Annotated in this window: 45 protein-coding genes (1 of these 45 running past the window's edge); 30 read left to right on the forward strand and 15 right to left on the reverse strand. The window is 60.3% G+C overall.

What is annotated here, in order from left to right; translation table 11 throughout:
* The 15 genes from FHP89_RS13825 to FHP89_RS13895 form a co-directional block, all read left to right on the forward strand.
* Positions 1 to 619: the final stretch of a molybdopterin-dependent oxidoreductase gene (locus FHP89_RS13825; protein WP_144178554.1), read on the forward strand. Its footprint begins 2,285 nt before the window's first position; the window shows 619 of its 2,904 coding nt (coding positions 2,286–2,904); its start codon lies off the left edge, out of view; its stop codon occupies positions 617 to 619.
* On the forward strand, positions 616 to 1,146 hold the full coding sequence (locus FHP89_RS13830; RefSeq protein WP_144178556.1) for a molecular chaperone TorD family protein: 531 nt from the start codon (positions 616 to 618) through the stop codon (positions 1,144 to 1,146). The genes FHP89_RS13825 and FHP89_RS13830 overlap by 4 nt, the downstream gene beginning before the upstream one ends.
* A gap of 35 nt (positions 1,147 to 1,181) precedes the next feature.
* Complete coding sequence (locus FHP89_RS13835) at positions 1,182 to 2,492, forward strand: protoporphyrinogen/coproporphyrinogen oxidase (protein WP_144178558.1); 1,311 nt, start codon at positions 1,182 to 1,184, stop codon at positions 2,490 to 2,492.
* A gap of 170 nt (positions 2,493 to 2,662) precedes the next feature.
* Positions 2,663 to 3,478 (forward strand): CbbQ/NirQ/NorQ/GpvN family protein, encoded by an 816-nt coding sequence (locus FHP89_RS13840; protein ID WP_144178559.1) that lies wholly within the window; start codon positions 2,663 to 2,665, stop codon positions 3,476 to 3,478.
* A 14-nt stretch (positions 3,479 to 3,492) separates the two neighbouring features.
* On the forward strand, positions 3,493 to 5,235 hold the full coding sequence (locus tag FHP89_RS13845; RefSeq protein WP_144178561.1) for a nitric oxide reductase activation protein NorD: 1,743 nt from the start codon (positions 3,493 to 3,495) through the stop codon (positions 5,233 to 5,235).
* 43 nt (positions 5,236 to 5,278) lie between these two features.
* The gene (locus FHP89_RS13850) at positions 5,279 to 5,524 is read left to right on the forward strand and encodes a hypothetical protein (protein ID WP_144178565.1); all 246 of its coding nucleotides are present in this window, start codon (positions 5,279 to 5,281) and stop codon (positions 5,522 to 5,524) included.
* Positions 5,525 to 5,559: 35 nt separating this feature from the next.
* Positions 5,560 to 6,441: an alpha/beta fold hydrolase gene (locus FHP89_RS13855; protein ID WP_186300329.1), complete on the forward strand. Its 882-nt coding sequence runs from the start codon at positions 5,560 to 5,562 to the stop codon at positions 6,439 to 6,441.
* 96 nt (positions 6,442 to 6,537) lie between these two features.
* Positions 6,538 to 7,713, forward strand: a complete 1,176-nt coding sequence (locus FHP89_RS13860; RefSeq protein WP_144178569.1) for an acyl-CoA dehydrogenase family protein — start codon at positions 6,538 to 6,540, stop codon at positions 7,711 to 7,713.
* A gap of 61 nt (positions 7,714 to 7,774) precedes the next feature.
* Positions 7,775 to 8,662, forward strand: a complete 888-nt coding sequence (locus FHP89_RS13865; protein WP_144178571.1) for an SDR family oxidoreductase — start codon at positions 7,775 to 7,777, stop codon at positions 8,660 to 8,662.
* A gap of 49 nt (positions 8,663 to 8,711) precedes the next feature.
* Positions 8,712 to 9,479, forward strand: coding sequence for an SDR family oxidoreductase (locus tag FHP89_RS13870; RefSeq protein ID WP_144178573.1), 768 nt, complete (start codon positions 8,712 to 8,714; stop codon positions 9,477 to 9,479).
* Positions 9,480 to 9,647: 168 nt separating this feature from the next.
* The gene (locus FHP89_RS13875; protein ID WP_144178575.1) at positions 9,648 to 10,442 is read left to right on the forward strand and encodes an enoyl-CoA hydratase-related protein; all 795 of its coding nucleotides are present in this window, start codon (positions 9,648 to 9,650) and stop codon (positions 10,440 to 10,442) included.
* Positions 10,443 to 10,455: 13 nt separating this feature from the next.
* Positions 10,456 to 12,054, forward strand: a complete 1,599-nt coding sequence (locus FHP89_RS13880; protein WP_260851607.1) for an enoyl-CoA hydratase-related protein — start codon at positions 10,456 to 10,458, stop codon at positions 12,052 to 12,054.
* On the forward strand, positions 12,044 to 12,472 hold the full coding sequence (locus FHP89_RS13885) for an FAS1-like dehydratase domain-containing protein (RefSeq protein ID WP_144178577.1): 429 nt from the start codon (positions 12,044 to 12,046) through the stop codon (positions 12,470 to 12,472). The genes FHP89_RS13880 and FHP89_RS13885 overlap by 11 nt, the downstream gene beginning before the upstream one ends.
* The gene (locus FHP89_RS13890) at positions 12,469 to 12,876 is read left to right on the forward strand and encodes a MaoC/PaaZ C-terminal domain-containing protein (RefSeq protein ID WP_144178579.1); all 408 of its coding nucleotides are present in this window, start codon (positions 12,469 to 12,471) and stop codon (positions 12,874 to 12,876) included. The genes FHP89_RS13885 and FHP89_RS13890 overlap by 4 nt, the downstream gene beginning before the upstream one ends.
* A 97-nt stretch (positions 12,877 to 12,973) precedes the next feature.
* Positions 12,974 to 14,677 carry a methyl-accepting chemotaxis protein gene (locus FHP89_RS13895; RefSeq protein ID WP_144178581.1) on the forward strand — a complete coding sequence of 568 codons (1,704 nt, stop codon included), beginning with the start codon at positions 12,974 to 12,976 and terminating at the stop codon, positions 14,675 to 14,677.
* A 221-nt stretch (positions 14,678 to 14,898) separates the two neighbouring features.
* Here FHP89_RS13895 and FHP89_RS13900 read toward each other — a convergent pair whose 3' ends face one another.
* Positions 14,899 to 15,816: an SDR family NAD(P)-dependent oxidoreductase gene (locus FHP89_RS13900; RefSeq protein ID WP_144178588.1), complete on the reverse strand. Its 918-nt coding sequence runs from the start codon at positions 15,814 to 15,816 to the stop codon at positions 14,899 to 14,901.
* Between the two features lie 110 nt (positions 15,817 to 15,926).
* On the opposite strand from FHP89_RS13900, the gene FHP89_RS13905 reads away from it, so the two are divergent.
* From FHP89_RS13905 to FHP89_RS13915, 3 genes are all read left to right on the forward strand, one after another.
* Positions 15,927 to 17,045: an NADH:flavin oxidoreductase/NADH oxidase gene (locus FHP89_RS13905; protein ID WP_144178590.1), complete on the forward strand. Its 1,119-nt coding sequence runs from the start codon at positions 15,927 to 15,929 to the stop codon at positions 17,043 to 17,045.
* Between the two features lie 85 nt (positions 17,046 to 17,130).
* Positions 17,131 to 18,000, forward strand: a complete 870-nt coding sequence (locus FHP89_RS13910) for an SDR family oxidoreductase (protein ID WP_144178598.1) — start codon at positions 17,131 to 17,133, stop codon at positions 17,998 to 18,000.
* A 28-nt stretch (positions 18,001 to 18,028) separates the two neighbouring features.
* Positions 18,029 to 18,520: a MaoC family dehydratase gene (locus tag FHP89_RS13915; RefSeq protein ID WP_144178602.1), complete on the forward strand. Its 492-nt coding sequence runs from the start codon at positions 18,029 to 18,031 to the stop codon at positions 18,518 to 18,520.
* Here the strand turns inward: FHP89_RS13915 and FHP89_RS13920 are convergent.
* Positions 18,509 to 19,195: a transglutaminase-like domain-containing protein gene (locus FHP89_RS13920; RefSeq protein WP_144178604.1), complete on the reverse strand. Its 687-nt coding sequence runs from the start codon at positions 19,193 to 19,195 to the stop codon at positions 18,509 to 18,511. The genes FHP89_RS13915 and FHP89_RS13920 overlap by 12 nt on opposite strands.
* 186 nt (positions 19,196 to 19,381) lie before the next feature.
* Here FHP89_RS13920 and FHP89_RS13925 point away from each other — a divergent pair, with 186 nt between their 5' ends.
* Positions 19,382 to 20,581: a phosphotransferase family protein gene (locus FHP89_RS13925; protein ID WP_144178606.1), complete on the forward strand. Its 1,200-nt coding sequence runs from the start codon at positions 19,382 to 19,384 to the stop codon at positions 20,579 to 20,581.
* Position 20,582: 1 nt separating this feature from the next.
* Entirely contained in the window at positions 20,583 to 21,119 is a 537-nt protein-coding gene (locus FHP89_RS13930) for a hypothetical protein (protein ID WP_144178608.1), read from the forward strand.
* Between the two features lie 52 nt (positions 21,120 to 21,171).
* Here the strand turns inward: FHP89_RS13930 and FHP89_RS13935 are convergent, their stop codons facing one another.
* The 6 genes from FHP89_RS13935 to FHP89_RS13960 all read right to left on the reverse strand — a co-directional run bounded on the left by FHP89_RS13935 (position 21,172) and on the right by FHP89_RS13960 (position 26,392).
* The gene (locus tag FHP89_RS13935; protein ID WP_260851611.1) at positions 21,172 to 22,020 is read right to left on the reverse strand and encodes a cache domain-containing protein; all 849 of its coding nucleotides are present in this window, start codon (positions 22,018 to 22,020) and stop codon (positions 21,172 to 21,174) included.
* 187 nt (positions 22,021 to 22,207) lie between these two features.
* Positions 22,208 to 23,140 (reverse strand): electron transfer flavoprotein subunit alpha/FixB family protein, encoded by a 933-nt coding sequence (locus FHP89_RS13940; RefSeq protein ID WP_144178612.1) that lies wholly within the window; start codon positions 23,138 to 23,140, stop codon positions 22,208 to 22,210.
* A gap of 1 nt (position 23,141) precedes the next feature.
* Complete coding sequence (locus FHP89_RS13945; RefSeq protein ID WP_144178616.1) at positions 23,142 to 23,894, reverse strand: electron transfer flavoprotein subunit beta/FixA family protein; 753 nt, start codon at positions 23,892 to 23,894, stop codon at positions 23,142 to 23,144.
* A gap of 58 nt (positions 23,895 to 23,952) precedes the next feature.
* Positions 23,953 to 25,137: an acetyl-CoA C-acyltransferase family protein gene (locus FHP89_RS13950; RefSeq protein WP_144178618.1), complete on the reverse strand. Its 1,185-nt coding sequence runs from the start codon at positions 25,135 to 25,137 to the stop codon at positions 23,953 to 23,955.
* A gap of 91 nt (positions 25,138 to 25,228) precedes the next feature.
* Positions 25,229 to 25,978 carry a tyrosine-protein phosphatase gene (locus tag FHP89_RS13955; protein WP_144178620.1) on the reverse strand — a complete coding sequence of 250 codons (750 nt, stop codon included), beginning with the start codon at positions 25,976 to 25,978 and terminating at the stop codon, positions 25,229 to 25,231.
* Positions 25,979 to 25,984: 6 nt separating this feature from the next.
* On the reverse strand, positions 25,985 to 26,392 hold the full coding sequence (locus FHP89_RS13960; RefSeq protein WP_260851608.1) for a MarR family winged helix-turn-helix transcriptional regulator: 408 nt from the start codon (positions 26,390 to 26,392) through the stop codon (positions 25,985 to 25,987).
* Between the two features lie 451 nt (positions 26,393 to 26,843).
* Here FHP89_RS13960 and FHP89_RS13965 point away from each other — a divergent pair, with 451 nt between their 5' ends.
* The 6 genes from FHP89_RS13965 to FHP89_RS13990 are packed head-to-tail and all read left to right on the forward strand — an operon-like array spanning position 26,844 to position 33,558.
* On the forward strand, positions 26,844 to 27,830 hold the full coding sequence (locus FHP89_RS13965) for a DUF7064 domain-containing protein (protein ID WP_144178622.1): 987 nt from the start codon (positions 26,844 to 26,846) through the stop codon (positions 27,828 to 27,830).
* 42 nt (positions 27,831 to 27,872) lie between these two features.
* On the forward strand, positions 27,873 to 29,339 hold the full coding sequence (locus FHP89_RS13970; RefSeq protein WP_260851609.1) for a 3-oxoacyl-[acyl-carrier-protein] synthase III C-terminal domain-containing protein: 1,467 nt from the start codon (positions 27,873 to 27,875) through the stop codon (positions 29,337 to 29,339).
* 2 nt (positions 29,340 to 29,341) lie between these two features.
* On the forward strand, positions 29,342 to 30,544 hold the full coding sequence (locus FHP89_RS13975; RefSeq protein ID WP_144178624.1) for an acetyl-CoA acetyltransferase: 1,203 nt from the start codon (positions 29,342 to 29,344) through the stop codon (positions 30,542 to 30,544).
* The gene (locus tag FHP89_RS13980) at positions 30,541 to 31,818 is read left to right on the forward strand and encodes an acetyl-CoA hydrolase/transferase family protein (RefSeq protein ID WP_260851610.1); all 1,278 of its coding nucleotides are present in this window, start codon (positions 30,541 to 30,543) and stop codon (positions 31,816 to 31,818) included. Before FHP89_RS13975 ends, FHP89_RS13980 begins: the two co-directional genes overlap by 4 nt.
* 55 nt (positions 31,819 to 31,873) lie before the next feature.
* The gene (locus tag FHP89_RS13985) at positions 31,874 to 32,833 is read left to right on the forward strand and encodes an alpha/beta fold hydrolase (RefSeq protein WP_144178626.1); all 960 of its coding nucleotides are present in this window, start codon (positions 31,874 to 31,876) and stop codon (positions 32,831 to 32,833) included.
* A gap of 35 nt (positions 32,834 to 32,868) precedes the next feature.
* Positions 32,869 to 33,558, forward strand: coding sequence for a molybdopterin-dependent oxidoreductase (locus FHP89_RS13990; RefSeq protein WP_144178628.1), 690 nt, complete (start codon positions 32,869 to 32,871; stop codon positions 33,556 to 33,558).
* Positions 33,559 to 34,120: 562 nt separating this feature from the next.
* Here FHP89_RS13990 and FHP89_RS20980 read toward each other — a convergent pair.
* From FHP89_RS20980 to FHP89_RS20985, 3 genes are read right to left on the reverse strand one after another with little or no spacing between them, the layout of a single operon-like run.
* Positions 34,121 to 34,276: a hypothetical protein gene (locus tag FHP89_RS20980; RefSeq protein ID WP_186300331.1), complete on the reverse strand. Its 156-nt coding sequence runs from the start codon at positions 34,274 to 34,276 to the stop codon at positions 34,121 to 34,123.
* A gap of 1 nt (position 34,277) precedes the next feature.
* Positions 34,278 to 35,270 carry a nuclease-related domain-containing protein gene (locus tag FHP89_RS13995; protein ID WP_186300332.1) on the reverse strand — a complete coding sequence of 331 codons (993 nt, stop codon included), beginning with the start codon at positions 35,268 to 35,270 and terminating at the stop codon, positions 34,278 to 34,280.
* Positions 35,267 to 35,980 carry a hypothetical protein gene (locus tag FHP89_RS20985; RefSeq protein ID WP_186300333.1) on the reverse strand — a complete coding sequence of 238 codons (714 nt, stop codon included), beginning with the start codon at positions 35,978 to 35,980 and terminating at the stop codon, positions 35,267 to 35,269. The genes FHP89_RS13995 and FHP89_RS20985 overlap by 4 nt, the downstream gene beginning before the upstream one ends.
* Positions 35,981 to 36,148: 168 nt before the next feature.
* Between FHP89_RS20985 and FHP89_RS14000 the strand changes: the two genes are divergently transcribed.
* A complete protein-coding gene (locus tag FHP89_RS14000; RefSeq protein ID WP_144178632.1) occupies positions 36,149 to 36,382 on the forward strand; it encodes a helix-turn-helix domain-containing protein in 234 nt (77 codons plus the stop codon).
* Here FHP89_RS14000 and FHP89_RS14005 read toward each other — a convergent pair.
* The gene (locus tag FHP89_RS14005; RefSeq protein ID WP_144178634.1) at positions 36,376 to 36,900 is read right to left on the reverse strand and encodes a hypothetical protein; all 525 of its coding nucleotides are present in this window, start codon (positions 36,898 to 36,900) and stop codon (positions 36,376 to 36,378) included. The two genes, FHP89_RS14000 and FHP89_RS14005, sit on opposite strands and share 7 nt — an antisense overlap.
* A 10-nt stretch (positions 36,901 to 36,910) precedes the next feature.
* Positions 36,911 to 37,240, reverse strand: coding sequence for a hypothetical protein (locus tag FHP89_RS14010; protein ID WP_144178636.1), 330 nt, complete (start codon positions 37,238 to 37,240; stop codon positions 36,911 to 36,913).
* A 428-nt stretch (positions 37,241 to 37,668) separates the two neighbouring features.
* Between FHP89_RS14010 and FHP89_RS21370 the strand changes: the two genes are divergently transcribed.
* From FHP89_RS21370 to FHP89_RS14025, 3 genes are all read left to right on the forward strand, one after another.
* Positions 37,669 to 37,932, forward strand: a complete 264-nt coding sequence (locus tag FHP89_RS21370) for a DNA-binding protein (RefSeq protein WP_144178638.1) — start codon at positions 37,669 to 37,671, stop codon at positions 37,930 to 37,932.
* A 1,176-nt stretch (positions 37,933 to 39,108) separates the two neighbouring features.
* The gene (locus FHP89_RS14020; protein ID WP_144178641.1) at positions 39,109 to 40,254 is read left to right on the forward strand and encodes a dsDNA nuclease domain-containing protein; all 1,146 of its coding nucleotides are present in this window, start codon (positions 39,109 to 39,111) and stop codon (positions 40,252 to 40,254) included.
* Between the two features lie 33 nt (positions 40,255 to 40,287).
* Positions 40,288 to 41,988 (forward strand): hypothetical protein, encoded by a 1,701-nt coding sequence (locus FHP89_RS14025; RefSeq protein WP_222105398.1) that lies wholly within the window; start codon positions 40,288 to 40,290, stop codon positions 41,986 to 41,988.
* Between the two features lie 363 nt (positions 41,989 to 42,351).
* On the opposite strand, the gene FHP89_RS14030 is transcribed toward FHP89_RS14025, so the two are convergent.
* The gene (locus tag FHP89_RS14030) at positions 42,352 to 44,139 is read right to left on the reverse strand and encodes an ATP-dependent helicase (RefSeq protein ID WP_144178643.1); all 1,788 of its coding nucleotides are present in this window, start codon (positions 44,137 to 44,139) and stop codon (positions 42,352 to 42,354) included.
* Entirely contained in the window at positions 44,132 to 45,961 is a 1,830-nt protein-coding gene (locus FHP89_RS14035; RefSeq protein WP_144178645.1) for an ATP-dependent nuclease, read from the reverse strand. The genes FHP89_RS14030 and FHP89_RS14035 overlap by 8 nt, the downstream gene beginning before the upstream one ends.
* Positions 45,962 to 46,313 lie beyond the last annotated feature (352 nt).

Below are 46,313 nucleotides of genomic sequence, written 5' to 3' on the forward strand. Positions count from 1 at the left end.
GATTGGCAATATGTGCGAGTTCCCCGAGAACGACAGTATCGTGCCGCTGACCTTCCATGTACGCGACAAGGTGCCGTACCCGACCTCCAGCCGGCGTATCCAGTTCTTTGTTGACCACCCGTTCTACGACGAACTCGACGAACTGCTGCCGCGCTACAAGGAGCCGCCGATGATCGGTGGCGACTACCCGCTGATGATGACCGGTGGAAAGACGCGCTGGAGTATCCATTCCACATGGCGCGACGACAGTCTCATGTTGCGTCTTGAGGCGCGGCCCGAGCCCTACATGCTGGTGTCGATGATTGACGCCAATGCGCGTGGTGTGGGTGACGGCGATCGTATTCGCGTCTTCAACGATATCGGGTCGTTCAAGTGCCTGGCCAAGGTGTCGCCGAGCCTGCGCCCGGGACAGACATTGATGTACCACGCCTGGGAACAGTATCAATTCCAAGGGCCGGGTGACATGAATAGTGTTTCGCCCTCGCCGCTGAATCCGGTCGAGTTGGCCGGTGGCCATCCACATTTGGTGGCGGGTGTGCTCCAGGGACAGAACTCGGTATTCGACCGCGACTCGCGCATCGATTTCGAGCGTGCCGATGAACAGGAGGTGGCGGCATGAACGCCCGGGACGACTTCGCCGATCTGCCGCAAGACGCGGCAGGGCGCTGCGGTTTTTATGCCGCGCTCGCCAATGCCTTCACCTACGAGGGGGCCATCGACGGACCGCTCAAGATCAACGGCTACGCGTTCAACGAAGCCTTTGATCCGTCGGTGAACGAGCGTGCCTGCTCGCTGCGTGAAGGCACCTACTCGGGCGGCGATCAAAGCGCGCTGTTCGAGGAGCTGATGCGCTTCTATGGCTTTTTCGGCCTCGGCCGCAAGGAGCAGGGCGAGATGCCCGACCACATCAGTATCGAGCTTGAATTCATGCACTTCCTCAACTACCAGGAAAGCCTGTCGGGCGACGACCCGGCGGCGCTCGCGTCGCTCGCCTTGGCGCAGCGCGACTTCATAGATCGCCATTTGCTGCGGCTGGTGAGAGGGATTCAGAAGGGCCTGCATAGCGACAACCCGGCGTGTACTGACCTCGTGAGCATGACCGAGCGCTTTGTCAGCACCGAACTGGCGCGACTGCAGGCCGACTGAGGCTGCACTCATTACAAAGAGATTCAGGAGACAACATGAAGACCATCGTGATCGGCGGCGGGCCCGCCGGCTGCGCGGCTGCCTATACCCTGGGCAAAAAGGGGCATGAGGTGGTGCTGTTCGAGGCGGCAGATGTCGTCGGGGGGCGAACCAAGCAGCTGCACCGGGACGGCTTTAACCTGGGCACCGGCGCACTGTTCCTCATGGGCGGCATCTACCCGCGCACCTTTGCCCTGCTCAAGGAGCTGGGCAAAGACCGCAAGGTTGTGCCTTGGGCGGGGGCGTCGGAGTTGCAAGATAACGATGACTCGCGCTACCGCGTGAGCTTCGTCAATCTGGCCAGTTATCTGACAATCCCGAAGCTCACCTTGGGTGATCGGCTCAAGGTGATCACGGCTGGCATCAAGTTGCTGCTCAGCAAACAGGCGTCCAATGCCTTCGATAGCCGGGAACTGGCCAAGTACGACACCAAGGAAGATCTGGAGTCATGGTCGCGGCGCAATCTGGGCGATCGTGCCCACGAGTACATCGTGCGTCCGCTCATGGACTTCCTTTATGCCGTTCCGGCGAGCTGGTTGTCGCTACCGTTTCCGTTGTCCATCATCAAGCAGGCCAACAAGATGGCCTTGTCGGTCCCACCCGAAGGCGTGGGGCAGGTCAGCCAGTGGTTGATCGACGGTGCGAAGAACACCACGGTGCATGTATCGACGCCGGTCGAAAAGGTCGAGAAGCGCGGCAACAAGTACGCCGTCTTAGCCGGCGGTAAGTGGCATGACGCCGATGGTCTGGTGATGGCGACCGAGTCCTTCGTGGCCGCAAAGCTGATGAATGACTTCATTTCGGAACCCGTACGCGCCACCCTGATGGAGACGCCTTACACCGAATATGCACATGTGCAGATCGGTTGGGCGAAAAACCCGTGGCCGACATATCCGGTCGATATCGTCATGCCCGTGGGCTTTGGCGAAGAGCGCAACATTGGCGCCATGGTGTTGCAAAGCCGTCGGCATCCAAATGCCGTCCCGCCGGGTGGTGAGGCGGTCGGGGTGTATTTCAATACGCCGCCGCTGGTCAACATGACCGATGAGGACATCAAGCGCGAAGCGCTCGAAGGGGCCATCAAGGCCTTTGGCAAAGCACCCGAACCGATCTTTGTTCATCTGTTTCGCTACGACAAGGGGCTCACCATCGCCAAGCCGGGGCATTACGAAAGGCTGGAAGCGATCTACGACAAGATGCCGCCCAAGGTCTTCCTGGCCGGTGACTACTTCTCGCAGGCCGGCGTCGAAGCGGCGGTGTTCAGCGGAGAGCGCGCGGCGCTCCGGCTCGATCAGACGCTGAACTGATCGACCGGCCCTCAGTGCAGGCGTCGTGACCGCGCAGGCGGGTAGCGGCGCCGCATTCGCCTAACTATGGGTAGGGCGGCGGACCACCTTCTTCAGGCTACTGTCTTCTTGGGGCCACCGAGCCTTGCCGGCATGTGTGTGCCGAGACAAATACCAAGGAGACAGACGTCATGCAGGTTGCGTTCAGCGCCGATAATGCGCCCGCGGATGAGGCGCCGTACTACCTGCCCAGCGGCAATGAAGTCGAGGTGTTCACGGCGGCCTATCGCCAGCACTTGCCGCTGATGCTCAAAGGCCCGACCGGCTGCGGCAAGACGCGATTTGTCGAGCACATGGCAGCCCGCCTAGGGCGCTCCTTGATCACGGTTGCCTGTCATGAAGACATCACAGCGGCCGATCTGGTCGGTCGGTATCTGTTGCAAGGCGGCGATACGGTCTGGGTGGATGGGCCGCTGACGCGCGCCGTACGAAGCGGTGCGATCTGCTATCTGGATGAAGTCGTCGAAGCCCGAGCCGATACCACCGTGGTGATCCATCCGCTGGCCGATCATCGTCGCGAGCTGATTCTCGAACGGCGGGCAGAGCAACTGACCGCCCACCCCTATTTCATGCTGGTGCTGTCTTACAACCCCGGTTACCAGAGCGTGCTGAAGGACCTCAAACAGTCCACTCGGCAACGCATGGTGGGCATCGAGCTGGGCTACCCGCCAGCGGAGCGCGAGCACCAGATTCTGGTGCGAGAGGGCGGGGTGAGCGAGGCGCAGGCCACCGATCTGATCAAGCTCGCGCAGGCCATCCGCCAACTCGACGCGAGCTTGCTGCCCGAAGTGTGTTCGACCCGCACGCTTGTCAGCACGGCCCATCTGATTCAAGCGGGCTTGTCGCCCCGCGTGGCCGCCACCGCTGCCATGTTGCAACCATTGTGCGACGACGCCGTGGTGCAGCAGGGGCTGCGTGAGGTCGTCGAAACCTACCTGCCGGCCTGAATCGGGACGCTGCCGTGATCCATGACACTGGCGCGCATCATCCGCTGAGGTTGTTGGCCGCCGCTGTTGTCGGGCGTCCGGTGTCCATCAGCTACTTGCTCGATCCGGCTGCGGCCGCGTGGACTGACGGCGATCGGATCTATCTGCCGGGCGCACTGCCGGCCGGCGAGTGCGCGCGCGCACTGCTGGTGCAGTGTGCATTGCTGGCGGGGGGGGCCATGCGTGTGGTGGGTTTGCGCACATTGGTGGGCAGTATCGAACTGCGGCAGCGATTTTTGGTGCTGGAGGTGGAACGCTGCTGTGGCTTGATCGAGAGCCGTCTGCCTCGCAGCTTTCTTGACGCGCTATCCATCTATGCCACCGGTGCCTCGTCGGAGAGTGCCGAGATGTCGCTGCAGATTGCGGGCCAGCGCAAGCGGCTGCCGGCGCCGCCGACCTGGTTCGGTACGGTCAAGCCCTGGCGGATCATGCGTCAGAACCTGCAAGGCAGTCAGCGCAAGCTCAACGAGCAGAAACTGTCGCAGCTTGAATCGCGCATCAGCGCGATTGAAGACGATGCGCCGGATGATGATGAAGACGCGTTGAAGCGAAACCCGTTCTGGAAATTGTTCTCGTCGCCGCTTGGCAAGGATGGGTTGTTTTCCCGATTCATGCAGGAAATCTTCGACATGCAGTCGTCTCCCGACAAGGCGTCGGCCGACTCGGGTGCCGAGGGCTCGTCCGAAATGGTGAGTGGGCGCGCCGGCCGGCAGATGCGCGATATCGCCAACGCGTTGCGCTCCAGCATGCAGCTCACTATTCCGAGTGCTTTGATGGCGGCCGAAGGCGGCGCGCATCGCTACCCGGAATGGGACTGCGAGAAGCAAGCTTACCGGACGGACTGGACCTGCGTGGAGGAGGTGACGGCCGGCGCAGAGACGCCAGTCTTTGATGTCGCCACCCTGGCAAGCGGCGTCGATCGTCCGCTTCAACGCACCCTGGCGCGGCTGTGTCTTGGCTTTCGCCGTCATAGCGGTCAGCGCCAGGGCGAGGATCTTGTGCTCGACCCATTGGTGCGTCTCGCCGTCGACCTGCGGAGCGGTCATTCGGGCGACGAGCGGATCTACTCGAGCAGCCTGCGCACGCGTCGTGATCTGGGCGTACTCATCTTGCTCGACACCTCCAGTTCGACACTGGAATCAACCGGCAGCGACCGCGTGTTCGATCGCCAGGCGCAGGCCGCGTGGCGCCTATGCCGCAGCTTTGATCTATTGGGCGATCGGGTGGCCATGTACGGCTTTCACTCGTGGGGCCGCACGCTGGTGCGATTTCAGCACCTCAAGACATTCGATGAACCACTCGGCGCGGCAGTGCCTGCTCGCATGGGAAAACTCTCCGTGGCCGGATATACCCGCTGCGGCGCCGCGATTCGGCACGCATCGAACTTGCTCAATACGCACGCCGGTACGCCCTACAAATTGATGTTGCTGGTCTCGGATGGCTTTCCGTACGACGACCAGTACGAAGGCCAGCATGCCAGTGAAGACACTCGGAAGGCGCTTGAAGAAGCGGCGGCCGATGGCGTGGCCTGTCTGTGTTTGAGCATAGGTAGCGATGCCGACCGAGCGCGGTTGCTTCAGGCCTATGGGAACACGCATTTTCTCGCGGTTGGGGATGTCACTGAGCTGGCTTCCCGATTGCGCGGTGCAGTCGAGAAAGCGGTGGCCGCGGCGTCGCGGATTCGACGCGTCTCGGAGAGCGGACGCCGGGTGGCGTAAGGCAGTTTGATAGCTGCGCAGATCGCGCGGCGTGGGAGGCAGTATGAAAAAGCGGACCAAAGCCTGTTTGACCCTTGTGATCGGCCTTGCCGGGCTGTTGATGCTCGAACGTGGCTTGATGCCAAAAGGCGAGACTTACCGCTCGGGTGACGGGGTGTTGTTGCGTAGTGCATGGCTAGGGCAGCCAGGCTCTTGCGACGGCACTGAATCGTGCCGCGAACAGGATACCTCGGTGAATCGTCGCGCTCAGGAAAGAACGCTTGGCCACCTGCAGTTTGCCTTCCGCTAAGGCGGTATCAGGCGTCAGGCAAGGAGCAGATCGTGATGGATTCAATCGAACAGGGCGTTGTCGAAGCAAACGGCGTGAGCTTCCACTATCTCGCGCAAGGTGAGGGGCCGCTGGCGCTACTGCTGCATGGCTTTCCAGATACGGCCCAGACATGGCGGCATCTGATGCCGCAACTGGCGTCGCGAGGATATCGCGCGGTGGCGCCCTTCATGCGGGGCTATGCGCCGACTCAGGCGCCGGACATGAACGGGCTCGACGCAATGAGCCTGTTTCTCGCACTCGGCGGCGATGCCAACGGTTTGCATGGTGCCCTCGGCGGTGACGCCAGTGCGGTGTTGATCGGTCATGACTGGGGCGCCGTAGCGACGTATTCCGCGGTGCTTCAGGCGCCGGAACGTTGGCGGCGTTGCGTCACATTGGCGGTGCCGCCGTTACAGATTTTCGGGCCACGCCATTCGCAGTATGCGCAGCTGAAACGCTCCTTCTATATGTGGTTTTTCCAGATGGCGGCGGCGAACGAGGTGGTGCGAGCCAATGACTTCGCATTCATTCGCGCGCTGTGGGCCGATTGGTCGCCCGGCTATGACGCAGAGCAGGACGTTCTGAATCTGCAGCGAAGCCTGGCGGCGGCTGAGAACCTGGAGGCCGCCATCGGGTACTACCGCGCGTTCTTTAATGCCGAGCAATTTTCGTTTGCCTACGGCGATGCGGTCGGACCGATCTCACGGCCCTTGCTATATCTCCATGGCAGCACGGATGGGTGCGTGTCGCTCGATCATCACGCCGTCGCCGAGGCGCAGGCTTACGCCGGAGCGGGTTCGGCGGTGGCTTTGATGGACGGGTGCGGGCACTTCCTGCATCTGGAAAAACCGGACGAGGTCGGGCAGCGCATTGACGGCTTTCTGGGGGCGCCTTAACACCACAATAAAAATTCGTATGCTACAAAATAGTCTTGATGCGTTTCAGATGGTACGATACCATACGATAAGCCTAACGGACCATCGGAGCCCCAAATGATCAAGCGCAATCTCTTCAATGAAGAACATGAAATGTTCCGCGATACGGTGCGCAAGTTCATCGATCGTGAGATCCGCCCCTTTCATGAGCAGTGGGAAAAGGACGGCATCGTGCCGCGCGAAGTGTGGCTCAAGGCCGGCGCGGCGGGACTGCTGTGCTGCACCGTGCCGGAAGAGTACGGCGGCCTTGGTCTGGACTACCTGTTCGACGTGGTGGTGTTCGAAGAGATCGCCCGCTGTGGTTATACCGGCCCAGGTTTTCTGATTCACTGTGATCTGGTAGCAACGTATGTCAAATCCTTCGGGACCGAGGCGCAGAAGAAGCAGTGGCTGCCAAAGATGGTCAGCGGCGAAGCGATTGGTGGGCTGGGCATGACCGAGCCGCATGCAGGTTCCGATCTGAAGAACATCCGCACGCGCGCCGTGCGTGACGGCGACGACTATGTCATCAATGGCCAGAAGGTGTTCATTTCCAACGGCCAGATGTGCGATGTGCTGGTGCTGGCCACCAAGACCGACCGAGATGCCGGCGCCAAGGGCGTTACGCTGTTTCTGGTCGATACCAGTTTGCCGGGCTTTGTTCGCGGCAAGAATCTCGAAAAACTCGGGCTGAAGGCGCAGGACACTTCGGAGCTGTTCTTCGAAGATCTGCGCGTGCCCGCTACCTCAATGCTGGGCGAAGAAGCGCAGGGCTTTGCGTTGATGATGACCAAGCTGGCCCAAGAGCGTCTGGCCCAAGCCATCCGTTCGGCCACCGTTGCCGAAGCGGTGATCGAATACACCACCGACTATGTGATAGGTCGCGAAGCCTTTGGTAAAACCATCGCCGACTTCCAGAACACCCAGTTCAAACTCGCCGAGCTTCACACCGAGGCGACCATCGGCCGTGTGTTTACGGACAAGTGCATCGAGTTGTTCATGAAAGGTGAGCTCGACGCCATTGACGCAGCGATGGCCAAGATGTGGCTGTCGGAGCTGCACTGCAAAGTGGTGGACGAGTGCCTGCAACTTCACGGCGGTTGGGGCTACATGTGGGAGTACCCGATCGCCCGGGCCTACGCCGACGCACGGATCGTCAAGATTGCCGGCGGTTCGATCGAGATCATGAAATATCTGATTGGGCGCGATCTGATTGCCAAGCGCCGAGATCTCGACGTGAGCAGCCCCTGCTGAGCTAAACACGAACCGAAAGAGACGGGCGTGTCCGCCATGGGCGACGCCACAAGGAGACAACATGCTGTACGACAAGAATTGCCTGGCCGGCAAACGCATTCTTATTACCGGTGGCGGCACAGGCATAGGTAAAGGTCTGGCACATCACATGGCCTCGCACGGGGCTGAAGTGGTCATCTGGGGCCGTCGCACACAAGTGCTGGAAGAGGCTGCCAAGGAGATCAACGCCGAATGCGGCGAAAAGGTCTTTTTCCAGGCGGTGGATATTCGTAACGCCGAGTCCGTTGAGGCGGCGATGGCCGACATCTGGGAGAAGCACGGTGCGCTGACCGGGGTGGTGAACAATGCCGCCGCCAACTTCATTGCGCCCACCAAAGACCTCAGTCCGCGCGGTTACGAGGCGATTTCCTCGACCGTGATGGATGGTGCTTTCTTTACGACACAGGCGGCCGGCCGTCGGTGGATCGAGCAGGGCCTCAAGGGGTCGGTCGTGTCGACACTGGTGACCTGGATCTGGACCGGCTCGCCCTATGTGGTGCCGTCGTCAATGGCCAAGGCCGCGGTGCACGCGATGACCATGTCGCTGGCGGTGGAGTGGGCACGATACGGCATTCGACTCAATGCGGTGGCGCCGGGCCCGTTTCCGACCGACTACGCATGGGAAATGCTCAATCCGACCGAGGACAGTTCGGTCGGCGCAACGCAGGCTGATCAGGTGCCGATGGGGCGTTTTGGCGAGATGTCTGAACTGGGCAATCTCGTGCTGCTGCTGCTGTCGGACGGCGCTGATTACATCACTGGCGAAACGATCTGTATCGACGGTGGCCATCATCTGGCCGCGCCGTCGACTTTCGCCGGCCTTAATTCGATGACCGACGCTCAGTGGGCGCAGGCCAAGACCGCCGCCAAGGCCGCCAGCGACAAAGCCAAGGCGCAGCGAAGCGTCTGACGTTTTAATGATTCATCCATTCAATTCATACGCAAACTAGGAGAACACCGTGAGAGGACTCAAGGATAAGGTTGCCTTGGTAACAGGCGGCGCCAGTGGCATCGGTCTGGCCATTTCAAAGCGCCTGGCTGAAGAAGGCATGGCCGTTGGTGTGATGGACCTGAACAAGGATGCTGCGGCTGCGGCCGTGGAAGAGATTCGTGCAGCGGGCGGCAAAGCCGACTTCGAGGTGGTCGATATCTCCAACTACGAGGCCGTCAAGGCGGCGGTAGCGTCGATCGAAAGCAAGCTGGGCCCGACCTGGACCCTGGTAAACAACGCGGGCTGGGACACGCCGACGGCATTCCTGAAGACCACCCCGGACTTCTGGCAGAAGATCGTCAATATCAACTACCTTGGCCCCATTCACATGACCCACGCGGTCGTGACCGGCATGGCCCAGCGCGGTGGTGGTCGTGTGGTGTTTATCGCCTCGGATGCCGGTCGCGTCGGCTCCTCCGGCGAAGTGGTGTACTCCGGCTGCAAGGGGGCGACGATTTCGTTCGCCAAGGCGCTGGCCCGTGAAGTGGCGCGCAATAACGTGCTGCTCAACTGCGTTTGCCCGGGACCCACCAACACCCCCGCCATGGACGCTTTTGTCGGTACCGGCGAGCAGGGCGAGAAGATCCGCAACGCCATGGTCCGCGGTGTGCCGCTCGGCCGCATTGGCGAGCCGGACGACTATCCGGGCCTCGTGGCCTTCCTTGCCAGTGACGACGCATCGTTCATGACGGGCCAGACCGTGAGTATCTCCGGCGGCCTGACCATGCACGGCTGAGCTTGCCAATAAATCTACTGCGTGACCCGATTTCGTCCCTGTGATGCTCGCCGTACTTGAGTACGGCTGCGCTTCTCGCAACGAACTCGGGCCACTCGCTACGATTTCTTCGCAAGCTCGCGGCGAGTGTGATCCAAACTTTTCGATAGACCTTTCAGGAATCAGACCATGAGCCAGGAATTCAAGGACATCACCTACGAAGTCGGCGCCAACGCCGTGCGTATCACCATCAACCGTCCGGAAGTGTTCAATGCCTTCCGCACCCAGACCGTCGAGGAGCTGATCGTCGCTTTCCGCATGGCCGATGAGGAAAAATCGGTCAACACCGTGATCTTCGGTGGCGCCGGCGACAAGGCCTTCTGCACCGGCGGTGATCAGAAAGTGCATTTGTCCGAAGACGGTCTATACGGCCCCCGCGGCATGGTCGGCCTGCCGATCGAAGAGCTGCAGTCAGCCATCCGCGACTGCCGCAAGGTGGTCATTGCCCGCGTTCAGGGCTTCGCGATCGGTGGCGGTAACGTGTTCGCCACCATCTGCGATCTGACCATTGCCTCCGAAAAGGCCAAGTTCGGTCAGGTCGGCCCCAAGGTCGGCTCGGTCGATCCGGGTTTCGGCACCGCGTATCTGGCCCGCATCGTGGGCGAGAAAAAGGCCCGCGAAATCTGGTTCCTGTGCCGCCGTTACACCGCGCAGGAAGCCATGGACATGGGTTTGGTGAACAAAGTGGTGCCGCATGACGAGCTCGACGCCGAGTGCGAGACCTGGGCTGCCGAGATCAACGATCTGAGCCCGACCGCCATCGCCATCGCCAAGCGCTCCTTCAATGCCGACAGCGAAAACATTCGCGGTATCAGCTTCATGGGTGTCGCTGCAGTGAAGGGCTATTACCAGGGCGAAGAATCCAAAGAGGGCGTGCGTGCGTTCAACGAGAAGCGCAAGCCGGAATTCAAGAAGTACGTTTAAGTTGGACCGAACCGTGACTGATCAGAACATTAAAACCTCGCTGGGCGAGGATGGCGTCCTGCTCGCCACCATCGACATGCCGGGACGTTCGATGAACGTCTTCTCCTTTGAGCTGATGGATTCCATCGATTGGCTCATCACGCATGCCAATGGCGACGACCGTATCAAGGCGGTGGTCATCAATTCCGCCAAGAAAGCCTTCATCGCCGGGGCTGATCTGGTCATGGTTCGGATGTTTACCGAGCGCGCGCAAACCGATTCGCATGCGGATCTGGTGGGCTTGTGCGGTCGCCTCGGCCGTATTTTCCGCCGCCTCGAAAAGAGTCGAAAGCCTTTTGTGGCGGCGGTGGATGGGCTCGCGCTTGGCGGTGGTCTGGAATTGTGCCTGGCTTGTCATGCGCGTGTCGCGTCTGACCGGAAAGGCGTGTTGCTGGGTCTGCCTGAAATCAAGCTCGGGCTGCTGCCGGGCGCAGGGGGTACCCAGCGCCTGCCGCGTGTTGTCGGAGCGCGTCTCGGTCTTGACATGCTGTTGATCGGCAATCCGGTCACTGCAGATGTGGCGCTTGAGTGCGGCCTGGTCGATGCGGTGGTGCCATCTGCTGAATTGCTCAATGCGGCTCGGGCCAAAGCCTTGTCGCTCGGTTCGACCGTCAAGTCCTGGGATCAACCCGATGCGTGTTTTCATAGCGGCGAATTGCGGCTTGGTGAGGCCGGCGCGCATGTTCGTGTGGCGGATGTGCTCGGACTGTCGGACGAGCAGATCAATCACTATCCAGCCTACCGCGCGATCATGGATTGCGTGATCGACGGCTGGGGCCGGCCGCTGGATGCTGGTCTCGACAAAGAGATGGATATCTTTGTCCGCCTCATTCAGAACCCCGTTGCCGGCAATATGATCCGTGGCCTGTTTATCGATCGTCAGCGCTCGCTCAAAGTGCTAAAGGACGTGACTGCCGATGATGCAGTAAGCGTTGCCGCGGACGATGAACGTGCTGCGGCGCTGCTTCGCAGCACGCGCGCACCACTGGTTTCCCCGGAGGCGCTGGCACCGGGGGACGTGTTGCTTGCGATCGATAGTGCTCAAGCGCATGGTGGGAGCGTGGTTGTCGCAACGCTGGGTGGCGTCGTGCCGGCCGGTGACGGGCTCGGCGACAGGTGCCATTCGGGTGTCTGGGTCGGTCCCATGACTGAGCATGGCCGCGCGGTGGAGGTTGTGTTTGATCGCGATGCGACCGCCCGCGACGCGGCGCTGAGGGTTGCCGCCTGGCTTCGCGCGGGCGCCGTGTTGGTAACCGAGGGAGCGTCATCGCAGCTTGCACGCCTGGCCGAGGTCGATGCAGCGGCTGCCGCCACGGGCAGCGAGGCTGACGATCGCATCTTGTTGGTGGCGCTTGCTGCCGGCGCGATGTGGATCGCGGGTGATGTCCCCGATGTTGCTTTGTTTGACAGCGTGTGTGCCGTAGCGGGAGTGGTTCCCAGCTATACCGGTGGGCCATTGAACTATCTACGCCAGAACGATGAGGCGTCGCTCAGGCAGCGGGCCATGGCTCTTGGTCACGCCTGGCCTGAGGGGCTGTCACTTGTTTTTTCAGAGCACTCCCGTGGCGATTGATCGCGCGCATATCGGCGACACCTTGGCGCCGTTTGATGTCGTTGTTGAGCCGGCGGCGTTGGCGGCGTTTGCCGATGCGATCGGCGAGACCGACCCGGTCTATCGCCACGAGATCGCACCGCCAACCTTTATGAAAGTGCTCGAGGGCAAGGACAACAGCTCGCGTCGAATCATGGAAGCCTTGGGTGTGGACCTGCGCCGCATCCTTCATGCCGAGCAGCGTTTTGAATATCACGCGCCAATTCGCTGTGGTGAGACAGTGACCGTCAATCGTCGGGTCGCCGATATCTCAAGCCGCAAAGAGGGGTTGCTCGAACTGGTGTTGATAGAGACCCAATTCAAGAGTGCAACTGGCGGCTTGCTGGGTACTTCGATTCAGACCGTGATGGTGCGCAATCCGAAACCGGGGGCGACATGAGTATCGATCTCGCATCGGTTGCGCTGGGCGATGTTGTCGCGACCGCCGAGGGCCCGCCATTTGATGCGCAGGCATTGGCGCGGTATGCGCAGGCCTCCGGCGACCTGAATCCGCTACACACTGATCGTGCCTTTGCGGCGAAGGCCGGGTTTCCCGACCTGGTCGTGCACGGCATGCTCAATATGGCGCGCCTTGGTCGGCTGGTGACTGCACACTTTCCGGCTCAGCAGATCCTATCGTTCTCTGTTCGATTTGAAGGCGTGTTGCTGGCGGGGCAAGCGACCACGATGGCGATGACGCTTTCGGCTCGGAGCGAGGGGGGCGCGGAGTTCGAATTGCAGATGAGGACATCTGGCGATCAACGCATTGCCTCGGGCGTCGTTAAGGTCTCAACTTTTCTCTAAAGCATCCGTAATTGTCGTACACAAGCATACGATAAGTATGCAAATTAAAAAACCCACGTACCTGCGACAGGTCCGTGACTGTGTACGGGAGACTTGAATGCACCGATTTTCTATCCGGACAAAGCTCTTTGTCCTGATCACCATTTCCTTGATGGCCTTGTGTCTTGTAGGCATTACCGCATGGACCGGGCTGCAACGCATGGCCAGCTCGCTGGAATCTGTCAGCGAGCAGAATCTTGCCGCTGTTCGGTGGTTGGGGGTGTTGCGCACCGGTCGACTCGAGGCGATCGTCGCGGTGCAGGAAGGTGGGACCTGGGATATTGAGGCGTTCGAGCAACTCATCAGCGACGAGGTCGAATTACACGAGGAGGGCACCGGCCTCTTCAAGAGCATCAAGGAACGTTTCGACGAGGCAGCCGCCCGGGCCAGCCGAGCATATGAAGCCTACCAAGCGCTACCCAAAACACCGGCTCAGCAAGAACAATGGGAAGCTCTTCAGCCCTTGTGGAACGACTTTGCCAATAATGACCAGCGTCAGTCAGAGATGATCGACAAGCTTGCCGGGGCAAAAGACTGGTTCGAGTTTCGGCAGATTTTCCGCTCCTACGCGACCTACGGGCTGCGTTGGGCCTCGTCGTACGCGACGCTTGATGTGCCGCTGGCCAAGCTTGCAGCGACGTCGATTGAAGATGCTGCGTCGGCGAAAGCGCAGGCCGACGAGTCCATGGCAACGGTGTCACGCATGCTGGTGGGTGTGGCGGGAATTGCAGGCATTCTATTGGTGGCGCTGGGGCTGACGATTGCGCGTAGTGTGACCGGATCGCTCGATGCAATGCGAGGCACCATCAGCCGCATCGCCGATTCCAATGATTTCAACCTGCGCGCGCCAGCGCGTGGCGATGACGAGTTGGCCCAGACTGCCCGATCTTTTAATGATCTTCTCGCACGCGTGCAAACTTCCTTGCGTGAAGTGCGTGCGTCGGCTGAGAGCATCAAGGGAGCGGCCGGGCGCGCCTCGCAGGTGTCGACAGACGTTGCTGCCACCTCGGCCAAGCAGAGCGAGGCAGTGGTCAACATGACCCACGAAGTTGAACAAATGTTGCGCGATATCTCGCGTATTGCCAGCGATACTACCGAGGCACTTGCGCTGTCACAGGAAGCCAACTGTGCGGCGTCCAGCGGTGCGTCGGCGATTGCGCGTTCGTCAACCGAGATTGTCAGCCTCACCACCCAGATCACCCAAGCGGGTGAGGCGGTAACGCAGCTTGAGAGCGAGTCACGACGCATTGCCGGTATTGTCGATGTGATCAAGAAGCTAGCCGATCAGACCAATTTGCTCGCACTTAACGCGGCCATTGAGGCAGCGCGAGCGGGTGAGCAGGGTAGGGGCTTTGCGGTAGTGGCTGATGAGGTTCGCAGCCTGGCTGAAGGCACCACCACTTCGGCGCAGGAGATTGGTGGAAAAGTGGCCTCCATGCAGGCGTCGATTCGTGCGGCGGTGGCCGACATGACTACCGTGGTCACACGTGCCGAAGAAGGACGTAAGTTGTCAGATGAAGGCGCCAATCAGATGGCGCGGATTCGCGAATCCACCGATCGTGCCGCCGTCGTGATCGAAGGGCTGTCGGCCGCCATGATTCAACAGGACCGGGCCGCCACCGAGATGTCCGCCAAGATACGTTCGCTGGCGAGTCTCAGCGAGGCCAGCTGCGAAGCGGGCGCCTTGAGCGCTTCGGTGTCCGAAGCCCTTGATGGCGCAGCGCTCAGGCTTGGCGACGCGGTGGAGCGTTTCTCCGTTTGAGCTGACTGCTTCTTTGGCTCTCCGCGTTGAGGCTTTCAGTCCCGCCAGCTTTGTCTTTGTGTGATTTGACTCGCGCCGGTAAATGGCAAATATCGGTAGCGATCACGTCCCTTTCATACGGATGGGCGTAGACGAAAAAAAGCCCGCTTTCGCGGGCAAAACTTCGGTTCCAGGAGGAGAGGGAGAGTGAAGCGTCAGAACCGAAGTACCCTACCGTTTGATCAGACGGGGTCCCAGGTGAACACGTCGCCAGAACGATGAAGCGGATAGAAGTCATTTTCGAACATCGGGAATACCCGTTCGATGACCGATTCCGGCGTCCATCCGTCCGACGTGTGCGCAGTACGAATCGGGCGCGATTGCGAAAACAGGTAGATCTCGTTGTTGCGCACGCCGAACACCTGACCGGTCACCGCGCTGGCACCTTCGCTGGCGAGCGCGGCGACAAACGGCGCGATCTTTTCCGGGACCAGTTTTTTGAGGCCTTCGACCCGTTTCTTCTGTTCTTCGGTTTCGGCCGGGATGGTATTGACCATCCGTGTCCAGGCCCACGGTGCGACGGCGTTCGAGCGCACATTGAAACGCTGCATGTCCATGGCGATGCTTTTTGACAGGGCGACGACGCCCAGCTTGGCCGCAGCGTAGTTGGCCTGGCCGAAGTTGCCGACGAGTCCGGAGCTGGAGGTAATGTGGATGTACGAACCGCCGTTCTGGGCCTTGAAGTGCGGCGCCGCGGCGCGGCTTACGTAGAACACGCCATTGAGGTTGACGTTGATGACCATTTCGTATTCTTCGCGGGTCATCTTGTGGAAGATGGTGTCACGCAGAATGCCGGCATTGTTCACCACGATGTCGATGCGACCGAAGCTGTCCAGCGCGGTCTGCACCATCGCATGCGCCTGATCCCAGTCGGCAACCGAGTTGCTGTCGGCAACGGCTTGCCCGCCCGCAGCGAGAATTTCGGCGACGACAGTCTGCGCCGGGTTGAGGTCGGCGCCTTCGCCAGTGGTGGAGGTGCCGATGTCATTGACCACGACGCTTGCACCGGCTGCAGCCAGTTCCAGTGCGATGCCTTTTCCTACACCGCGCCCAGCGCCGGTCACCAAGGCGACTTTTCCCGCCAGTAGTTTGCTGCTCATGTTCATTTCCTTTTCGAGTTGCGTGGGGTGTGTAGGTTGAATTGATTGCTTGACGGTATGGTACAGTACGATACGAAAGCAAATCAAGAAGCCATCTACAGAGAGTCGTCATGTCAGCCTTGTTTTCGCCTTTGCGTATCGGACAACTCGATTTTTCGAACCGGGTGTTTGTCGCGCCCATGTGTCAGTACAGCGGTGTCGACGGTTTGCCGAGCGATTGGCACTGTCAGCACTATGGTTCGCTGGCTGTTGGCGGTGCGGGGGCGATCACGCTTGAGGCGACAGCCGTTGCGCCGGAAGGGCGCATCACGAACGGTTGCCTCGGATTGTGGAACGATGCCCAGGCATCGGCGCTCGCCCAGTTGATAAACAGCCTACGTCGCTTGTCGCCGACTCGTTTGGGAATTCAGTTGAGCCATGCAGGGCGCAAGGCGTCGTGTCATCCCCCGTGGGCGGGTGGCGAGGCGCTGGCGCAGGGTGGGTGGCCGATTGTGGCGCCATCGGCCATTGCCTTTGGGCCGAACCGATCACTTCCTTCGGCCATGACCGAGGCCGACTTCGAACAGATATCTCAGGCCTTCGAAGATGGTGCTCGGCGTGCCTTGCGGGCGGGCTTCGACTATCTGGAACTGCATCTGGCCCACGGCTATCTGCTCAGCAGTTTTCTATCGCCACTGGCCAATTGCCGGGGCGACCGGTATGGCGGGCCGTTGAGTAACCGAATGCGCTTTCCGTTGGAGGTGGTTTCGAAGGTGCGCGCGGTGTGGCCCGATAGCAAGCCGCTCGGGGTACGCGTTAATGCGCATGACTGGTGCGACGGTGGTGCAGGGTTTGAAGATACCCTGGCGCTATGCCACGCGCTCAAGTCGGCGGGAGTGGATTTTGTCTGTGTGTCGGCCGGTGCCGTGGTTGATGGCACCCGAATCAGCGCGACACCGGGTTATCTGTTCGAGTATGCACGGCGAGTGCGTGAGGCGACCGGTATGGTGACACGGGCGGTGGGACTGATTCACGATTCACAGTTGGCCGAGCAGGCGCTGTGCGACGGTGTGGCCGATTGTGTCGCGGTTGCGCGGGCGATGCTGTTCGATCCGAGGTGGGCCTTGAAGGCGGCGTATCTACTGGGGGAGGGCGCCCGGTTTCCGCCGCAGATGATGCTGGCCTCGCCCGAGCGTTGGCCCGGGGCCGAGGCGGCGCTGTCAGGCATGCGCTCAGGAACCTTGGGCTGATGGTGCATGCGCGGTCAGGTGCCGGAGGTGACGGGTGGTCGTGACGAATGGTCAGCTATCAACAATTTGCTAAAGGATCGATTTGATGAGTTACGCGTCAGTGTTTCGACCGGATCTGTTCGCCGGGCAGACGGTCATCATCACCGGCGGTGGAAGCGGTATTGGTCGCTGCACCGCGCACGAACTTGCGGCGCTTGGTGCGCATGTGGCCATCATTGGCCGGAATGTCGAAAAGCTCGACCGGGTGCGTGCCGAGGTGATCGAAGACGGTGGAGCGATCAGTGCGCACGTGTGCGATATCCGCGATGAGGCGCAGGTGGCTGCGAGCATCGATGCGGTGTTGGTTTTGACCGGACGTCTCGATGGTTTGGTGAACAACGCTGGCGGGCAATGGATGGCACCGCTGAAGACGATCAGCACCAATGGTTTCGAGGCGGTGGTGCGAAATAATTTGACTGGCGGCTTCATCTTCATGCGAGAAGCGCATGCGCGGTGGATGGCGCGCCACGGCGGAGCGATCGTCAACATCATTGCCGATATCTGGCATGGCTGGCCGAACTTCGGCCACTCCGCGGCGGCGCGTGGCGGCATGTTGTCGCTGAGTGAGTCGGCAGCGTGCGAATGGGCCGGCGACGGCGTGCGCGTCAATACCGTGGCGCCCGGCGGGATCGCGTCGAGCGGCTTCGATCGCTATACGCCGGAGGCGCGTCGCGAGTTGCGTCAATACGCGGCCAAGGTGCCGCTCAAGCGCTTTGGTACCGAAGCCGAGGTGTCCGCCGCCATCGTTTTCCTGCTCTCGCCAGCGGCGGCATTCATTACCGGCAGTTGTGTCCGTGTCGATGGGGGGACGCCAAATGCGCGTCAGACCTGGCCGCTGGCAGAGGCGTCGCGCAATACCGCGTTTGAAGGCTTCCACCGTGCGGTGGCGCCGACCATGTTGAGCGAATCAGATTGATCGGGCCTTGTCCCGGGAGACTTTGACGATGCGTTTCGTGCCATATCTTGAGCGGTATTTTGAAGACTATGCGGTAGGCGAGGTCGCCGAGTTCGGTAACTACCTGGTCACCGAAGCGGAGATCGTGCGCTTTGCCAGCGCCTACGACCCGCAGCCCTTTCACACGGACCCGGTCGCCGCGACCGCCTCACATTTTGGTGGTCTGGTGGGCAGCGGCTGGATGACTTGCGCCATTGTGATGCGCTTGTTCTGCGACCACTTCATCCCGGCCTGTTCGGCCATGGGCTCGCCGGGAATCGATCAGCTGCGTTGGCTGCGACCGGTGCGACCGGGGGACCGCCTGCGCGCGCGTGCCACCATCGTCGATGCACGCCGCTCGCGCAGCAAGCCCGATCGCGGCGTGATTACTCTGCTACAGGAGGCGATCAACCAAGATGGTGAGACGGTCGTGTCCTACACCGGCCGGGCAATGTTCCTGTGTCGCCATCCGCAGACGGCGCCAGCGGATTCAGGGCGGTGATGCCTCAAGCTCGGTGAAGAAATCGCCATCGCTCAGGGCCATCAGTTTGGGATGGCGCGCGGCGAAGGTGTTGAGGATGCTGGACAGCGGTACGTCGCTGAAGTCGCCACGATAATGGAGATATTCCATGTGCCGCTGGCCGGCGGCGTCGAAGGCATGAAAGATCGAGTCGCCCCGTCCGTCGAATTCCAGCGGTGCAATGCCGGCACGCGCGCACAGGCGCGCATCGAAGGCGGGGGTCGCCTTCAACCACTGGTCATCGAGATAGATCGCCGTGTAGCTGTGCCAGTAGTACACGTCAGTGCCGAGCAGGGCATTCAGCCGCTCGGTGGACAGGTGGTTGCGCACATCGGCATAGCCAACACGGGCCGGGATATCGCAGGCCCGACACAGCGCAGCGAGCAAGGCGGCCTTGGTGACGCACCAACCGTAGCCCTGAGCCAGCGTGCGGCTGGCTCGCATCGCGTCGGTCGTCAGGATCACTTTGTATGGGTCGTACCGGATCTGGTCGCGCACCGCATGGTAAAGCCTGATGGCGGTATCGCGCGGCGCGTCCTCACGGCGATGTAGTGGCCGGGCCATGGCAACAACGTCGGGATGCGTGGCATCGATGATGTCGGTCGCCATCAGGTCCGCTGGTGAGGGTGCGCTGACGGCAGGAGAAGCGTCGATCATGAAGTGCTCCGGGTGGACTGGCGAATTTCACCGCGAATCGAGAAACGCCATTGATATGCGTTCCAATCGTATGGTACGTTACGACATGATTGGGTTTCAACCGGAACACACATTCGCGTCGCCAGCGTCGATGTTGCCGGCTCCCCCAAGCAGGGCAGCATACACATAATGACAGGAGACAGATTCATGCAGGTTCAGGACAAGAACCGCCCGGATGCGGCGTGGATTGAGCATCTACGTGCGCGCTTTCCGTGCGAACGGGAGATCGACCGCATCCTGGTGCGAAAACTCAGCTTGCGCGATGGCCCCGGCTTTAGCCCAGTGCCATTGGAGACCCTGGTGGCGGGTGTCGAGGCCTTGCTTGTTGCCGAGCAGGTGCCCGATTTCACGGTGACCAACCCGCGCTGGTTGTCTGGGGGTGCATCGAAGCTGCAGATGGCGTTCGATCTCGAGTGGCAGCGCCCCGGGCTCGGTTTTGAGAAAACCGCCATGGTGCTGCGCATGGAGCCGGCCGAATCCATTGTCGAAACGAGTCGCTTGCGCGAATTCCAGCTGATCAAGGCGTTCGAGGGAGTGGTGCCGGTGCCCCCGGTGTTCTGGTGCGATCCGGATGGGACCTATCTGCCGTACCCCGCATTGATCTACGGTTTTGCCCCGGGCGTGACAAAACCCAGTACTGCCGCCAGCGGTGTGAGCGGGTTGGGGATGGTGATTCCGGAGTCGGTTCGGCGCCATCTGGCGCCGCAGTTTGTCGACATGCTGGCGCGAATTCATTGTCATGATTTTTCGCAGAATGCGTTGTCGGCCTTCGACGTTCCGCAGATCAACACCACGCAGTGCGCCGAGTGGGGCGTGAACTGGTGGGAGCGGGTGTGGCTGGAAGATTGTGAGGAAAACGTGCCGATGATGCATCTGGCGGCGGCCTGGATGCGCCGCAACCTGCCGGTGCTGGACGTCGCGTCGGTGGTTCATTCGGACTATCGCTCCGGCAACTTTCTTTATACCGAGCACGACAACCGGATCACCGCGCTGCTTGATTGGGAACTCGGCCGGATCGGTGACCGCCATCAGGATATTGCGTGGACCACCAGTCGGGCGTTCTCGTCGATGTCAGAGGATGGAAAAACGGTCCTGGTTTGCGGCCTCATGCCTGAGCGCGAATTTTATGAAGGTTACGAAAAGGCATCCGGCTTGAGCATTAATCCGAAGACCGTGCATTGGTACAAAGTGTTCAACGCCTATTCGATTGCCACCCTGACACTGGGCACCGGCTACCGGATTGCACGCAACGGAAAAACCCATCAGGACATTCTGGTCGCCTGGCTGATTGGTATCGGCGGCATGATTGTTGACGAGATGAGAACCCTTCTCGAGGAGGCCCGCTGATATGCAGATGCGCCCCGAAGTACAGATTGCGGCCATGATCAAGGCATTGACTGATGTCGTGATTCCCGCCGTGCCCCCGTCCAACAAGCTCGCTTCGGAACAGGCCCAGCTGGTGGTGGGCATGCTTCATTTGATGGCTGCTCAGTTGCCGGTTCAGTTCCGATTTGATCGAGACGAACTGGGTCGTCTGCTTGAAACCGCGTCAGAGCTGTCGTCGCTGGCGGTGGCGGAGGAAGCGCCGCGCGCCGCCTTGGCTGAACTCGATCGCCAACGCACGGAAGCCATGGCTGTGTTGGAGGCGTGTCGCGGCGAGCCTGCGCAACTGCAGGCATCCGTTGCCTCTTTGCGTACGTCGATGTGCAGTCTGGTCGACAGCTTTGCAGCCAGTGAGGATGTTGTCGCACGCGAACGGGTCGAGACCGCATTGTTTGCCATGTCGAAAGCGCAGTTGCTGCGCGATCGTGCGCTGATGAAGCCTCAGCGCTGGGAGCCGGATCCTGCGGCGGTGCCGGATATTACGTCGTTGCTGGCGGGGTGACGCGCACCGTTTGTGCTGCCGGTGTGCTACGCCGGCAGCACAAACTAGATGCTCAGGGCTCGTAGTAGCCGACACCCACCATGTAGTCCCCGACGCGACGCACGAAGGTGTGCTTCTTTTCAATCTCGCCAGTGACGGGATTGCGCCACTTGTAATCGAGGCCGCCAGCGTCGGCGGTGCTGACGATGTTCAGCATCTGGTCAATGATCTGCTTGCCGTCCACATCCCTCAGTTCAGCGACGTTTCGGCCAATCAGGCGAGGCATCGCGCCATGCGCATGCATGCGCCTGTCGGTGATGCCCACCACGAACACGTACGTGTCGTCGCGCACGAAGCTCCCGTTGATATCGTTGAATGCGGCGAATGCCGCCGCCGGTGCGTTCCGTTTGAGTTCGTCTACAGCACGCCAGAGGACTGACATGGCTTGCTCAGGGGTAGCGCGGGGCGCGTAGTAGCCAACGGCAAGGATTCGGCTGCCGACCGCCTGGTAGTAGGCAATTTTGCGTTCGACCGTGCCGCGTTGAAGGTTCAGCCAGCGGTATTCAATGCTGCCGCCCCCGTGCTTGAGGGCACCGTCCAGGATCTCGGCGAACAGTGGCTTGCCGTCCGGATCCCGGTAGTCGAGCATGTCGCGGCCAATGAAGCTGTAAGATGCGCCGCCGCTGGCCAGAAGCACGCCGCGTGTGTCGAGGGCATAGACGTAGAGGTCGCCATCGGTGAACTCGCCGGCGCGGCTGAAGGCGCTGAGCGCACGATCGCCGGCCGACATCATATGCCTCACGGCGCGATCGAGCAGCGCTCGGGCACGCGCGGCTTCGGCGGGCTGACTGGTGGTGGGTGCGCCTGTGTCGGCCGCGGCCAGCACGGGCGAAAGTGGCATGGACAGTACGCCCGCCAGCACCAAGGGAAGAATGAATTTTGCGTGAGTCATCGCATGGCCTTGTGTATTAACGCATATCGTATGCTATGGAACGTATCATGCGCTGCAAACCAAGGCAAACGCATTTGCGGTAGCGGACGTCCAATTGCTTTCGGCGGAGCTGGTGCTCCGCCGAAAGTCGTTGCTGCGATGGCTGCGCCGAACCGGATTAGCCGATCGCGGTGACCAGTTCCGGCACCAGTTCGAACAGGTCACCCACCACGCCGAAATCCGCCACCTGGAAAATCGGCGCTTCCGGATCCTTGTTGATGGCGACGATGACCTTGGAGTCCTTCATCCCGGCCAGGTGTTGAATGGCGCCCGAGATGCCCACCGCAATATAGAGTTGGGGGGCGACGATCTTGCCTGTCTGCCCCACTTGCGCGTCGTTGGGTGCGAAACCGGCGTCGACGGCGGCTCGGCTGGCGCCCAGTGCGGCACCGAGTGCGTCGGCGAGTGGATCGAGGACCGAATGATAGTTTTCCTTACTCGCCAGCCCGCGACCGCCTGACACAATGATGGCGGCGCCGGCAAGTTCCGGCCGGTCACTGCGGATGATCTCTCGTCCGAGGCAGCGGGTTCGACCAAAGGCCGCTGTCGGCGGCACGGAATCGATGGTCGCGCTGCCGGTTTCTGCGGCGGCATCAAAGGCCGTCGTGCGTACGCTGATGACCTTGATCGGATCAATGCTCTGCACGGTGGCCAACGCGTTGCCAGCATAGATGGGGCGAACGAAAGTGTCCGCCGAGTTCACCGCGACGACATCGGAAATCTGGGCGACGTCGAGCAGGGCGGCGACCCGCGGGAGGAAATTCTTGCCAAAGGCGGTGGCCGGCGCCAGAACATGTGTGTAGTCGGCAGCCAACGGCACAACTTGGGCGGCGAGATCCTCAGCCAACTGCAATTCAAGGTGTGGTGCGTCGGCCTGAAGGACACGACTGACACCGGTGATGCGCGCCGCCGCCTGGGCGACCGACTCGCAGCCATGCCCGGCAACAAGCACATGGATGTCGCCACCGATCGCGGCCGCCCCGGCGATGGTGTTGCGGGTGGCCTCTTTCAGGGCGCGGTTATCGTGTTCGGCAATAACGAGAATGGACATGTCAGATCACCTTTGCCTGGTTCTTGAGTCGGGAAACGAGGGTTGCGATGTCGGCCACAATTTCCCCCGCCTTGCGTGTTGCGGGCTCGGCCACCGACAGCGTCTTCAGCCGCGGCGCGATATCGACGCCCAGCGCCTCGGGCGTGATCGTTTCGAGCGGCTTCTTCTTGGCTTTCATGATGTTGGGCAAGGTGGCGTAGCGCGGCTCGTTCAAGCGCAGGTCCGTGGTCACCAGGGCAGGCAGCTCGACCGACAGGGTCTCAAGGCCACCGTCGATCTCGCGTGTCACCATGACCGAGCTCTGGCCATCGATCTGCAGCTTGGAGGCGAATGTTGCCTGCCCCCATTGCAGCAGCGCGGCCAGCATCTGACCGGTCTGGTTGGCGTCATCGTCGATCGCTTGTTTCCCGCATATCACCAGATTGGGCTGTTCCTTGTCACACACGGCCTTGAGCAGTTTTGCTACGGCCAACGGCTGCAAAACTTCGGTCGTTTCAATCAGAACGGCGCGGTCAGCGCCCAGTGCCAGTGCGGCGCGCAGCGTTTCCTGGCAGGCGGCGATGCCACATGAAACGACGACCACTTCCGTGGCAATGCCGGCTTCTTTTTGTCTGACTGCTTCTTCGACTGCGATCTCATCGAAGGGGTTGATCGACATCTTGACGTTGTTGAGATCGACACCGCTGCCATCGGCTTTGACGCGAGCTTTTACGTTGTAGTCGAGCACGCGCTTTACGGGAACGAGAATCTTCATTCATAGCCTCTCTTGGGTGGGGTATGGATATTTCGGCGGCGCTGAACGCGTTTGCGGATCAGGTCCGTTCGAAGATGGCGGCAATGCCCTGGCCGCCGCCAATGCACATGGTGACCAGTGCGTAGCGGCCGCCTGTGCGATGCAGTTCGTAGATTGCCTTGGTGGTGATGATGGCGCCGGTGGCGCCGACCGGATGGCCGAGCGAAATGCCGGAACCATTGGGATTGACCTTGGCCGGATCAAATCCGAGCTCTTTTGCGACCGCGCAGGCCTGTGCGGCGAAGGCCTCGTTGGATTCAATCACGTCCATATCCGCAACCGAGAGGCCCGATCTCGCGAGAACTTTGCGAACGGCAGGGACGGGGCCAATGCCCATATAGAGCGGATCGACACCGGCATGTGCGTAAGCCACCAAACGCGCGAGTGGTGTCAGGCCTTGCGATGCGGCGGACTCGGCGTCGGCCAGCACCACGGCGGAGGCGCCGTCGTTGATGCCAGAAGCGTTTCCGGCCGTGACGGTGCCGTCGCGCTTGAACACCGTTTTCATGGCGGCCAGTTGCTCGATGCTGACACCGGAACGAACATGCTCATCCTGATCGAACACGACAACACCTTTGCGTGTTTTCAGTTCGATCGGAACGATCTGGCTCGCAAAGCGGCCCTCAGCGATGGCGTGTGCCGCACGCCGCTGGCTTTCCAGCGCCAGCTCGTCCTGCATTTGCCGTGTAATGCCATGTTGCGCGGCCACGTTTTCTGCCGTGATTCCCATGTGCACGCCGCACCAGGGGTCGTGCAGAATGCCGTTCATGTAATCGGTCAGCGCGGCGTCGCTCATGCGTGCGCCCCAGCGCATGGCCGGCACCAGATAGGGGCCACGGCTCATGGATTCTGCGCCGCCGGCGATGGCGATGTCGGTATCGCCGAGGGAGATTGCCTGGGCCGCCGAGACGATGGCCTGAAGGCCCGAACCGCACAGGCGGTTAACGTTGAAAGCAGGGGTGTCGATGGACAGCCCGGCATCGATGGCGGCAATGCGGCTCAGGTAGGCGTCGGCCGGTTCGGTGGGGATGACGTTGCCCATGACGACGTGGCCGACCCGGGCAGGTTCGACACCACTGCGCTCAAGTGCCGCCTTGACGGCGGTCGTGGCCAGATCGCGCATCGGGGTTTCTTTCAAACTGCCGCCAAAGGTACCAATGGCGGTACGCGCAGCACCGACGACCAGAATTTCGCGTGAGAACATGACCACTCCAGACAAATGCAAATAAAAGTATGGTAGCGGACAGTATGGGTGCTGGCAAGCGGGTTTGTGTGCGAGATTCGGTCGCGGTTGTCTAGTGGGGCTCGAGCACCTGGGTGCGCAATCGTATGCGACGCTGGCGATCCAGACCGATCGCTTGTTCGAGAAATGTGTCGACGCTGAGCCAATGTGCTTCGATTGTGGCGAACGACGCTTCCAGGTAGTCGGCGCGCACCTTCATCAGTGCTTCTAGTGTTGAAGGCGGCACGCCGCCTGGCACCATGAAAGCGAGGTTTCGCGGTGCCATGTTCGAGCGCAGATAGTCGGCGCGGATGAGCTCTCGCGAAACCCCGAGTGCCGAAAGCACTAAAGCGATGGCGAAACCGGTGCGATCTTTCCCGCTGGTGCAGTGAATGAGCGCGGGCAAGGCGCCGGGGGCCAATAGCGCGTCGAACATTCCGCTGAAGTTGCTCGCGTGTTCGGTGGGGAAGCGACGGTAGTAGTTGCTCAGTGCGAGATGTACCGTTTGTGCTGGCGTCGTTCTGCCCAGCCCGGCGATCAGATCGTGTGCGCCTTGCGGCAGGAATCCGATATCCGGCTGGTGGATTACTGCGTTTGCGGGAAGCCGATTAGGGTGGCTGAGGCGCTCCGAGCGATCCCTTAGATCGCATATTGTCTTGAGCTCAAGCCGCTCCAGGGTTGCCAGGCCTTCGATGGTGAGATCAGCCAGCGAATCGGAGCGGAATAGCACGCCGTGCCGGATGCGTTGCCCGTCCTCGGTGTGCAGACCGCCAAGGTCGCGAAAATTGCTCGCCCCTTCGAGAGGCGATGACGGATTGTCCACTGCTTGTTATTCGTCGGATGCCGGCGTGCCGGGCGTACCCAAGCCGAGCAGGGAGTCTTTTATCGACGAGAGCATGCGGATCAGCTCATTTCGATCGTTGTCGGTGAGCGAGCCAAGGATTTGCTGGTTGAACCCGCTTTCGACTTCGACCAGACGCTCGAGCAGCTGGATTGAACTGCGCGAGAGAAATACACGCTTCATACGGCGGTCGGTGGCGTCGGGGCGTCGCTCGATGAAGCCAGTGGCTTCCAGTCGATCGAGCAGCGAGCCCAGGCTGGCTTTGCCGACATCGAGCATTGATGCCAGCTGTGTCTGTGCCATGCCATCGTGCCGGGACAGATGGGCGAGAACCCACCACTGCGCGCGCGTGATGCCCATGGGTTTCATCAACTGATCGAAGGCGGTGCGGCGCATGCGCGACACGTCATGAATGAGGTAACCCAACTTGATGTCCCTACGATGGGCGGCGGGATCCGCTGCGGGTGATTTCGATGTGCGAGCAGAGGCGGGGGCGGTTTGGGTCGCAGTTTGTTTTCTGGCCATGCTGTTTTCCTGATCGTGTCGCTCGTGGCGACGAAAACGGGTGCGGCGCCTGGATGCGACGCTCGACAAGTGCGATTGAAATTGTACGCCTAAATATTGTCAGCTTGTTCGGTTGAACGTTTTGAATGATCGGCTTTGATTTCATGATGTACAAGCACGCAAGAAATTGGGCGCCAGAACGCTTGTGGGCCTCGCGGGAAATCGAAAGCAAACGGCTTGCGTATTGACATTTTTAATATGCTGCAGGACGATATTGCTTCAAACATACACTTCGTCACATTGAAAGCAGCCCGCGGGCCGGGATCGACACCAAGGAGAAATCATGGGGAAAGAACTTCAGGCGGGCGATGGCGCACGCTTCTCGATTGACCCATTGCATGACAGTCGCCATGTACTGAAAGCGGATCCGTTAGCACGAGAATCGCTGGTGTTCATGTTGCAGCTACCCGAGCATGATCTGGCGGCATTTGTTTATACCTGGGTGTCCGGGCTGGGCAAGGCCGGGTCGGCGTTTGTGGTGTATGGCCCCGCAATCGGGGAGGTGATCGCCGATTTCTGTGATGGCGTGTACGTTCCGGTTGACGCCGGGTTCAATGACTGGACGGTAGGCAAGGTGCGTGTTCGACACGGCCGGCCGTTTGAGGACGCCGTGGTCGAGGTAGGCGCTGGCGGCAGAGCATCGCTGGAATACGCCTTCGAAGCGGTCCACCCGGCGTATTCCTACGGTAGCCATGCCGATGGGTGTCCGGGTTGGGTCGCCGATGACCGTATTGAACAGAGCGGACGGGTGCGTGGTGTTCTGACGCTCGATGGGCGCCGTATTCCATTTGACACCATGGGTCATCGCGATCATTCCTGGGGTACGAGGGACTGGTTCTTCTCGCAACACTGGAAGTGGCTTGAAGCTCAGGCCGGTCCGGATCTGGTGGTGCATTTCTGGGAAGTTGAAGCGGCTGGCCGCACCGTTTTGCGGGGCTATGTGCTGCGCGATGGCCGGATGGCTGAGGTTACCGGTGTCGATGTGAAGTTTGAGCATGATGCGCAGCTGACCCATACCGCGGTGATCGCCAATGTGCAGGACGATCTGGGTCGAACGACCCAAGTGGTCGGAAAGACCTATGCCATGTACCCCTTCGTGGTCAGTCCCGAGATGACGCTCAATGAGGCCTCGATGTCGGTCACCATCGAAGGGCGCGCCGGCGTGGGGCACGTCGAAATGGCCTGGCCCACGGCTTACCTGGCGCACGTGGCTTCGCGCGACATTTCTAGTGGTTCAGCCGTGATCCGTGGCCTGCCCCGGTCGAACTGACCGGGTGCCTCCATTTCTCAATTGATAAGCGACAGGTTCAGCATGAGCGAACACTCAGCAGGCGCGAATACGCGCGGCATTCTCTCCGTGGGCGGCTACGTCCCCCGATTGCGACTCGATCGTCAGACTGTGGCGGCGGGTCATCGCTGGATGGCACCCGGGCTGCGCGGTTTGGCCAAGGGAGCGCGCGCCATGGCCAACTGGGATGAGGATGCGATCACCATGGCCGTCGAGGCGGGCCGGACGGCGCTGCGCGGCGCCACGGGCATTTCGGTCGACGCCCTGACGTTGGCGTCGACTACGCTGCCATTTGCCGATCGCTTGAACTCGGCGGTGGTCGGTGCAGCGTTGGGGATGGCGAGGCAACCGGCTGCGGCGGATGTTGGTGGTGGAATGCGCGCCGGCAGTAGTGCCTTGCTGCGTGCCCTGCAGACGCCCGGCAAAAACGAGTTGGTAATCGGCTCAGAGCGCCGCATTCCGACGCCGGCCAGCACGGCCGAACTCAACGCGGGGGACGGCGCTGCCGCGGTTCTCGTTGGTGAGGGCGATCCGCTGGCAATACTGCGTGGCGCGGCAAGCCTGAGCACCGATTTTGTCGACCATTTCAGGCAGACCGATCGCCAAGGCGATTACGGCTGGGAAGAGCGCTGGGTGCGCGACGAGGGTTTTTCCAAACTCGTACCGCCAGTGGTCAGTCAGGCGCTTGAAGCCGCCGGGATCGATGCGGACCAGATCGACCATTTCGTGATGCCCGAGCAATTGCGTCGGGTGGGGGCGCTGGTTGCCAAGCGGGTGGGTGTCCGGCCGGAGGCGATCGTCGACACGCTGTTCGAACAGTGTGGCGATACCGGTGCGGCGCATCCGCTGATGATGCTCGCCCACACCTTGACGACTGCCGGCCCTGGCCAACGCATTTTGTTGATTCAGTTTGGCAGTGGCTGCGACGCCATGGTGCTTGAAACAACCGCCAAGGCGGTGGCGACAAAGCAGGTGCCAGCATGGCTTGAGGGGGGGCAGATCGAGAAGAACTACCTCAAGTATCTGTCATTCACCGGCCAGCTCGATCTGGAGTGGGGCATGCGTGCGGAGATGGACAACAAAACCGCGCTGACCGCGGCCTGGCGCGCCGAGCCGATGGTCAATGGCTTTGTCGGTGGCAGTTGCACGTCGTGCGGCACGGTGCAGTTCCCGGCCAGCCGGATCTGTGTGAACCCCGAGTGCGGTGCCATCGATACCCAGGCTCCGTATCGACTGGCGGATGACCCGGCCAAGGTGCGCAGCTTCACCTGCGACTGGCTGTCGTACAAACCGTGCCCGCCATTCATGTTCGGGCATGTCGAATTCGGCAACCGGGCGCGCGTGCTGATGGAATTCACCGATTGCGATCCGGACGAGCTCGCGGTCGATGTGCCGCTCGACATGGTGTTCCGTATCAAGGAGCTGGATCCGGTACGCGGATTCCGGCGCTATTTCTGGAAAGCGAAGCCGCAACGCAAGGCTGGGGAATAAACATGGCAAGTGGAATTCGCGATCGCGTTGCGATCCTCGGGATGGGCTGCTCGCGTTTTGGTGAGCGATGGTCTGACAACGCCGAAGATCTGATGCTGGAGGCATTTACCGAAGCACTGGGCGACGCTGGCATCGAAAAGAGTCTGATCGAAGCGGCATGGCTGGGCGTGTGCCTGGAAGAGAACAACGTCGGCAAGACAGCCGGGCCGCTGGCTCAGGGCTTGCGATTGCCGTTCATTGCCGCGACTCGGGTCGAGAACGCCTGCGCGACCGGCACCGAGGCGCTGCGCGGTGCCGTCTATGCGGTAGCCTCGGGCGCTTGCGATATTGCGCTGGCGCTGGGCGTCGAGAAGCTCAAGGACACGGGATACGGCGGTCTGCCGGTGCGCACACGCGGCGTGGTCAACGATCTGTGGCAGCCCAACGCCTCGGCGCCTGGCGCGTTTGCCCAACTGGCGTCGGCCTATCAGGCACGCTACGGCATTTCGCGCGACGATCTGAAGCAGGCCATGGCACATGTATCGGTCAAGAGTCACGACAATGCGACGCTGAATCCCAAAGCCCATTTGCGCAACAAGATCACCATCGAAGATGTGCTCAAGGCGCAGATGGTGGCCGAACCGCTGGGCTTGTATGACTGCTGTGGCGTGAGCGACGGTGCGGCCTGCGCCATTGTGACCACGCCGGCGATTGCCGAGAAGCTTGGCAAGCGCGACGTTGTCACGGTGAAAGCCCTGCAGATCGCCGTGTCGAATGGCGAAGAAGCGCAATTCAATCAGTGGGACGGTGCCTCGATTCGCACGGCTGAGGTGGCGGCGGCACGCGCCTACCGTGAGGCCGGCATTGCCAACCCGCGCGAATCGCTGGATCTGATCGAGGTGCACGACTGCTTTTCGATCACCGAGTTGGTCTTGATGGAAAACCTCGGTTTGTCTGATCCGGGGCGGGCGACATTCGATATTCTCGAAGGCCGCTATGACCGTGACGGTGCCATTCCGTGTCAGATCGACGGCGGCCTCAAATGCTTTGGCCACCCGATCGGTGCGTCGGGCTTGCGCATGGTCTATGAGATCTATCTGCAGGTGCTCGGTCGTGCGGGCGCGAGGCAACTTGGGAAGGCAGACATCGGGCTGACCCAGAATCTCGGCGGGCATCCGCATCAGAACGTGTGTGCCATTTCCATCATCGGCCGCCTCGGCGCATGAGCCTCCCGCAACCCGGCACACGGCCGGCACGCCTGTCGATGACCGCCTTGGTAGATTCGCTCAAACCGGGCATGACGGTGTTTCTGGGCGGCGTGTCGGGCGAATCGCTGGCGTTTCGGGATGCCTTGCGTGCCGCGCCAGAGAAGGCCGCCGGGGTACGTTTCGTTGGCGTGTTTTTCCCTGGAATCAACGAGGGCGCCTACGCGAGCGTGCATCCGCAGGCACGTCAGCGTGCGTACTTCATGCTTCCGGAGTTTCGCCCGGACTTTCTCGACGGCCGGGTCGAACTGTTGCCGGTCGATTACGTCGGGGCCTGGAAGGATCTGGCGCATCTGGAGATCGACCTGGCCATTGTGCAGACCAGCGAGCCCGATGCGCAGGGCCGGCTGAGTCTGGGCATTTGCCATGATTTCGCCCCCGCCGTCTGGGCGCGTGCTCGTCAGCGCGTGGCGCATATCAATCCGGCCATGCCGCGCACCCACGGCAGCGTATCGCTGCGGCTGGACGACTGCGATGCGGTTGTCGACTGCGCGGCCGACTTGCTCACCTATCCGGATGACACGCCCAACGCCGCGCTTGAAACGCTGGCCGATCACGTGGCCGGCATTGTGCGCGATGGCGATACCGTGCAGCTGGGTATTGGAAAAATGGTGACCGCCGTGTGCGAGGCGCTCGATGACCACCGCGCTTTGCGACTCCATGCGGGCATGGCGACGGGCGCCGTACTGCCCTTGATCGAACGCGGCATCATCGCGGGTGTTGGCGCGGTTCGTGTTGGCGTGGCGCTTGGCGGGGCAGATTTCTACGCACGGGTCGCGCGCGATGACACCTTTCGCTTCGAGCCGGTATCCGATACGCATGATGTCTGGCGTATCGCCGCCATCAATCGATTTGTGGCAATAAATGCTGCTCTCGAGGTGGACCTGTTCGGTCAAGTCAATTGCGACACCCTGGGCGGCAAACTGGTCGCGGGGGTCGGTGGTATGCCGGCTTTTGCAGGCGGTGCCCGCTTGTCGATTGGTGGACGGTCGGTATTTGCGCTGTTGTCCTCGGCGGCCAAGGGCACGGTGTCGCGCATCGTGCCGCGGCTCGCCGCCAACGCCCTGATTGGCGCGCCTCGGCACCTGGCCGACCTGGTGGTCACCGAACAAGGTGTGGCCGACCTGCGCGGCGCATCGCTCGATCAGCGCGCGGAGCGCCTGATTGCCATCGCCGCACCCGAGCATCGGTCAGAGCTCATGACTTGCTGGGCGGCGCAGCGCCAGGTCCTCTGAGCTGACCGTTCTCGCACCAAAACAACAAAGCCACATCAAACCGCCGGAGCGCAAGATGAAATCCAGAAATTTTGAAAACCTGCAGGTCAACGGGGTGAGGTTGCGGGTGGTGGTCGAAGGGCAGGGCCCTTTGGTAATTTTTGTGCATGGTTGGCCGCAATGCTGGTATCTGTGGCGACACCTGATCGATCCCGTGGTGGCCGCTGGCTACCGTGTGGCAGTGCCCGACATGCGAGGGTTCGGCGGCAGCGACGCCCCGCCCGCCGTCGAGGATTACACCGTCCGGACGCTCGCCGCGGATGTGGCAGGCATTGCTACCGCACTGGGCGAAGAACAGTTTGTGGTGATTGGTCATGACTGGGGGTGCATCGTCGCGTGGTATACCGCGCTGCTGCACCCAGATCGCTGCCGCGCCGTCATGGGAATGTCGGTGCCGTTCTGGCGCATGGGGCCAGAGACGGTTAACCCGCCAGGCAAGGACGCTGCCTTCTGGTACATGCGCTATTTCCAGACGCCCGGCGTGGCGGAAGCTGAACTTGATGCGAATGTGCGCAATACGCTTACACGCGTCTACTACTCGGTATGTGCTCGGGCCGGACAGATGGCCTTCTTTGAGCAATTCAATCATCCGCGTGACGCCAAACTGCTGGAGGTATTTCCCGCGCCGGGCGCCATGGATGACTTCATGACCAGCGAGGACTGGGACTACATGGTCGCGGCCTACAAGTTGTCAGGATTTCGCGGCGGCCTCAACTGGTACCGCAACATCTCGACCACCTCGTCGTCCACGCCAGAGCTCGACGGCCGAAAGATCACTCAACCCGCGGCCTTCGTTGCTGGAGCGGTCGATCCGGTGTTGCTCTTTGACCCGGAATGGCGCGAGCACTTCACTCCCTGTTTTGACGACTTGCGGTTTGTTGAGTTGATCGAAGATGCCGGTCACTGGTTGCAGCTGGAGCAGCCGGCCGCCGTAGCGACCTCGGTATTGCGCTTTCTTGGTGCGATCGATCGCTAAGTAACCGCGGTCAATGAAGGCATAAGGACGCAAGCATGCAAAAAGAACTCCCCCCTGGGCAACATGTCATCCCCAACTTCGATCGTTTCGGCCTCGGCCTTTTTGCCAAGCGTCTCGCCGCCTCGCCGGACGAACTGACGCTGCGTGTACAAGGGGATGTGAATCATCCGCTCACCCTGAACGCCTCGCATCTGGCGGTATTGCCGCGTGTCGATCAGACATCGGATTTCCATTGCGTCACGACCTGGTCCTGCCTCGGTGTGCAATGGAGCGGGGTGCGGTTCCGCGACTTCTACAACGAGATCGTGCTCCCGCAAGCCAGCCCACGACCAAAAACCAACACGGTAGTTTTTCGTAGTCAGGATGGCTACGCCGCCTGCATGCAGCTTGAGGATTTGATGGCCGGTGATGTGCTGCTGGCCGATGCGCTTGACGGACAGGCGCTGGGCTTGAAGCATGGTGGTCCGCTGCGCTTGGTCGCCCCGGCGCACTACGGCTATAAAAATGCCAAACACATTCAGACAATCGAGTTCTGGCCCGACAGGAGCCATTTCCGGTTTCCCAAGCCCTACCCGTCGCTCATGGACCATCCTCGCGGTCGTGTCGCCCTTGAAGAACGCGCACGATACTTGCCCAACTGGGTGATCCGCATTGCCTACAAGGCGCTCGCACCCTCGGCCAGACGAAAGATGCGCCAGGCACTGGAAGCGTCCGGAAGAGGCTGAAGTTAGCGATCAGCCATGCGGTATTGCTGTTGGTCGTTAGTGCCTACAAAGATTGAAAAATCATCACATGCGGTGTCATGGGGGGCAACGTGCCGCCCATGACTCACGCCACGCTGATCGACGCCCTGTAAGCGCATTTCAGCGAGAACAGCGTGCGAATTCTGGCTGCGATGGTGTCGAGCGTATTCGTCGTGCCGTTCCGCTTTGTCTTCGGTAGCGCAAATCACGAATCATGCAGCGCATCGATGGGCCAGTTGGTTCACTATCGGTAGTCGAGTAAACGGGCGGTGCGACGATCGTGGTGGTTGGTCTGGTCGCCGACATTTGTTGGCTTGCCGCGGCCTACCGGGTGAATGTGCGTACGCCCGAAATCGTGCGGCCCAAAGTCTGTGTAATCCATGCTTCGCTCCGTTGACAGGAAAATTCGTGTTACGACTCAGGCGACGACGCTGACCGACACTGAACCTCCAGATCGCCCACGGAGGTCCTTCGGTGTTTCACAACAGTTGCCGAAGATATTCACTTCGCTTACGCGGCGGAGAGCTTGCATATTGAGCAGCGTTTAAAACGTGATTCCATCCATCCACCCAAAATACTCCAATACCCGGCTCGTCAGCAGAAGGCCGACGGCGGCGGCGATCAGCAGCAACGCCGTCTCCATCAGCGTTGTGACGGTTGACCGTAACAAGCGGCCAACCCATGACCATTTTCCGTTCATCTTACGTCTCACGCCGAGTGCGCGCTGCGGCATGCTCTGATGCGCGCATTTGCGATCGGGCCAGATGCTCAGCCCACTGAACCGGGTCGGTGCTCCGGGACGCATACAGTCGGCGCGTGATCTCCGTAACGCGTGTCGAATTGAGCGCCGGCTCCTTCGCTTCCATCAGGGTCCGTAATGCCTGATCAAGCTCGGCCGGGGTCGTGACGGACGGGTGTAACGCCTTGTCGATCGAGGCGTTGGCGATCACGCACAGGGCGTGGATTGGCGTGGTTGATTCGCCGATTAGCTCGCGCACGGTTCGCACATGGCCTCGCAGTTGCAGCAGTGGATTCCGCATTACGGTCACCGAGCCTCCTTCGCGTTTGTGCCTCCATTCCGGAGCATCGACGGTTCCCTTGATTTTCCCGCGACGCGATTTCGTTTCGATCACGATGACGCCAGCAGGCCCAATCAGCACGTGGTCCAGCTCGCGCGACCAGGCGCCTCGTCGTCCTGTGCCTACGAAGAACATATTTTCAAGGGCGACGTAGCCCCGATCCCGAATCCACGGCTGAGCCAGAATGTCGGATACCTCGCGCTCTGCAGCCTCGCCGTCCATGACCCCGCGCATCGGCCCCGAATCTGCGAAGGCCATCCGAATCACTGGCAGTGATGCGACCAGCACCAGCACCACAACGACACCGTAACGGAGGGCCTCGGGTTCGATCCAGCTCCACATTGGCTGGGCCCAATAGAGCATCGCGGGCGCTATAAATAGAAGGGAAAAAACGCCTAAAACCGCCAGTGCGCAGCAGAGCGCGAGCCCGGCTTTGGCCCACGCGAGCCCCGGGATCTGTATGTCCTGCGTCCATTCCAGCGCCACCCCAAAAATCACGTAGCCGAGCAGATACATCCCGAATTTGCCCGCCACACGCTGACACCACGCATCAATGGCTCGGCGATGTCTCGCGCGCTCCAGGACCGGGTGGCTCCCCTTGAAATCCTCACTCATTGGGCTACCTCTGTTGGTACGACGCGATAGGTTCGCGGATCGATCCGAACACCGTCGGTCAGAATTTCGTTGTTGTGGCTCAGTTCGTAGCCGGTCGTTCGGTCGTATCGCCCACGTCGGTACTGATCCTCGCATTCGTCGTAGTCGTCGGCCGTGTCGTCACACAGCACCGTAACGATCTGATTCCAGCCGTCCTGATGCGTATGCACCACCACAAAATCACCGGTGCCGCCGTACCCCGCTGTTGCCCACGCTGAGGGAAAATGCAACGCGTCCACCAGCGACGATGGCACGGCCGCATACACGTATTTCTGCAGCGAGAAAAATCCCCCGGCAAAAAACACCGAGGCGAAGCCGGCTGTGCCTGAGACGAACTCGGCCTCGGTCGTCATCGGCGGTGGGAGCCCCATCCTTTGCGCCTGGGCTGTGGTGCCTTGGTAGTACTCCGCTCGAGCCTGAGCGTCGAGGCGTCTTACCGGGCCCAGTCCGCCAATGATTACGATTCCCGGGCGGTCCTCGGCCACCAGTAGCGGATCGATAGCCATACGGGCGCCGGCCTTGAGCGATGCGTCGCGCACGTTCTTGATGAGCTTTGCGGAGTTGGTAGCATCCGGTGAGGGTATCGGCAGACGAATCCCCTCCGGGGTGAGTGCGCAGCCGGAAAGCAGGGCCATGCCCAGTGTGACGATGGCTAGAGGTCTATTTTGCATTGTGTTGTCTCCAAAAAATGATGAATATGGCATTGAAATGAATGTGCGCATGACGGCAAAATGATGACTATAGTCCACATTCAAAGACGCTTCAGAAAGCTCCGCAAAACAGGTCAATGCGGACTAAATTCCGTGGATTGTCGGTCCCATGTGCGAGACGCTTCGCACATGGACATTTTTCAAGCGCACTGCCAGAGCCTGGCCAGAAATCTTCGTGCCGCGCGCCGTACGCGGCGTATCAGCCAGGAGCAGTTGGCGCTGGCCGCGGGGATTGACCGCTCGTACGTGAGCCAGCTCGAGCGCGGCGTAGCGAACCCATCGTTGCGCATGCTGTGCGCATTGGCGGCTGAACTGCGGGTTTCTGTTACGCACCTGCTGTCCGAGGGTGGGCACGGTCAGTAGATGCGGAGCCGTTGCAGCTGGGCGGGGACAAAGGGCAGCGGCGACTCGGGTTGCAGGCTCGCTTCAAATCGGATCGCGAGGCGCCGAATTTCCAGCGGGAACAGGAAAACAGGTTGCGTTTCTCTGAGCGCAGCAATCAGCTCGTCCAGTTCGTCAAGATGAATACCGTTGTGTCCGCGATCACCACCCTTGTGCACGAGCAGCACCGGATACGTCGGGACGCCGTTTGCGAGCGTTCTGAAGCCGGTGCCGATTGTGGCTGCCAGCGCGTCGAGTTGCTCACAACTCGGTGATAGCCCCTCACGCCAACCCAGCGCATCGCGTAGCGATGCGTCCGTCAAATCGAGCACGGGCACCAGGCCGAAGGAGGCAATCAGCAACTGACTCGCCCGTACGGTGCGACCGTCGTCCAGTGCCCAGACGACATGGCGCAGCAGCGCTTCGTCGTGGAGGCGCAACGCGGCCATTCGCGAGCCAAGGGGGCCACACACAGTTTCTTGCAGGAAATTGAGATCCATGACGGCCTCCTCAGTCTGTCACCAGCGGCCCGTTGGGGCGCTGGCAGTCATTGAAAAGCGCTTTCACTCGCATTGGACGTCGCTCACGCCTAGCGGTGCCGCGCATCAGTTCGATCAGAATTTTTGGTTGCACAGAAACCGGAGATTCTTCGTAAATCGAAAAATTCATATTCACTTCTGACCGGTCAGCATCGGGAAAGCATTGCAAATAGGCAGCGCGGAACAGGAAATGTTTCAATTGAGAAAAAGTTCGACCTGCAAGTTCATGGCCCTGAGTTGGGAAAGGCTTTCCTTGAAGTTTCAACTCAAGGTATTTGCGGGGTAGTTGTTGGTATTTCATGGCAAGCTCCAATTTAAAAGTCGGTCGGAAATTGAACCGACGAAAATAGCTTGCCATAAAAAAATCGAAAATATTTCCGCGAAATAATGGCCGACAGTTTGCTACATGCCCTTAGAAGTATTTAAAGTTAATTGAATTTCTAGATTATCTAGCTAAGTCGTTGACTGCTCTGCAATATTTAATAAAAATCGCCAAATGTAAACCTTTGTAACTCTCGAATGAATGGCGTGTCGCTATATTTGGTAGATACCCTTCGTTAGCAATTTTTAAATGAGGCGTGTTCGATATATATCCAGGTGAGCCAGTTATTCTTTCTTCATGTGCCGTAAAAGGGCTTGAAAGCGAGGTCGTAAGGCGCTACTTTCGCCGGATGTTCACAGCGCTCAGGCATATGCTGAGATTTCGATAGTCACGGCATAGAGCGGGCGATGACAAAGCGAAAAGTCACGGAATCTTCGATACTATTGGCTGCAATCCATTTGTTAGAAGGGGGAGAGCCGATATCTGTGAGGCGGATTAGGAAAACTCTCGGCGAGGGGAGCCACGAGACGATCAATAAAACACTTCAGAGCGAGGCGTTTCGGGAGGTCGTTCGAGTATTTGTGGCGCAGCGGAGGCGAATCAGGGAACTGGAGAATCAGGTGGACGCGATCCAATCGGCTAGCGTGATCAGCGAAGAGTGTCCCGCGTGAGGGGAGTGATCGGCAAATTTGCCGATCACTCCTTGGACGACTAGATCTTGTGTGACCACGGATTCTGTCGGCAAGTGTTTCATTGCCGCCTGTGGCGGACGGTCGAGCAGGTCCTTCGTGGCTTTGGATATCGGAATCGACCCGCGTGGCGGTCCGGTCCCGGTTTGTCTGAGTCATCGCTCGGGGTAGGGCGTCTGCCTGTCGGCTACACACATGCACATCCCGCGACTGTCAGATAGGGTGCCGGCCCGCGTTCCCTTCGAGGTGCGTCCTTATTGCCCGGTGGATCTGGGTTGTGCGGCACGAGTGGCCGCAATGGTTTTATCCTGCCCCGCCGCCGGTTCGTCGATGAGGCCTTGGGGTGTCCGGTTGCCGCGAAAGGCGTTGGCTAGCAGGGCACGGTTCGGTTCATGAAGTTCAAAAACAGCTTGGGTTCGTCGCTGCTGTTGTGGGGCTATGAGGAATACAAGCGGTCGGGCAAGGCGTTTACTTCTCGTCGTCGTTCTCATCTTCCGAGCGGTGTGTCGTGGCATACCAGGCTAGAACGACCAGAAACACTGTAGCGAAAATCAGTGCAGTGATAGATTTTTCCATACGGCCTCCGGTTTTCAGTGAAGCGGATAGATCAAGGGTAGCGCTGATTGAATTGTGCCGTTTTCTGGATTCGTTCGACTGTGTTACCTGCGGTGTCTTCGATAGCTGGGTCCAATGACTCATGCCGCCTCTCAAAAGGCATTCACAGTCTTGACGGATTTGAGTCTCCTATAGATAGGCCGAGCGGCCGTACATACGACTGACTGTGTACTCTTCGGGTGGAGATGTTGACCTGCCCCCCACAGCCGTACGATGCTCGGCCAATGAACTGCAGCTACCGACCCTCAAGAGACTTTCACCGTCTCGACGGGTCAGCGGCAGGTTTCTGAGCTGAGCAGCCGTACAGGCTGACGACTGACCGAGTGCTCCTCGGCCATACCAGCCAGTGAGCGTGGCTCGGATGTAGGGCAGATGTCGCACAGTTTGCTGCCGTTGGCACGTTGGGTCATACGAATGGTTTTCTACACCAACCGCTTGGGCTGACACGCGACTGAATGTAGAAACCTTGACAAGTGGTCGAATGCGGACTGTCCGATGTCATTTGGGTGGATAATCGCAGTTCCCACGATTTATGGCTGACAAATGGGTACAAACCAGATTGAAGAGGTTTTCCGCGTAGCCACACGAAAGGATCTCGCGGAGACCGGCGGCGGGCACAACCAGAAAGGCGTCGACTTCCAGCGGGCCTGGGCTATTGAGCGCATGTTCGAGCTCGAGAAGTCCGGAGCCAGCGACTTTCTCTTTCTGTTTGAATCGATCCAAGATGTCGCCGAGCTCGACTCGCCAACGTTCCCTTCGTCCATTCGGATTTATCAGGTCAAGAAAAAAGACCGCAAGGAATGGAGCTGGGCCGAGCTGACGCATCTAGTGGAACCCGGCAAAAAACGGAGAGCGTCAAGAAACCCGCCGCCGGACATCAAAGACAGCCCAATCGGAAAACTGTATTCCGCGGCTTTGGCTTTCAAGGAGCTCAAGTGTTCTGGGAGATTTATCTCGAACAGCGGCTGTGATTTGCCTCTGAATGGCGGCGGCAATGCCGCAACCTCCCTGCCCTGCGATCTTTCGAAGCTTGAGGCAGAGCATTTGGATGCGTTGACCCTCGGACTTGAAACACTGCACGAGGCCGGAACGCTGCCCGCCAATCCTGCCCTGATTCATGTCGAAAAGATCCCCATGCATCCGGATCAGCCGACAAGACAACTTATCGGGACAGTCGTTTTGTTCCTCAATGAACGCAGCCCGAGGCACGCAGGGCAAGCTCAAGCCTTGGTCGAGGCCTTGCTGGCAAAGATCGGCCCTTTAGGCGCGAAGACAGACTCTTGCGCGGACTTCGACGAGCTCAAAAAAGAACGTGGCTACTCCAAGGCGGAGTTCTCCGCAGCGTTGAGCAATCTGGAAGATGTACCTGACTTGATGGCAATGCTTGAAGACTGGCTCGACAAGCTCGAAACTGAAGGCGGCATTGGATTCATGGAGAAGCCAGCGGTCAGGGTGGCAGCGTCGAAGATCTTCCGGCTCCAAGTAATGGGCGGAGAAGACCCCCTCGTCGTGCCGCTCCTGCTGGACATCGATGCATGGTTGGACGATCACGCTCCGGGAGCCTCGCTGAAAGCGTTCCTCGACCAAGCCAAAGCCGATCTGGCTAGCGCCCATTCCTCGATCCGCCCCGCGGATTTCAACGCGCAGTTCCTACTTCGAGCCCTGAAAAAATGCGTGGCCCCAACCTAAGAAGACTGGTCAGAAGCCTTCGGACAAAATCATATGAAAAGCTTTCTCTTCGAAAGTATTTGGATGCTCTCCCGGCGCGACCGGCGAGCCCGGCGAGTGGAGTTCCACGAGAACAAGAATCTGATCTGGGGGCGGAACCACACCGGGAAGTCGAGCCTGGTCAAAACCATGTTCTTGACCTTGGGGGCCAAGCCGCAGGGAAACCTAACCCAGTGGGATGAACACACCGTTTCGCTGGTCGGCTTCCGCGTCGACGGGCGCAGCTTTCAAGCTCTTCACAGTTCCGGAATCCGGGCCCTATTCGAGAACGGCGTCCTCATTGCCGCAACTTCGGATCATTCCGAATGGAGCGCGGCTTTCGCATCGGTGACGGGCTTCAATCTCGTCCTCTTGGACAAGAATGGGCAAAGCGTCCCGGCCGATCCCAAGTGCTTTTTCCTGCCCTTCTACATCAATCAAGACGGAAGCTGGCAGGCCAGTTGGAACACTTTCACTGGGTTGCAGCAGTTCAGCAAGCCGATGGGCTCGATTCTCGAATATTTCTCGGGCATCAAGCCCCAGGAATACTACGAGGCAAAAGCCAAGAGAGACGCTGAACTGCGTCTGCTGGACGACCTGAAAAAGGAGCGAGGTTTTCTCGACAAGGCTCGGGAGCGGTTTGGCAAGAAACTGCCCCTCTCTGGCCCGAAGATCGACCCCGAAAATTTCAAGCTGGAAATCGAGCAGTTGACGCTCGAAATGACCGCGCTCAACAAGGAACAGGAAAAGCTTCGATCCCAATCGGTCTCAGAGCGCGATCTGCTATCGAGCATCTACCTGCAAATCAATTTGGCGAACGAAGCGATTCGCGCGTATGAAGACGACGCCCAATACCTCCGCAACGAGCCGCGAGAGGCTTTGGTCTGCCCGGTCTGCAATGCCGAGCACTCCGAATCGTTCATGGACTTGCTCACCTATGCGGACGACGCCCGCTCTCTGAGGGAGATCACCGCGCGGCTTGAAAAGGATGGCCGAGACGTCGCCGCCAAGCTTCAACAGACGGTCGCGCAGATCGGAGCCCTCGAAGGCCATTATCGCCGCATCTCCCATTTGCTCGACACACGTCGCGGAGACCTGCAATTTCGACAGGTGGTCGAGAGCCTTGGTGCCGAGCAAGCCTTCCATGCCTTTGAGGAAGAGCGCTCGATATTAGACGCGGAGATCGCCGTTCACACCGAGGCGGTCGGGGTGCTCAATGCCGAAATGGACAAGCTGACCGACAAGAAGCGCTCCGGCGCTATTTTGAAGCAATATCGACAAGCCTACGCGGCAGCCCTCTTCGACCTGAACCTCCCGGACTCCGGGAAAGCGCGCCTCACGCTGACCAGCCGTCCCAGCGATTCGGGTAGCGGAGGCCCTCGCTCAATCCTCGCCTACTATGCTGCCCTTTGGGATGTCTGCTGCGGGACGACTGGATCGTTCATGGTGCCGCTCGTGATCGACTCACCGAACCAGCAAGGCCAAGACGACATCAACCTGCCCAAGGTCATCACGTTCATCTCCGAGAAGTTGCCCGCCAACGCCCAACTCATTCTCGGCTCAGAAATCGACACCGAGCACCCCTTCGACAAAAAGATCGTGCTTGATTCGCCTTACAAGCTACTTGATGAACAGTTCTTCGACGAAGCGGATGCGGAATTAGGGCCATTGGAATCCCTGATGTATCTGAGTTTGAAGTCGAGCCAGAAATCGTAGGTTCTCATGAAGAGTTCACTGAATCGCTCCTACGCTTGTCGACAATTTTTAGCGCCTGCTACGAGACCGAAGCCAGTCGAATTGTGCAGATGCTTTCAAGAGCGGCTGGTCGTTTCCGGCAGTTCAATGAAGATGAAACCTGCCGTTCGACGGCGCTGAGCGCCGTGTGACAGCTGTCCGCCGCACTGCCGCCGCTCAATTGGCGCAGCGTGGCCGACAGCAATGGCCTCCAACCGCCTCATGCCGATGACAACAGCCAACAACTTGGCCAAAGCTGCCGGTGGCGGCAGTCCAACGGAATGGCCGGTATCTGCCCGCTCGTACCCTACCTTGGAGGTACTGAAGATTGACATCGGTATCGGTTCACCTCTCGTCTGCCAAGTGCTGCTCGATCTCATCCACGAACGGCGACGAGCGCCTTGCGGTGTGCACTAGATGGACCTCGGCTTTCGCCCGAGTGAACCCGACATAGAACAGCCGGCGGGCCTCCGCGAGCTGCTGTTGGCCTACACCGTTGCGCGGCAAACGACCGCTGTCCATGCCAAACATGAACACCACGCCGAACTCCCTGCCCTTCGCGCTATGCAGCGTCGACAGAGTCAGGCGGTCGAGTTGCTCACCACTCCCAGAAAGTTCGCCCAAGACCATTTCTGCGTGGTCGCCCGCCGGCGCTACGCGCGCTGCGAACGTTGCTAGCGTCTCGATCTCGTCGCGCAGTGCGACACATTCGGAAGCGTACGGCTCGATCACATTGGCCCGCAGTTCTTCCATCCAGCGGTGCAGCAAGATGTTTGCGTCTCGCCTCTCCCACAGTACAGTGATCAGTGCGCGATGAAAGTCCAAAAGCCCCGCATCGCTATGGATGGCCTCAATGAACAGCCGCCGCCCTTCCCTTACCAAACGCGTGAACCGCGGCTTCCCCGTCCGCCATCCACCGCAACACCATTGGCTGCACAACTCCAACCACTGCATGATGCGGCTGGAACGTGGGTATAAGGCGTTGCCATCGGAGCGCACGATCGGGATGGAAGCGGCCTCGGCGGCACCGGCGACGGCATCGCCAATCCAAGCCGCCGGATACAGCACAGCCACGTCGCGGTAGCTCAGTCGCGGATGCCGTGCCAGAACCTGCGGCAGCAGCTCCTCCACAACGCGTGCGGCCTGCCGCTCGTACGAGCCTCCCAAGGGATGGATGAACACCGTGCCCTGTGCAGCGGCGTCGGCAGCTTCATAGTCGCGCTCCTCGCCCAAGGCCACTCGGGAGGCTACGACGATGCGGTTGCCGCTGCGGTAGTTCAGTCGCAGGCGCACGGTCTCGACGTCCTCACGCCCTGACAGCCGGCGCAGCAGATCGGGTCGGGCCCCGGTGAATCCATAGATCGACTGGTCGACATCGCCCACGGCAAACAACCGCATGCCCGCGCGAAAGCACAACCCCAACACCATGCGGTGCAGCGCCGCGCCGAGGTCTTGGTACTCGTCTATGACAAGCACAGGATATTTAGCAAGCAGTGCGCGCTGCAGCCACTGGTTGTCACGCAGCGCGCGCAGGGCAAACAAGGGCATGTCGTCGAAGTCGATTAGGCCTCGCTGACGCAGCGCCTCCTCGTAGGCTTCCACTAGTTCCGCGAGCTCCGGATCAGTCTCGCGCCACTCCACGCTGTCGCGGTTCAGGATCGAGCGGCGATAGTTGCCGAGGCGGAAGTCCAAGTCCTGGAGATTGCCGGGTTCATCCAATGTTCGGGCTGCTGCCTCGGCTAGTGACTCCTGCTTCTCCGCTCGTGTGGCCACACCAAATCTTTCAGGCAGTCCCAGCCCTGCCACCTTGGCGTAGGGCAGGACGATCTGCGTGAGAGAGAAAGAATGCACCGTCCCGACGAACACGCGCCCACCAGGCTCGACCCCTAGGGCGGCCAGCCGATCTTCCAGTTCACGCTCACACTCGTTGTTGTATGTGATGCAGGCCACGCCTCTCGGTTCGTGTACGTCCTCCGCCAGCATGCGCGCCATCTTGGCCGTCAGCGTCTTGGTCTTCCCACTCCCGGGCCCCGCTAGCACGACGCAATGGCCACGGGACTCGTAGGCTGCCCATTGTCCAGGATTGCCCCGGAGCTGTGCCGCCACTCGCAGGTAGGCCGCGCGGTCAGACACGCTCGGCCACGAAGCCGATGGCGTTAGCAATATAGGCCGGCGGCGCCACGCCCTCGACGCGCGAGGCCAGGCGCTGTGCGAACCGGCCCTTGCCGACGACTTCGATCAGCTTCAGGTAGTTGTCGACGTCAAGCGTTTCCGGATCAGCTTCCCAGCCATCGATCCAACCCTTTCGCTCTTCGCTCCACGACGTTTCGCGCAGCGTCTCGATGACGGCCTGCGTAAAGTTCGTATCGTTGAACATGTCCACCTCCAACGTGTCGATATTGGAGAAGACCCCGTATGCCTCACAACGCGTGGCGAACTTATGGCCGTCTTTTATCGCCTTGAGCTCCTTGATGAGTTCCGTCGGAGACTCCCCCGTCCGCGCGGTCTCCATGGTGTCGACCAGTTTCCAAGAGCGGTTGAAGCCAAGAGGCCCTCCCTTCGCCCGGGGATCCCAATCTGTCACGACCGAGAATGGAATACCCATCGCGGTTAGAAATTTCGCATAGGGGGTGAAGTTCGTGCCAGCGACCGAGCAGACCGTAATGCCCAAGTGGTCCAAATCATGTCCCTTCGCGGCGGCAAACACCGGTAGCAGGAACTTCTCAGCATCCCCTTCCACTAGGATGACCCCGCTTGCGAACAGCATCTCCGCGCGAGTGACGTCCAGGTAGCGCTCTAGGTCATCCTCATCATCCGTGGTGAGGTCAACGGAAGCCGCCGAGGTGACGACGGTGCCTTTGTCGGCAGATTGACGCAGCAGGACCAGGGATCTCAGCGGTGCGACGCTGGCGATGTGCGGCGAATGGGTCGTCAGTAGCAGCGACAGCAGTTGTTCATTCTCCTCCTCATCCTCTTCTTCCTTTTCTTCTTCATCGCCGGCGAGGCCTTGGAACAGATGGCGGTACACCGACCGCTGCAGGTGAGGGTGCAGGTGGGCCTCGGGCTCTTCAATCGCCAGCAGGGTGTGGTCACGCCGGTTTTCGGCCATCAGTTGCCGCAACTCAAGGGCCTTCAGCGTGAGGAAGGCGACGTTGGCTGAACCAAGACTGGCCTCGCTGATAGTGCGCAAGCCTCCATCGATCAACAGGCGAAGGTTGCGGAACAACCGTGTCACATCGGTCGTCCCGAAGCCCAGGCTCGGCTGGATGTCCTGATTGGGGCCGCTCATGGACGCAAACAGCTCCTGTAGGCTCTGCTCCAAACTCTGCACGGACGGAAACTCCGCTAGTTGGCCGGTTGCCGCCTGAACAGCATCGCGCACCTCCTGAAGATCGTTACTCGCCACGTTCGCAAACGCGCGTTCGAGCAAAGGCCGAAGGGGAGAGCGACGCCATGTCGCCAAGTCGCCCTCTGCGTCCCGCAGCGCGGGCAACAGGTCCATCGCGATGCGCCGCCTTACGTCATGCCCGAACCGCTTCGTCTCAGCCTCGCCGCCGTAGCACAGGAACTCGTAGTCGTCGTCGGATTTGGGAAACCCGTCGAGGCCGGGGATCGGCCGAAACTCGTAAGTGAGCCGCACGGTGTGCGGATCATCGTCGAGCCGGAAGTCCGTGAGTTGGGCCAGTAGGTCTAGGTCGTCCTCGAAGTCGGTCAGTTCCACAAACACCGTGATCTTTTCATCTTCGAGCAGCTCGCCGAGCCCATCCCAGAAGTCCCCTTGGCCTAACTGGCGCGCGCTGTCTGGCAGGCTAGGATCGAAGATCAACCGCAACGCATAGAGCAGGTTGCTCTTTCCGACGCGGTTCTCTCCTACGATAACGATGTTTCCGTTCAGTGTGACGTCGATCTCGCGGAAGTTTCGGAAGTTGCTGATGTAGATCCGCGTGAGCTTCATGGTTTCTCTGGACTTCAAGTTTCTCGGCTCGCCGCTGTCGGCCCCAAAATCGCATCATAATTAGTGACGCGCCATGTTGTCAGCATACGCTTATGACTGGCATCTTGCCTACGCACTCGTGCGCCACTCTTCGCGACTCTTGGGAAATCTCAACCGTCGGTAACGTAGCGAATATCGGCCATTCATTTGTGCTCTCGCCAGTGACGGCTTCGGCCGACCAGCTGTCCGACGACGTGGGGAACAGAAAGTCGGCTTCGGTTGGGATTAACTGCCGTTCGACGCGAGGTATTTTCGGCTACCCTTTGACGGCTTCTAGCCGTAAGTAGACACTGTGAGCCACCCCCAATCAACA

This window comes from Denitromonas ohlonensis (assembly GCF_007625205.1).
Classification (GTDB): Bacteria; Pseudomonadota; Gammaproteobacteria; order Burkholderiales; family Rhodocyclaceae; genus Nitrogeniibacter; species Nitrogeniibacter ohlonensis.

Excerpts from the sequence above, each read along its gene's own strand:
- FHP89_RS14005 (WP_144178634.1), bottom strand. The coding sequence starts at position 36,900 with ATGGATCTCAATTTCCTGCAAGAAACTGTGTGTGGCCCCCTTGGCTCG.
- FHP89_RS13850 (WP_144178565.1), top strand. The coding sequence starts at position 5,279 with ATGAAAAAGCGGACCAAAGCCTGTTTGACCCTTGTGATCGGCCTTGCC.
- FHP89_RS13945 (WP_144178616.1), bottom strand. The coding sequence starts at position 23,894 with ATGAAGATTCTCGTTCCCGTAAAGCGCGTGCTCGACTACAACGTAAAA.
- FHP89_RS13895 (WP_144178581.1), top strand. The coding sequence starts at position 12,974 with ATGCACCGATTTTCTATCCGGACAAAGCTCTTTGTCCTGATCACCATT.
- FHP89_RS14000 (WP_144178632.1), top strand. The coding sequence starts at position 36,149 with ATGGACATTTTTCAAGCGCACTGCCAGAGCCTGGCCAGAAATCTTCGT.
- FHP89_RS13980 (WP_260851610.1), top strand. The coding sequence starts at position 30,541 with ATGAGCCTCCCGCAACCCGGCACACGGCCGGCACGCCTGTCGATGACC.
- FHP89_RS13990 (WP_144178628.1), top strand. The coding sequence starts at position 32,869 with ATGCAAAAAGAACTCCCCCCTGGGCAACATGTCATCCCCAACTTCGAT.
- FHP89_RS13970 (WP_260851609.1), top strand. The coding sequence starts at position 27,873 with ATGAGCGAACACTCAGCAGGCGCGAATACGCGCGGCATTCTCTCCGTG.
- FHP89_RS13940 (WP_144178612.1), bottom strand. The coding sequence starts at position 23,140 with ATGTCCATTCTCGTTATTGCCGAACACGATAACCGCGCCCTGAAAGAG.
- FHP89_RS13960 (WP_260851608.1), bottom strand. The coding sequence starts at position 26,392 with ATGCGCCGCACCGCCTTCGATCAGTTGATGAAACCCATGGGCATCACG.
- FHP89_RS13905 (WP_144178590.1), top strand. The coding sequence starts at position 15,927 with ATGTCAGCCTTGTTTTCGCCTTTGCGTATCGGACAACTCGATTTTTCG.
- FHP89_RS13860 (WP_144178569.1), top strand. The coding sequence starts at position 6,538 with ATGATCAAGCGCAATCTCTTCAATGAAGAACATGAAATGTTCCGCGAT.
- FHP89_RS13975 (WP_144178624.1), top strand. The coding sequence starts at position 29,342 with ATGGCAAGTGGAATTCGCGATCGCGTTGCGATCCTCGGGATGGGCTGC.
- FHP89_RS13840 (WP_144178559.1), top strand. The coding sequence starts at position 2,663 with ATGCAGGTTGCGTTCAGCGCCGATAATGCGCCCGCGGATGAGGCGCCG.
- FHP89_RS13890 (WP_144178579.1), top strand. The coding sequence starts at position 12,469 with ATGAGTATCGATCTCGCATCGGTTGCGCTGGGCGATGTTGTCGCGACC.
- FHP89_RS13910 (WP_144178598.1), top strand. The coding sequence starts at position 17,131 with ATGAGTTACGCGTCAGTGTTTCGACCGGATCTGTTCGCCGGGCAGACG.
- FHP89_RS13930 (WP_144178608.1), top strand. The coding sequence starts at position 20,583 with ATGCAGATGCGCCCCGAAGTACAGATTGCGGCCATGATCAAGGCATTG.
- FHP89_RS20980 (WP_186300331.1), bottom strand. The coding sequence starts at position 34,276 with ATGAACGGAAAATGGTCATGGGTTGGCCGCTTGTTACGGTCAACCGTC.
- FHP89_RS13900 (WP_144178588.1), bottom strand. The coding sequence starts at position 15,816 with ATGAGCAGCAAACTACTGGCGGGAAAAGTCGCCTTGGTGACCGGCGCT.
- FHP89_RS13835 (WP_144178558.1), top strand. The coding sequence starts at position 1,182 with ATGAAGACCATCGTGATCGGCGGCGGGCCCGCCGGCTGCGCGGCTGCC.
- FHP89_RS13950 (WP_144178618.1), bottom strand. The coding sequence starts at position 25,137 with ATGTTCTCACGCGAAATTCTGGTCGTCGGTGCTGCGCGTACCGCCATT.
- FHP89_RS20985 (WP_186300333.1), bottom strand. The coding sequence starts at position 35,980 with ATGCAAAATAGACCTCTAGCCATCGTCACACTGGGCATGGCCCTGCTT.
- FHP89_RS14025 (WP_222105398.1), top strand. The coding sequence starts at position 40,288 with ATGAAAAGCTTTCTCTTCGAAAGTATTTGGATGCTCTCCCGGCGCGAC.
- FHP89_RS13830 (WP_144178556.1), top strand. The coding sequence starts at position 616 with ATGAACGCCCGGGACGACTTCGCCGATCTGCCGCAAGACGCGGCAGGG.
- FHP89_RS13925 (WP_144178606.1), top strand. The coding sequence starts at position 19,382 with ATGCAGGTTCAGGACAAGAACCGCCCGGATGCGGCGTGGATTGAGCAT.
- FHP89_RS13915 (WP_144178602.1), top strand. The coding sequence starts at position 18,029 with ATGCGTTTCGTGCCATATCTTGAGCGGTATTTTGAAGACTATGCGGTA.
- FHP89_RS13855 (WP_186300329.1), top strand. The coding sequence starts at position 5,560 with ATGGATTCAATCGAACAGGGCGTTGTCGAAGCAAACGGCGTGAGCTTC.
- FHP89_RS13920 (WP_144178604.1), bottom strand. The coding sequence starts at position 19,195 with ATGATCGACGCTTCTCCTGCCGTCAGCGCACCCTCACCAGCGGACCTG.
- FHP89_RS13995 (WP_186300332.1), bottom strand. The coding sequence starts at position 35,270 with ATGAGTGAGGATTTCAAGGGGAGCCACCCGGTCCTGGAGCGCGCGAGA.
- FHP89_RS13865 (WP_144178571.1), top strand. The coding sequence starts at position 7,775 with ATGCTGTACGACAAGAATTGCCTGGCCGGCAAACGCATTCTTATTACC.
- FHP89_RS13965 (WP_144178622.1), top strand. The coding sequence starts at position 26,844 with ATGGGGAAAGAACTTCAGGCGGGCGATGGCGCACGCTTCTCGATTGAC.
- FHP89_RS14020 (WP_144178641.1), top strand. The coding sequence starts at position 39,109 with ATGGGTACAAACCAGATTGAAGAGGTTTTCCGCGTAGCCACACGAAAG.
- FHP89_RS14010 (WP_144178636.1), bottom strand. The coding sequence starts at position 37,240 with ATGAAATACCAACAACTACCCCGCAAATACCTTGAGTTGAAACTTCAA.
- FHP89_RS21370 (WP_144178638.1), top strand. The coding sequence starts at position 37,669 with ATGACAAAGCGAAAAGTCACGGAATCTTCGATACTATTGGCTGCAATC.
- FHP89_RS14035 (WP_144178645.1), bottom strand. The coding sequence starts at position 45,961 with ATGAAGCTCACGCGGATCTACATCAGCAACTTCCGAAACTTCCGCGAG.
- FHP89_RS13985 (WP_144178626.1), top strand. The coding sequence starts at position 31,874 with ATGAAATCCAGAAATTTTGAAAACCTGCAGGTCAACGGGGTGAGGTTG.
- FHP89_RS13875 (WP_144178575.1), top strand. The coding sequence starts at position 9,648 with ATGAGCCAGGAATTCAAGGACATCACCTACGAAGTCGGCGCCAACGCC.